Origin of the sequence: Xenorhabdus griffiniae (assembly GCF_001028135.1) — a bacterium.
Taxonomy (GTDB): Bacteria; Pseudomonadota; Gammaproteobacteria; order Enterobacterales; family Enterobacteriaceae; genus Xenorhabdus; species Xenorhabdus bakwenae.
Map to the genome: position 1 here is coordinate 1 of NZ_LDNM01000009.1, position 57,671 is coordinate 57,671.

Here is a 57,671-nt window from a genome sequence, read left to right on the forward strand (position 1 = left end):
TCACTTTATGCCTTGTCATATTGGATTGGGATATTATGCCATATTGGTATGATTTAGCTATAGGATTGTCGTGAATTCCGTCAAAAATAAGTACAAAATCAGAGATACGTCGGGTTTTCACACCAATCAATTTAGCTATGGTGTGTTTATTCGATACAGCTTTTTCTCATAAGCACATAAAATAGTGCCGCTTTTAATCGTTTATATCCTTGATGGAGTCACAATGTCCATTCAACACGACAAATTCGGACGTACTTATCAGTGGTTTTTGCTGATACTTTTAGGCATGGTCTATTTTCTATCCACAGCAACAACCTTTACGTCATTGGGTGTTGTCCTGCCGAGTATGATTTATGAACTGGGCTGGAGTTGGACAAATGCAGGATTAGGATTCACACTGCTTGGCCTGACTTGCGGGTTATCCAGTTTTCTGCCAACGGTATTTATTCGTAAAATTGGCGTTCGTTTTACCCTGTTTATCGGCCTGCTGATTTTTCTGGCGGGTTTCTACAACCTTTATCATACATACGCTATTTCATCCTATTTTATCGGTACGGCTTTAATGGGGATCGGTTTTACTTTTCTGGCAACCGTGCCGGGCACTTATGTGATTTCACGGCTATATGAGAAACAATCCCTTGCTTTTGGTTTCTACTTCACAATAGGTGGACTAGGTGGGGTCATTGGCCCGTGGATCTACTTTATGGCGACCCGTATTTGGGGAACATGGCGGATGCATTGGATGATTTCCGCTATTATCCTCTCCATTTTCGTCATCCTGACGATTATTATTCTTCAGGAAGGTAAACGGGAAATCGCCCACGCCAAGGCCGTAAACCAGAAACATAACAATCAGGAAACTTCCAGCATTTATCGCACTAAACAACGTTGGACTGCACACCAAGCCCTACGGACATGGCAATTCTATGTGATTGCGGCAACTTACACCGCATTTTTATGGTGTGGCATTACCGTCAACAGTTTTGCAGTTGCCCATATTATCGAAAATGGTTTCAGCGAAGCTATCGCCGCCGGGTTACTGAGCACAATGGCTTTTATCAATGCATTTTCCCGATTAGCCGGCGGTGCCGTTGGGGAATGGGTAGAGCCGAAAAAATTACTGATTATCAGCCTGTCCGTTATTATATTTGGCTTGATTGCACTGAGTATCGCCTCATCATGGCCGTTTTTGGTTGCGTTCACCGTGTGTGTCGGGATGGGATATGGCATGACCTTCCTTGCTTCCAGTGTATTGCTGGCTAACTATTTTGGTCGCAAGCCTTATCTGGAACTGTTTTCTATCATGAACCTGATATCCACCCTGGCTTGTCTGGCACCTTTTTTTGCCGGTGCCATCAAAGATTATTCAGGCAGTTTTACCTCTGCATTCCTGATTATTGCCATTCCCGTATTTGTTGTTCTTGTCGTCACATTAATGATGAAACCACCTGCTCATAAAATGAGAAAATACACGGTTGAAGGCACCAAATTTACTGAATAAGGTAAAAATGAACTGAAATAACGTACAAACAAGGAAATTAAGAGAAGAATTTGCCTGATAATATCCGGTCAGATTGCTGATAAACCTCGTTGGTTCAAACGAGGTTTATCAAAGATTTGGGAATTATTCAGGCAAGCGCCGATATTGCCCTTGCTTCCTTAATAGCCTAACCCCCAACCAGCCACCGCATAGTGAAAGCAGTAAGCTACTGATGATGGGAAGCAGAAACCACATCTGCCATTGTGGCTGCCACGGGAAATCAAAGACCTGAGTCTGTAACAACCAAAGTGCAATTTCTGCACCCAATGCCGCAGCCAAACCAGCCATCACCCCAAGCAAAGCAAATTCACTCCATAATGTACGGCGCAGAAGTTTTTTGCTCGCCCCTAATGTGCGGTATACCACCAATTCAAGTTGTCGCTGGTTCATACCAACCTGAATTTGTGCCAATAACAGCAATCCGCCACAGATCATCACCAAAATAACCATAACTTCTAATGCCTTGCTAACTTGCTGCAAAATGCCTTGTGCTTGTTTGAGTATCGAACCAATATCCAACACGCTGATGGTTGGGAAATGGCGGTTAATTTCCGTTAACAGCTTTCCCTCTCCTTCATAATGAAAGCTGGTTAACCACATTCCGGGCTGATTTTCCAACGTCTCTTTGGCGAAAATAAAAATGAAGTTCGGGTTTATGCTCTCCCAATCCACCTTGCGAATACTGCTTACTGTGGCATGAAACGTTCGGGTATCTCCGGTGAATGTAAGCCTATCTCCCAGGTTAATTTGCAACCGTTCAGCAACACTTTGCTCCATAGAAACTTCGTTCGGTTTTGGCGGCCACGTTCCCGCAATCAGGGTATTAAACGGCGGCAGTTCTGCTTTCCATGTTAAGTTCAGTTCGCGCCGCACGGTAGTACTATTAGGCTGTTTTTTATCCGCCCATGCCAGCGCAGATTGTCCGTTCACTTCCGTCAAACGTGCCAATACCACGGGATAAAAATCGGTCGGTTTCACCTGATATTTAGCCAATAAGTCATTAACCTGAGCCGTTTGTGGTTGGGTCATGTTAAGCAGGAAATAATTAGGGCTATCCGGCGGTAATTGCTGTTGCCATTGGTTCAATAAATCTCCCCTTGCCATAATCAGCAAAGCCAGCAACATGAATGACAGAGAAAATGCCGCCAATTGGGTCATGGTCTGAAATGGCCGACACAGTAACCGATTAACCGCCAGACGCAGGCTTAACTGACGGAACGTCACACGACGCAGTAGCCATAATCCCCCCCACCCCAATAACGCCAAAGACAACGCGACAATCGGCACTCCCGCTAACAGCGACCATAATAACGGCTGGGTGCCTGCCAGTAATACCAATCCTCCCGTGATGATGAATGCCACCGCAGGCAAATAATAACGCAGGGGCCAGATGGAGGCCGTGACATCACTTCTCAATACCCGTGAGGGCTGGGTAGCCATGAGTTGACGATAAGGACGGACCCCCACCAACACGGCAATGCCAAACAGGGCGGCTATTGCCCATACCCACGGCCACATTCCCGCAGCCGGTAACATCTTAGGTAACATTCCTGCCAAAATTCGAATCAATACAGACTCAAAAGCCAAACCTAAAATGGAGCCTACCACGATGGCGGCCAGTAATATCACTAACCATTGTCCAATGATCCATTGGCGCAACGCCCAACGCCCTGCCCCTAATGTTTTCAGGATGGCTATCAGGTTATGCCGGCTACGGCAGTAATGCGCCATAGAAACGGCCATCGCAGCAACAGCAAGGAGTAATGTCAACAACGCTGACAGCAATAAAAATTGCTGGGCACGTTCAATGGATTGTGCCATAACACCATTATCTTGTTGCAAGGTCAGCCAGCGTTGATCGGCTTTTAGTTGCGGTCCAACAAATTGCTGGAATGATTGGATGGCGGCAGGAGAACCCGCAAACATATAACGGTAAGTCAGGCGGCTTCCGGGTTGAATCGCCCCTGTTAACTGAGCATCATCGATATTGATTAAAATTCGGGGAGAAATCTGGAAGGGATTGAAACCGCTGTCAGGCTCTTGCAGCAATTCGCCGCTAATCTTCAATGTGGTATCTCCCACATCAATATTATCCCCGACGTTAACGCCCAATAGTGCCAACAATCGTGGGACTACCAGCACTGAACCTTTTTCTGGCTTTAACCCATGCGGATGGGTTTCCAGTTCGCCATACAGAGGATAACGCTCATCTGCGGCTTTCACCTGAGCCAGTTGCGGAATATCTCCCGCATATGTCATCGTCGAAAATGAGATTTGGCGACTTAATGTCAATCCCTGTTCTTGTGCCTTTTGCAACCAGGTTTCATCAACGGGATACGAGGCCCTTAAAACCAGATCACCCGCCAGAAAATCACGGCTTTGATAATGCACACTTTGATCAATGCGATCACTGATACGCCCTAATGCCAGTACACAAGCCACTGCCAACGTCAGAGATAACCAGACAATCAGGAGAGAAGGTGTGCGCCATTCACGCCAAAACCAACGCCAGATCATGCTTCCTCCCGTAATTTTCCGTCCACCAGACGTAAGCGACGCTGGCAACGCGCCGCCAGTTGGTTATCGTGCGTGACTAAAATCAACGTGGTGGCGTAATCATGATTAAGGGAAAACAGTAAATCGACGATGCGCTCTCCTGTCTGGCGATCAAGGTTACCTGTTGGTTCATCGGCAAACAGGATTTTGGGACGAGTACAGAATGCCCGTGCCAACGCCACCCGCTGTTGTTCTCCCCCCGAAAGTTGGGCTGGCATGTGTTTCAGGCGTTTTCCTAACCCTAACTGTTCGAGTAGTTCAATGGCTTGTTCACGACTTTGGGTTTCCGATTCACCACGCAATAGTGCCGGAAGCTGGACATTCTCCAGTGCATTCAGGGTGGGGATCAACATAAATGACTGAAAAACAAAGCCTACATTTTCTGCCCTTAACTGTGCTCTCTGCTCTTCATTCATGCGACTGATATTTTGCCCCAATAGATGAACTTCTCCCCCGCTACCATCATCCAATCCGGCAATAATGCCCAGAAGTGTTGATTTACCTGATCCTGACTCACCAATTAATGCAATTGTCTGTGCTGGCTCGACAACCAACTCAATACCTTGCAATATATTAATTACCTGTTCCCCTTGACCGACATGTTTAGTGAGATGATGAACTTCAAGAATACTTTCTACAGCCATGTATTTTTCCTTTTATTGGTGGTGCTATGCAGTGCCAGAACCGCGGCGGCAGATACCCTGCTTATATTAGGTGATAGCCTCAGTGCCGGATATCGTTTACCCGTTGAGCAATCATGGCCTGCACTGATGGCAAAACAGTGGCAACAAGCCGGTGAAAAAACCGTCATTATTAACGGCAGTATTAGTGGCAATACTGTCGCGCAAGGGCTTGAACGTTTGCCTGAGTTATTGAAACAGCACAATCCAAAATGGGTTTTGATAGCGCTTGGTGCTAATGATGGATTGCGTGGTTTTCCCATTCAAAACATAGAACAGGATTTGCAACAGAGCATTCATTTGATCAAACAAACCGGCGCACAACCGTTATTAATGCAAGTCCGAATTTCACCTAATTATGGAAAGCGATATACCGAATCCTTTGCCAAAATTTATCCCACACTGGCTGAACGCAACCAAATTCCTCTGCTGCCATTTTTCATGGAACACGTTGCTATCAAACCAGAATGGATGCAAGATGACGGGCTACATCCCAATCAAGCGGCACAACCCTTTATTGCTGATTGGATGTCCAACACATTATCGAAATACATCAACTCTCCTTAAGTGAAAAATATTTCTTAATAGTAAATCATTTATTTCCATAAATTGATGCAGGTAAACAAGTAAAGTTATGCAAAAAGCCATTTTTATTACTGGGTGTTCTAGCGGGATTGGGTTAATCGCGGCCAAAACCCTCCACCAACGTGGTTACCGCGTACTCGCAGCTTGCCGCAAACCCTCTGATTTGGCCCATATGCGTGAATTGGGGTTCGAACCCATCGAATTGGATTTAGATGATAAAGAAAGCGTAGAGTGCGCCGCCAGGAAAGTAATCGAATTAACCAACGGTCGTCTGTTCGGGCTATTCAATAACGGGGGATTTGGTGTTTACGGTCCATTGGAAAGTATCTCCCGCGAACAGATGGAAAAACAGTTTTCCACCAATTTCTTTGGCGCCCACCAACTGACGTGCCTGTTATTGCCCGCTATACGCGCTTACGGCGCAGGGCGGATTGTTCAGACCAGTTCTGTAATGGGATTGATTTCGACACCAGGTCGTGGTGCATATGCTGCCAGTAAATATGCTCTTGAAGCCTGGTCGGATGCCTTACGGGGCGAATTGGCTAAAACCGACATTAAAGTCAGCCTGATAGAACCTGGCCCAATTCATACCCGTTTTACGCACAATATCAACCAAACACAGCAGGATCATCCGGTTGAGAATCCAGGCCTTGCTCGTCGTTTTACGTTGATGCCTGAGGATGTCGTCTCTAAACTGATTCATGCGCTGGAAAGCGCCAACCCGAAATTACGCTATTCGGTTACGTTATTGACTCATGCAGTAAAAATGATGCGCCGTCTACTCCCTGAGCGATGGCTCGATAGAATCTTGCGCTGGCAAAGTAAATAGACATTGAAAAACAGACAAACAAGTCTTATTTATTCATGTAATCACCTTACAACGACTCAGAGAAAAATCCCATGGAACCAACCGTGAATACAAACAATAATACTGCCCATATCATTAATATTGATGAATCGAATATTACCCAGGTTGTTCAGCACTCTCTCACCCAGCTTGTCGTATTCTACTTCTGGTCTCCACAGGACCTACATTGCCATGAATTAGAAACCACGCTTGATAAAATAGCCCATGAATATGCCGGGCAATTTGCCCTGGCTAAAGTTAATTGCGACCAACTTTTCCATATCGCTGCACAATTTGGTGTGCGTAGCTTACCTACCGTACTGTTCGTAAAAGAAGCTCGCCCTGTTCAGGGTTTTGAAGGTATCCAGACAGATGAAGCCATCAGAAAGATTTTTGCCACTTTCCTCCCTCAAATGGCAAAATCACCATTAGAGCAAGTTGACGAACTACTTGCAGAAGGTAAAGAGCAGGAGGCACTGCTTTTACTCAAAGAAATCCATCAGGAAAATCCGCAAGATACAGAGATTACCTTATTGCTAGCCCAAGTGAACCTTTCACTCAATCATCTTGAAGAGGCCCAAAAAATACTGGATACCGTGCCATCAGAAGCCCAAGATGAACACTATAATGAGTTACTTGAGTACCTTAAGTCCCAACAAGAGGCAGCTGATTCCCCTGAGATTCGGCAACTACAACAAGCGTTGGCAATGCAATCAGAGAATGCAGAATTAGCCGTACAACTGGCGGCCAAATTACACGACGTTGGCCGTAATGAAGAGGCTCTGGAATTACTACTTAGTTTTCTGAAAAAGGATCTTTCTGCTGCCGAGGGTGCAGTGAAAAAGACGATGATGGATATTCTTTCTGCACTGGGCACTGGAGATACTCTGGCATCTAAATACCGTCGTCATGTATACTCTTTACTCCATTAAGTAAAGAAAATTTATATATTCCATAATTAGCTAAGTAAGGGAATTGTTATGGATCTACTCTCTTTTGGTGCTGTACCGATTTTAATCGTTATTGCGGTTGTTATCGTCTTTACCTGTGTCAAAACCGTTCCACAAGGCTATCAGTGGACTGTTGAGCGCTTTGGACGTTATACCCGTACATTAACACCAGGCCTGCACATTATCATGCCATTTGTTGATCGTATCGGCCGTAGAATCAATATGATGGAACAGGTTCTGGATATCCCATCGCAGGAAGTTATTTCTCGTGATAATGCCAATGTCACTATTGATGCCGTCTGCTTTATTCAGGTCGTCGATCCTGTACGTGCTGCCTATGAAGTCAGCAATCTGGAACTGTCCATCATCAACCTGACCATGACGAACTTCCGTACCGTGCTGGGTTCAATGGAACTGGATGAAATGCTGTCCCAACGCGATTCCATCAACAGCCGATTGCTGGCAATCGTCGATGAAGCGACTAACCCGTGGGGTGTCAAAATCACGCGGATTGAGATCCGCGATGTGCGTCCACCTAAGGAGTTGATCTCCGCGATGAACGCCCAAATGAAAGCAGAACGTACCAAACGTGCAGATATTCTTGAGGCGGAAGGTATTCGTCAGGCCGCCATTTTGAAAGCGGAAGGGGAAAAACAGTCGCAAATCCTGAAAGCAGAGGGTGAACGCCAGTCAGCCTTCCTGCAAGCGGAAGCTCGTGAACGAGCCGCCGAAGCAGAAGCACGTGCAACCAAAATGGTTTCTGACGCTATCGCTAATGGTGATATGCAGGCAATTAACTACTTTGTTGCCCAAAAATATACCGATGCCCTCACCAACATTGGTGCCTCAAATAACAGCAAAGTGATTATGATGCCACTGGAAGCCAGCAATTTAATGGGCGCCATTGGTGGTATTGCCGAATTAATTTCCGAAAGCAAGAAGAGCAAACAGGATAAATAGCCATACAGGATAATTGTTATGATTGAACAGATCGCCGCTCAACCAGCCTGGTTCTGGCTCTGTTTTGGTGGCCTGCTTCTGATTGCGGAATTACTGGGAACGGGGGGATATCTGTTGTGGACAGGAACCGCAGCCGTGGTTGTTGCCCTGATCACATGGATTTTCCCTCATATGAGCTGGGAACTGCAAGGTACTCTGTTTGCTGTCTTAACCTTGCTTTCTGCTATTGCCTGGCGTAGCTGGCTACGCCATCGCCCACGCCAGGCCAGTGATAAGACGCTCAATCAGAAGAACCACCAATTGATTGGCATGCGAACCCGTTTAGTCACGGATACCGAAAACGGTTTTGGGCGAGTCAAACTGGCCGATGGAAGTTGGCGCGTTCACTGTGACCGAGAACTTCCGGCCAATAGCGAAATTGAAGTCATCGCCGTTGACGGGATCACATTAAAAGTGAAACCGGTTTCCCATCATCCGTGATGCTGACAGCAGCCAGATAAATGCTCAATGATGGGACAATCCGCCCCATCATTTCCCGGGCATTCAGCCACCAATACCAGTAATTTTTCCTTTATCTTTTGCAATTCCACCACCGTTTTTTCTATTTCTGCCACTTTTTGCAGGGTCGCCATTTTTACATCGGCACTGTGACGGTGAGGATTGCGCAATAATCGCAGCAATTCGCGACACTCCTCCAGCGTAAATCCGACCTCTTTCGCTTGACGCAAAAGCATCAGTTCGTCAATGTGCCTTTTCTGGTAATGACGATAGCCATTATCTCCCCGCTCCGGTGTAGTAATGAGATCTTTTTCTTCATAAAACCGAATCGCTTTGCGGGTTAAACCGGTCTTACGGGCAATTTCACTGATATTCATTATTTCCCCTTGACCTTCCCCTTGCAGGAAGGTTTAGCCTTAGTGATAAGTATATCACTCTGTATCAGGAGATAGTGTTATGTCCACAACCACCATTCTCGCACTTCAAGGCCTGACTTGTATGCATTGTGTCGGCCGGGTCAAAAAAGCGCTGGAAAAAATACCCGGCGTTGAGCTGACGGATGTGAACCTCAATTATGCCAAAATTATCAGTCATGTTTCACCTGATGAATTGATTGCCGCCATTGTTGCCGAAGATTATCAAGCCACGGTTGCCAGCCGACCCGATGTTGTATTGCGCCTGTCAGGTTTAAGCTGCATGAAATGTGCAAATAAGACACAAAAGGCATTGGAAGCAGTAGAAGGTGTTATCGCCACAGAAGTTGATACCCAAACCGCAAAAATCTATGGTAAAGCAGAGAACAGTGCCTTAATTCATGCAGTCGAACAAGCCGGATATCACGCTGAATTAGCCACGGAAGCCGATTGCCCAAAACCTGAGCAGCTGGCAATACATGTTCCACAGACTCCGGAGTCTTTGGCAGCGGCAATATCTTCGACTCCGGTAGAAACCGTTTCTGTTGAGCACAGCAACAAAAATGATGTGAGTGGTGATGGCAGCATTCAGCTCCTGCTGGATGGCATGAGCTGTGCAAGCTGTGTCAGCAAGGTACAAAAAGCCCTGCAATCCGTTGATGGCGTGGAACATGCCAGAGTCAATCTCGCGGAAAGAAGCGCATTGGTCACAGGCCACGCTTCACCAAATGCCTTAGTTGAAGCCATCATCAAGGCCGGTTATGGTGCGGAAATCATTCAGGATGAAACAGAACGCCGTGAGCGTCAGCAACAAATCGCGCAGGCTAATATGCACCGCTTCCGCTGGCAATCGGCCCTTGCGTTAGTGGTTGGGGTGCCTGTCATGGTGTGGGGTATGATAGGCGACAATATGATACTCACACCAGCAAACCACACCATTTGGCTAACGATTGGTTTGGTGACGCTGGTTGTAATGATATTTGCAGGCGGGCATTTTTATCGTAATGCGTGGCAAAGTCTAAAAAATGGCAGTGCGACAATGGATACCCTCGTAGCTCTGGGTACTGGCGTAGCGTGGCTTTATTCAATGAGCGTCAATTTGTGGCCAGAAATTTTTCCACCTCAGGCCCGCCATCTTTATTATGAAGCCAGTGCCATGATCATTGGTTTGGTCAATCTCGGCCATGCCTTGGAACAACGTGCCCGCCAACGCTCTTCCAAGGCTCTTGAGCGATTATTGGATCTCACTCCACCAACAGCGCGGGTAGTGACCTCTGAAGGTGAAAAAACAGTACCACTGGCTGATGTAATGCCCAATATGATACTGCGCCTGACAACAGGAGATCGCGTTCCGGTTGATGGTGAAATTACTCAGGGTACAGTTTGGCTGGATGAAGCCATGCTGACCGGTGAGCCTATCCCTCAGCAGAAAACAACGGGCGATACCGTCCATGCCGGCACTGTCGTTCAAGATGGTACGGTCCTGTTTAAAGCCAATGCGGTTGGTAGCCAGACAACCCTGGCACGCATTATTAAACTTGTTCGTCAGGCACAAAGCAGCAAACCTGAAATCGGCCAGTTGGCCGATAAAATATCTGCAATATTTGTGCCTGTTGTTGTTGCTATTGCCCTGATTGCCGGCACGATTTGGTTTTTTATCGGCCCTGCCCCACAAATCATGTACGCGCTGGTCATCATGACAACCGTTTTGATTATCGCCTGTCCCTGCGCACTTGGGCTGGCAACCCCCATGTCCATCATCTCAGGGGTAGGACGGGCAGCCGAATTAGGTGTATTGGTGCGTGATGCTGATGCTTTGCAACATGCCAGTCAACTGGATACGATTGTCTTTGACAAAACAGGCACCTTAACTGAAGGTATGCCGCAAGTCACAGAGATCCACACTTTTAATGGTTTTACCGAAGAGCAAGTATTACTGTGGGCCGGTGCATTAGAAAATGGCTCAAGTCACCCTCTGGCAAACGCTATTTTATTGCAAGTTGAGGGGCAAAAATTACCCGAAGTACAGACATTCCGAACCCTCGCAGGACTGGGTGTTAAGGGAGAAATTGGAGAGGTCACGCTGTTATTGGGTAACCCAAAATTGCTTGAGCAGCATCAGATTGAAACCACAGAATTAAAGCCATTAGTTGCAGCACAAGCAGAAAAAGGCATCACACCTGTTATTCTGTCAGCCAATGGCAAAATCGCTGCCCTGTTTTCTATTCGTGATCCCTTGCGGCAGGATACTGTTTCTGCCCTGCAACGCTTACATCACCAAGGCTATCGTTTGGTTATGTTAACAGGAGATAATCCTGCCACAGCAAATGCTATCGCCCAAGAAGCAGGTATTGACCAGGTGATTGCTGGTGTTTTGCCTGATGGCAAAGCCGCAGCCATTCAGTCACTGCAATCAGAAGGCAGGAAAGTGGCGATGGTCGGCGATGGCATAAATGACGCCCCTGCATTAGCGCAAGCGGATGTCGGCATCGCAATGGGAAGCGGTAGTGATATCGCCATCGAAACCGCAACAATTACCCTGATGCGCCATAGTCTGCACGGGGTTGCCGATGCAGTTGAATTATCCCGTGGTACATTGCGTAATATGAAACAAAACCTATTTGGTGCCTTTGTCTACAATACATTGGGTATTCCAATCGCAGCCGGTATTTTATTCCCGTTCACTGGCACTTTACTAAACCCTGTCGTTGCAGGTGCGGCCATGGCATTATCTTCTATTACTGTTGTTAGTAATGCCAATCGCTTATTGCGCTTCAAGCCTAAATCCTGACCTAATATTCAGGAAATTTTATTTTTCCCATGAAAAGCTAAACCTATTTCGTTTAGCTTTTCATCCCGCACTTTTCCCTCTTTCTTGTTGGTGATTAACCGGTTAGCATACCGCCCAATGCCAGCTATTGGAGTATGTAATATGGGAAAATTAATGACCTATTTCAGTAAAATATTGGGATTCAATTCCCAACGGCATTACCCTTATCCGGCTTTTGACATCAATTTAAATAATAATAAACAATTACATATTGTTGGCAGCATTCATATGGGTACTAAAAACATGTCCCCACTTTCTGAGGTATTGCTGGAACAGTTAGAGCAAGCGGATGCGCTGATTGTCGAGGCAGATATCACGCAGGCCAATTCCCCTTTCAAGGAAACATTTCCTGAACAGATCGAACTATCACAACGTTTATCTCCCGAACATTTTGCCTGTTTGCAACACTATTGCCGAGAAATTCAACATCCTGTCACGTTGCTGGATCCATTGCCATCGTGGCAAGTCGCATTGATATTACAGGCTGCCCAAGCCCAATATTTGGGGTTACAACCTCAATATGGTATCGATTGCCAATTACTGAACAGTGCAAAAGCACTCAATAAACCCATTATCGAATTGGAAGGGACTGATGCACAAGTTAACCTTCTCACCAACTTACTAAACGGTGGGATTTCACTATTGGAAGATACCATCACCCATTGGCATACTAATGCCCGCGCTTTACAGACTATGATTAGCTGGTGGATGAATTACAAACCGGAGAAACAGAATCAGGTAATACCCATGACATTCTGCGAAGAGATTTATCAAACCTTAATGGCTGAACGCAACCGTCAATGGAGTGAGCAGTTACATAACTTACCAGCAGGAAAATATTTGGTTACAGTAGGGGCCTTACACCTCCACGGCGAGAACAACTTACGACAGATGCTGGCAAAACCACAAACATAGCAACTTCATCTGTTTCATTCTGAAAACTAATTATTACGGATAAGCAGTTATAAACTGATCGTTATAGGAAAAAATATGACCCCCGCTGTTATCTTGCTGGAAAAACAAAAAATTAATTTCAAACTTCATCCTTATGACCACGATGTCAATGAACATAATTTTGGTGATGAAGTGGTGAAAAAACTCGGTTTAGATGCTAATCAGGTTTTTAAAACACTGTTGGTCGCATTGAATGGTGATCCTAAAAATCTGGCTGTCGCCGTGACGCCGGTCTCTGGGCAACTCGATTTGAAAAAAGTGGCTAAAGTTTTCAGGGCCAAAAAGGCAGAGATGGCCGATCCTCAACTGGCACAAAAAGTAACAGGTTATTTAGTCGGTGGCATTAGCCCGTTGGGACAGAAAAAGCGTCTACCTACCGTGATTGACAGCCAGGCGCAAACCTTGCCAACCCTATTTATCTCTGGTGGTAAACGTGGTTTAGATATTGAATTGTCTCCCATAGACTTATGCCAATTACTTAATTGTTCATTTGCTGATATTGCTAAAATTTGAAAATTTATTGCCATTCTCGCTGAATTTTTTCGAGCTGGCGCTGTTTTTTCTAAAACAGGGGCTTGTGATAAACAACAATGTCGATACACGTTCCTCACAGTGCAAAAATCATTAATTACGCTGCTATACTCGATAAACTTCAAGTTGCAATCCGCCAGACGCCGCGAGGCCTTATATTTCCCCGCTGTGCGGGGAAATATAACACGCATCTTGAAGTTGGATTGGTATATTGATCAGTTGTTATTATTTATATGAATTTCACCTTTCGGTTCATAATCAGAAGCTTTTAATGGAGAATGTTTTTCAATATATCGTTTCAATACTTCAGCATCAACAAACCCTGTATCAACATAACCAGGCAAATTATCAATCCGTGGATAACCATCTCCGCCAATCGCATTAAAGTTCAACGTTGCCATGCGGTAAGTTTTATTTGGATCTAATGGCTTACCACCGATTTTTACCTCACTGATATTCTTACCATCCTTCACGAAACTCACATTATAGAACTGACCATAAGCGCCAGAATCCTTTTCCATATTGGCAACAGCCGTCAAATAGGACAAAACTTCGCTACCTTTGAAGTCCACATAAACCACTTGGTTAGCAAATGGGTGAACTTTCATAACATCCTTGTAAGTAATATTTCCTGCTTCAATCGAGTCACGAATTCCACCACCGCTCATCACTGCAAAATCAGCGCTTGTTCGTTCCATCTGAGCAGCTAATACAAGGTGGGCCATATTCGTTTGCACGAAACGCACCTTACTGCGATCACCTTCTAATTTGTTATCTACTGAGCCTACTTTCACATTCAGGATCTGGCTGCCCTTGTCTTCATAAGGTGTCAGCAACTTAAGCATTTCAGGATTTTGCTTAATTTCATGGGTATAGTAAACACGCTCCGTACTGCCATCTTCTTTTGTTACTTTTTTCTTTAAGTTAATAGGGATCAATTGATAATGAACCAACTTAAATTCACCATTACGGAATTGAAAATCAGCCCGACCTACATATTTCCCCCATTCGTGAGCCTGAACAATCCATGTGCCATTTTGGTGATCAGGAGAACAAGGTGTACCCGGAACATAATCTACTTGTTTATCGTTTTTATTCTCCGCAGACATACACACCGGATCTTGTGAATGCCCTCCCACAATCATATTCAAATAACCCGCAGGCAAACTACGTGCCATTTCAACATCTCCCGGCGCATTCGTGCCATGATGACCATCGTCATAGTGCCCCATGTGGGTTGCCGCAATAATCACGTCCGGCTTTTCACTCTTTTTCAGCTCTTCAATAACTTTTTTGGCTTCTTCGGCTGGAACACGGAATTCAACATCTGGAAAATTAGCCGGATTACCGATTTTCGCGGTGTCATCGGTTGTCAGGCCAAGAACCGCTATTTTCACGCCTTGCTTATCAAAAATAACATATGGCTTAAACAGGCGCTTGCCTGTGCTGGTTTGGTAAATATTGGCAGAGAGAAAGGGGAAGTTTGCCCATTTTTGTTGCTGAAACAATACATTTAAGGGTTTATCAAATTCATGGTTCCCCAATGCCATTGCATCGTATCCCACCAGATTCATGCCTTTAAAATCGGGTTCCGCATCTTGCATATCTGATTCCGGGACACCGGTGTTAATGTCACCACCTGACAATAACAATACGCTGCCTCCTTTCTTGGCAACTTCCTGACGAATGGAATCTACCACCGTTTTTTGAGCCGCCAAACCATACTCACCATAATCGTTATGCCAGAAATGACCATGATGGTCGTTAGTGTGCAAGATGGTAATGTCATAGGTTTTATCTTTTTCCCAGGCGTTTGCAATTAACGGTGCCAGTGACAGCGAAACTGCAAGGGCACAAATTGACGCTTTAAACGATAATTTCATGGGGTATCTCCATGTATTTTAAAACTTTATTAGTTATATGATGGTGGTGGCTTATCCCTTTCAAACCGCAGCTTAAAAGATTTCACCTTTTTGATATTGCGGTCAAATTATATAGGTATCAATAAAAAGTTTGTTAATTATCTAAGATGTATTATGGTGTAAAAATTAGACAACAACTCAACAAACCTAAAAATTCACCCTACAAATTTTGTTGATAATGACAGCGATAAGCGAATAAATATGAGTGAAAAAAGTCAAAAAAATCCTTTTCCAACTGCACCAACAAAAACACAGCGGACAGTTTTTTCAATTCTCGGGGCTATCAGCTTATCCCATATGCTGAATGATATGATTCAATCGTTAATTCTGGCTATTTATCCACTGCTGCAATCTGAATTTACTCTCAGTTTTGTTCAGGTCGGAATGATAACTCTGACCTATCAGGTAACCGCATCCTTATTGCAGCCTGTTATCGGTTTGTATACTGATAAACATCCGCAACCCTATTCACTGCCTATCGGTATGGGATTTACCTTATCTGGTTTGCTTCTATTAGCTTATGCGGAAAGTTTTCCAATGATATTAATGGCTGCCGCATTGGTCGGTACGGGGTCATCCGTTTTTCATCCAGAATCGTCACGAGTCGCACGCATGGCTTCGGGTGGACGTCATGGACTGGCCCAATCTTTATTTCAAGTAGGGGGAAATTTAGGCAGTTCATTGGGACCACTGTTAGCTGCTATTTTTATTGCGCCTTACGGCAAGGGAAACATCAGTTGGTTTTCCCTGGCAGCACTGCTGGCTATCGTGATCCTCTTGCAAGTCAGCCAATGGTATAAGATGCAGCATCGGGTTATTTTCCCCCTGTCTTCTCGTACTCATTCCCTGCCAACGCTGCCTAGAAAAACCATTATAAATTCTTTTGCCATTCTTCTATTACTGGTTTTCTCCAAGTACTTCTACCTAGCCAGTATCAGTAACTACTATACCTTTTATCTGATGCAGAAATTTGGCTTATCCGTACAAAATGCCCAGATCCATCTATTTATCTTTTTATTTGCCGTCGCGGCAGGTACTCTGATCGGAGGACCCGTTGGGGATAGGATAGGCCGGAAATATGTCATTTGGGGTTCAATTCTTGGCGTTGCACCTTTTACCCTGCTGTTACCTTATACTTCTTTGTTCTGGACAAGCATATTAACGGTCATTATTGGCATAATATTAGCCTCTGCATTTTCTGCAATTTTAGTCTATGCCCAAGAACTCATCCCCGGTAAAACAGGTATGATAGCAGGTTTGTTCTTTGGTCTGGCATTTGGAATGGGTGGCATTGGAGCTGCCGTACTTGGCTATGTCACAGATAAGACCAGCATAGAATTGGTTTACAAAATTTGTGCTTTTCTACCCCTTCTTGGTATTTTTACACTGTTATTGCCAAATATAGAAAAGAACCCTTGAAAAAACCAAGTAAAATCCTGAGTAAGCATCATAATTGTTACGCTATTTTTCTTTGTAAACAAGCGTAACTAATGGCAATATATACATTAAATTACATTAAAATGGTATTTAAGTGGATTTTCCTTGCTTTTAGCATTCAATATGTTTTTTTGTAATCTTATCTTTAATTATTTATAAAATAAATTATTACCTCACCTAACCATACAATTTATTATACTCGCTACCCAGAAGGAGCCTTGATGGAGCATTCGACACCTCTTATCACGACCATTGTTGGCGGTTTTGTTCTTGCCTATCTGCTTGGCATGCTTGCGCAACGTTTGAAAATCTCACCTCTGGTAGGATACCTTGTAGCCGGTGTGCTAGCGGGTCCCTTTACCCCTGGTTTTGTTGCCGATACCTCTTTAGCTCCAGAACTTTCAGAAATTGGCGTGATCTTATTGATGTTTGGTGTCGGTCTACATTTTTCACTTAAAGATTTGTTAGCCGTCAAATCCATCGCCATTCCTGGTGCTATCGCCCAAATTGCCGTTGCAACCTTATTGGGTACCGGATTATCAATGCTGCTCGGTTGGGAGTTACTCAGCGGTATTGTATTTGGTCTCTGCCTGTCTACCGCCAGTACAGTGGTATTGCTCAGGGCATTAGAAGAACGACAGCTCGTTGATAGTCAGAGAGGGCAAATTGCCATCGGTTGGTTAATTGTTGAAGATCTGGCGATGGTACTGACATTAGTCTTACTTCCTGCGGCAGCAGGAATTATGGACAGCCACAACGCCAATATTGGCCAATTGTTATTGAAGATATTCCTTACCGTTGGCAAAGTCATTGCCTTTATTTTGTTGATGATCTTCGTCGGCCGCCGTGTCATTCCCTGGTTACTGGCAAAAACGGCTGCTACAGGCTCGCGTGAATTATTCACGCTGGCTGTACTTGCCATTGCATTAGGGGTTGCTTACGGTGCGGTAACACTATTTGATGCTTCATTTGCCCTCGGTGCATTCTTCGCTGGCATGGTATTGAATGAGTCAGAATTGAGCCACCGGGCTGCGCAGGATACTTTACCGTTAAGGGATGCTTTCGCAGTTCTTTTCTTTGTTTCTGTTGGCATGCTGTTTGACCCTATGGTCTTACTCCAACAGCCTCTGGCGATTATAGGAACCCTTGCTATTATTATCATTGGCAAGTCATTAGCTGCCATGCTATTGGTCAAAATGTTTGGCCACTCACGACGGACAGCCCTGACCATCTCTGCCAGCCTCGCCCAAATAGGTGAATTTGCCTTTATTCTCGCCGGGCTTGCTGTCACGCTGGGATTCCTGGATGGCGAAGCCCGTAACCTTGTACTGGCTGGTGCCATTATTTCAATCATGTTGAATCCTGTTCTGTTCAGTTTACTGGATCGTTATCTGGAAAAAACAGAAACCATTGAAGAACAATTACTCGAAGAAACGCTGGAAGAGGAAACTCAAATCCCTGTCGATATTTGTGGTCACGCCATTGTGGTGGGTTATGGCCGGGTAGGTCGTCAACTTTGCCAGCGTTTACAAGAAAAAGACTTCCCAGTTGTGGTTATTGAAGATACACGTACCCGATTTGAAGAGTTAGGTGGAGTGGGTATCAGTGCCATAATGGGTAACGCCGTCAATAAAGAGATCATGGCCCTGGCACGGCTTGATTGTGCTTATATGTTATTCCTGACAATCCCCAATGGTTATGAAGCGGGTGAAATTGTTGCGAATGCCAGAGAAATCAGGCCCGATATTAATATCATTGTCCGTGCCCATTATGATGATGAAATCACTTACATTACGGAGCGTGGCACTAGTCACATTATCATTGGTGAACATGAAATAGCACGGGCAATGGCTGAATCGCTACCCGAATATGAAGAGGGTTGTCCAATGGAGCCACCATCACTACATTCGTCAGAGACGCCATCATCAACATAACTTGCGAGCCACGAAATATCCCCACGTATGGGGATATTTCCATAAAAACAGTGAAGACAATCTCTCAGGTCAGCAAAATCAACGCTCCCAGTAAGATTCTTCCAGACTATCTTCTTTCTCCGGTAACCCTCTGGTTAAACGCGGAGAATGCTGTCTTAAGACCTGATAACTGACTCTGTTAGCATATTTACATACCTGAGCCAAAGAAGAATAGGTTAAATAAGAGTGCGTATGTTTACTGGAATTCGGTACATTCATGCGATGGTAGCTGTTGGCCGTGATATCATGCAGTAATGCAGATAATGCGCCATCCCCAGCACCATTAGTATTCATGATTTTTTCAGGTCCCCCCATATAAGGCTCAATATGGGAATAAACCCGCATTGGGTTTTGGCAATCTACCTTACGCATCACCCGGCTGAACTCATAACGGTTAAATTCTGCAATCGCACCAGGCAGCAAAGGATGCAATGTTTGGCGCTTGTGTTCTTCCTCCGTATAACCCGCCATATATAATCCAGCAGGCCCTGCGGTACATAACACCAAATCCACCCAGTTTAATGCCATGTCAGCCGCTAGTAGCGGATCACTGAAACCTGTTAATTCACACGCTTCCTCTTCATTCATTGCCACAACAGAAACATTTTCAGCCAGAAAATCGCGCCACCATTGTGGATCATCCGCAATGACGTATTTTGTTCCTAACGTCAATACAACAGGTACGTTATGCTTCTTCGCATATTCAATGGCTTTCATTGTGGCTTCTGGCATTGGCTCACCTGATTTACAACGCACCAAATATGCAGTGATCACCAAAGCTGACGCTTCCGCAATAATATGTTCAGGGATCTTCTCTGGATGAAGCTGATTCATTAACCCCGGACTAATGGCAAACGTTCTTTCACCATTTTCCATCACTAAGGTAAAACAGCGGCCAATTGGGCCATCAACCCCCTGGAGGTGATTCAAATCCATACGGCTGGATGTATTACAAAGATAACAATACGCATAACTTCCTATTTGGATGTTATTACACATCGCACCAAGCAGGACGGATTTATCATCAGCCAGCACAGAATAGTTATGCAGGGTATTACCGATGGTGCCGCCGGCAAATTCGTGGCTGATAAGATCCTTGTCTGTCAGTTCGTTGTAGAGAGCCTCAGCTACATCATCTTCAATGACTAACGAATGTCCCTTGCTTAAGTTATAACGCTGGATAAAATCCTCATCAACTTTGGCTTCAATATCAACCAGTGTCTGGTCAATACCAACAATGTAGGCTTGATTATTTTCGGTATCCATCATCTCTTTGATGGGTTGGAGCAGAGGATCTCTTAAACTGACAGGAAAATAGTGTTTAGATTTACGTTTACCGGGGAATTTCATAATTAATTGTTGCGGTAGAGCTAAAATATGCGGCATGTTAGCATAATACAGTGCGCCACAATACCAGAGCAAAACAAAAAAATAGGGCAACAACAAATGAAAACAGCCAATGTTATTACAACATTGGCTGTCAAAACGTTAGCTATCAGAGCATTATCTATAATAGATAATATTAAGCTTCTTGTTTCTGGCGACTACGTACCATATGGCGCAACAGAACAGACATGATGGATAAAATAAATCCGATAAAGCCTGCGCCAATCAGAATCAGCAAACGCTTAGGTGAATCTTTTGAAGTTGGCTCATAAGGTTCCTCCATAAACTTGAATGGCACAAAATCAACGGTATTCACATTCACTTTTTCCAGATTTTTGATATACAACTGACGGTTACGCAGGTCTGCATCAATTTTAGTTGGGTCAGTAATTTCTTCAGTAATCTGTAATTTACGTTGCAGTGCATCAGAACCCAGCGCAATCGAATAATCCGGATCATCCTTGATCATAGCTCCGCCATTCGATACGGGTTTTTTAATTCCCGCAGAATTAGCAAGAGAAATCGCATACTTCAGTCGCTCAATACCGACGCTGCGCATATTAGCGATACGCTCCAAATCGATAGCATAAAGCTTTTGCGAATATTCCAGTTTCCCATGAACCATATCACGCAGGTCCTCCTTCACTTGAGCACGAACCACCGAAGAGACGAATCTGATATAGCCACTTAATAGATTGTAGGCATCTTTTGCATTGCCAGCACTGAAAGAAAGTTTGGCTTCATCGATAACTTCATCGTCTTTTTCTTTCTTGGGTAAATATATCTCAATGTTTTTATTGACAATTGTCTCGATAAGCTTTCTTTTTACCTGCTCAGAATTATCTGCATTCTTAGCCAGCAACGTCTTGAAGTAATCGGTATTAACCAAATATTCTTCACGTAATACACGTGAGTTATAATTTTCAATAAACCGCTTATACAGTGACTCTTCTGTCACTTTGGGATCTATGCTCAGAACATGTAAATCCGTTAACGCATTTTTCAATGGCTGAAACTCCTCCAGCCCCGGTTTCACTACAGCCGCTGTACTGGTCCATTTTTGTGGTAAAAATGATGCGATACCAAAACCAATAATTGCAAAGACGAAAGATACTGCAATAATCAAGTATTTTGATTGGAAGAGTACAGAGAATAGTTCAAACAAATCAATTTCATCCTCCCGCTCTGGAGGATAATAGTTTGCATGTTCTTGATAAAAATCAGGGTGTTTAATAGGTTTATTACTCATTATCTATATGTCCAATCCAAATAATTTTGCTTTTCATTGATATGCAAGCCCTTTCTCTCGCTTATCGTATTCATTGGTTAAAAAAACGTATCCTTAAAATCATACGACGATCAATGTCTGCTATTCATCATGTGTGATAATGTCCCATAACCCGCAATTGCAAGTTATTTCATGACATCATTTATCAACTGTTCAAGCAAAGAAATGTGGGCGTTATTATCATTAAGTGCAGAAATATATTCAAACTTTTTCCCACCAGCCTCTAAAAAGATAACTTTATTCTGTTGCTTAATCTCTTCCAACGTTTCCAGACAATCTGCCGCAAATCCCGGACATATTACTTGAACATGTTCTACGCCCTGGCTGGGTAATGATGCCATGGTTTTATCTGTATAAGGAGATAACCACGGTAAGCAACCAAAACGCGACTGATATGTCATCATAATTTTATCTGCGGGATAATCCAGTGCCTGACTCAATAGTTCAGTTGTCGCTTGACAATCTTGCGGATAAATATCCCCCATCTTTACCAGACGTTCAGGAATGCCATGATAGGAAATAATTAACCGATCAGGCTGACCCTGTTTTTCAAAGCTCTGCTCAATGGTTTCCTTTAGTGCCGCAATATAAGCCGGATGGGTGGCATAACTACGAACAAAATGCAGGGTAGGAATTGTCCGGTACTCCCGTAATATTTTACTGATCCTGTCAAAAACTGCGGCCGAAGTTGTACTGGAATATTGAGGATAAAGTGGCAGTATAATGAGAGCCTCAATGCCCTGTTGTAACAAACCCTCTACGGCCTGAGATAAAGAAGGGGAGCCGTAAGTCATCCCCAAAGCAACCGGGATATTCGCCAACTTTTCATCCAGCAATTTCTGCTGACGACGACTATAAACTAATAAAGGGGAACCTTCTTCCATCCAAATTTCTTGGTAAAGTTTAGCCATTCGAGAAGCACGAAACGGAAGAATAAGACCATTCAAGATAGGTTTCCAAATAAATGAAGGGATATCAATGACCCTTCTGTCACTCAGAAACTTTGCCAGATAACATCTTATTGCTGCTGGTGCTGGCGCATCAGGTGTACCAAGATTCACTAACAGGACACCATACTTCTTGCTACTCATTCCTCAGAGCTCCATTAAAATGACTGACAATCTATACTCGATAAACTTCAAATTGCAATCCGCCAGATGACGCGAGGCCTTATATTTCCCCGCTGCGCGGGGAAATATAACACGCATCTTGAAGTTGGATTTGTATAGTATAAAACATGAATGATAGTTACATGTAACATTTCATGGAGTTAATTGCTCTAGGGTAGCGTGCACTATAAAAAAGTCAGGCGGTTATGAAGGCCGCCTGTTATAACAACTCAAGCAAACACGAATCATTCACCCAGAATATTAGCCAGCTCTGCACTAACTTCCGCTACTTGACGAGTACCATCAAGTTTGAAGTATTTTGTGTTACCAGCCTGTGCTTCTTGCTGATAGTAAGAAACCAGAGGTGCTGTTTGTGTGTGGTACTCAACCAGACGTTTACGGACAGTATCTTCCTGATCATCTTTACGGGTTGTCAGCTCTTCGCCTGTAGCATCATCTTTATTCTCCACTTTTGGTGGATTGAATTTGATGTGGTAAACACGGCCGGACGGCGCATGCACACGACGACCAATAATACGTTCAACGATGATTTCATCAGGAACATCAAATTCCAGCACATAATCAACCTTGATATCGACTGCTTTCATGGCATCTGCCTGAGGAATAGTGCGGGGGAACCCATCCAACAAGAAGCCATTATGACAATCATCTTGTTTGATGCGCTCTTTAACCAATGCAATGACCAGCTCATCAGTTACCAGCTTGCCATTATCCATCAGCTCTTTTGCTTGCAAACCCAATTCGGTGCCAGCTTTTACCGCAGCACGTAGCATGTCACCTGTCGAAATTTGGGGGATCCCATATTTCTCCATAATAAATTGTGCCTGAGTCCCCTTACCGGCGCCTGGTGCGCCCAGTAGAATAATACGCATTGCGTAAATCCCCTTGCTATTTGCTTTTCATATTTTAAAGAAAACGTACCACCATACCATTTGAATGGGGAATGGCTCAAGAAAACAGGTAAACGTTTCCGCATTAACTAAAAAAAATAAACCACGCCCCATTTTTCGTTGAAGCGTGGTTTTTATCATTATCTCAATAAGTTTAAGCTTTTTCAGCTAATAATAATTGATTTATACGACGAATAAACTGGTTTGGATCATCCAATGTGCCACGTTCAGCAAATAGTGCTTGATCCAACAGCAACTCTATCCAATCAGCAAATTGAGCATCATCATCAATCTCAGCCGATTTCTTAACCAGGAGATGTTCAGGATTCAGCTCAAAGTTATAACTGACTTCTGGCACAGCCTGGCCCGCTGCCGCAAATAGCTTCGCCATTTGGGTGCTCATCGCATTAGCATCAGTTGTTACAATAGCTGGAGTATCTGTCAGACGATGGGTAAGCTTGACTTCTTTCACGCGATCACCGAGCAGAGTCTTCACACGTTCAATGAATGGTGCCAGTTTTTTGTCTGCTTCTTCTTGCTCAGTCTTGTTTTCATCCGCCAGTTTATCGAGGGATTCATCAGCCTTGCTGACCGATTGGAATGACTTACCATCGAATTCAGTCAGGTAGCTCATCATCCATTCATCAATGCGGTCAGACAGTAACAGAACTTCAATGCCTTTCTTGCGGAACAGCTCTAGGTGCGGGCTATTCTTCGCCGCAGCATAACTATCCGCAGTAATGTAATAAATCTTCTCCTGCCCTTCTGCCATGCGGCCAATGTAATCTTCCAGAGAAACGATTTGCGCGGAGCTATCATTATGAGTCGAAGCAAAGCGCAGTAACTTAGCAATAGCTTCTTTGTTTGCGCCATCTTCGGCTGGACCTTCCTTCATCACCAAGCCGAACTGCTGCCAGAAGGTCTGATATTTTTCTGCGTCGTCTTTTGCCAGTTTATCCAACATTTGCAATACACGTTTAGTCAGCGCACTGCGCAGATTACGCGTGATTGAGCTATCTTGCAAAATTTCACGGGAAACATTCAATGGCAGGTCGTTGGAATCGACCAGCCCACGAACAAAGCGCAGGTAATTTGGCATGAACTGTTCAGCTTCATCCATGATGAAGACACGCTGTACGTACAGTTTCAGTCCATGTTTATGTTCGCGGTTCCCCATATCCCACGGTGCCTGGGAGGGAATATAGAGCAGGCTGGTGTATTCCTGCTTACCTTCAACGCGGTTATGGCTCCAAATCAGGGAGTCAGTAAAGTCATGGGAGATGTGCTTATAAAACTCTTGGTACTCTTCATCACTGATTTCAGCTTTATTACGCGTCCATAAGGCCTGGGCTTTGTTGATTTTTTCCCATGTAACGGTAATCGAGTCGTCTTCTTCGTTTTTAGTTTGGGTTTCAATTTCAACAGGCAAGGCAATATGATCAGAATATTTGCCAATGATAGAACGCAGGCGCCAGTCATTGAGGAATTCGCTTTCCCCATCTCGCAGATGCAGGATGATTTCTGTACCACGTTCGGCTTTTTCAATATCAGCAACAGTGTAGTCGCCTTCTCCCGTTGACTCCCAGAATACACCTTGTTCAGCGGGTGCCCCTGCTGCACGGGTACGTACGGTGACTTTATCCGCGACAATAAAAGCAGAGTAGAAGCCTACACCAAATTGACCAATCAATTGGCTGTCTTTTGCTTGATCAGAACCAATGGATTCAAGAAAGGCTTTAGTACCAGATTTTGCAATCGTGCCCAGATTATCGATAACCTCATCACGGGACATACCGATACCATTATCGCTGATAGTGATAGTTTTCTGTTCTTTATCAAGAGCCAGACGAACACGCAATTCACCATTATTTTCATACAGCTCAGGGGCAGACAATGCACGGAAGCGCAATTTGTCAGCCGCATCAGATGCGTTTGAAATCAGTTCACGCAGAAAAATTTCTTTATTGGAATAGAGAGAATGGATCATCAACTGCAACAGTTGTTTGACTTCAGACTGAAATCCACGGGTTTCCTGATCTTTCATACTCATTTATTACCTCAATCTAAATCCAGTTCAGATATGTACAATCGGACGATAATCATCAAATGGGGATAGATACGGAGAGTTTCAAGTTAAGACAACAAGAAGAATATAAAATTAGTTTGATAAGCGGGTAATCAGCTATGGATGGCGGCATAATCCGCAGCACCATCCATAAAATCACCCATTAACCTGGAACAAAATCACAAGTTCGTGATTTTTTGACGGCCAGCCAGCGAATGAGACAGTGTTGTACCATCCACCATTTCAAGCTCTCCGCCCACAGGAACACCGTGAGCAATTCGGCTGGCTGTCACACCATATTGAGAGCACATTTCTGCAATATAGTTTGCCGTTGCCTCTCCTTCGACAGTGGGATTAGTTGCCAGAATGATTTCAGACAAGGTTTCAGAAGATAAACGTTCTTCTAAACGATCTAAACCAATATCCATTGGCCCGATACCATCCAGTGGCGATAAATGCCCCATCAGGACAAAATAACGTCCCGCAAACTGCCCCGTTTGTTCGATGGCATGAATATCTGCCGGGCTTTCCACTACACAAATCTGGCTATTTTGCTGACGACGGGGATTAGCGCAAATCGTGCACTGTTCCTGTTCCGTGAATGTCCGGCAATCCTGACAGTGACCAATTTCAGACATCGCTCGTGTCAGTGCCTGTGCCAATCGCATTCCACCACTGCGATCTCTCTGCAATAGATGAAATGCCATCCGTTGTGCAGATTTTGGACCTACGCCGGGCAAACAGCGCAGGGCTTCCATCAGAGATTCAAGAAGAGGGCTGGTTTGCATTAGAATGGCATCTTAAACCCAGGTGGTAATTGCATTCCACTGGAAACACCGGCCATTTTTTCTTTCTGGGTTTCTTCAATACGGCGAGCAGCATCATTGAATGCCGCTGCGATCAGATCTTCCAGCATATCTTTGTCATCGTCCATTAAACTTGGATCGATTTCAACCCGACGGCAGTTATGTGCGCCATTAATCGTGATTTTTACCAGACCCGCGCCAGATTCGCCTGTCACTTCCAGCTTTGCAATTTCTTCCTGCATTTGCTGCATTTTTTCTTGCATCTGCTGGGCCTGTTTCATCAAATTGCCCAAACCACCTTTACCAAACATAATTCTCTCTCTTCGCTATAGCCACAGCATAAAATACACTACGGCAGTTAAACAGGCCGGATACTGTCTTCATCCAATTCTGCATCGAATAGTTGCTGAAGTGTTTGAATCGTTTTATCCGAAATAATGGATTGACGCGCTTGTGCCAATTTTTCTTCATAAATGGCTTGTCGCCACTCCAGAGGCGTTTTTACCGCAGGATTATCATCTTCAATGATATTGATTTCAATAGGTTTTCCATGCAATTCACTTAATGCTTCGGTCAACACTGTCTGAGCCGATGCTGAATTAAGATGGCGCTGCTTTGAACGTAAATGCAGACAAAGACGATTTTCATCAATCTGTTCTTTAAATGCATTCAGCGCTACCTGTTGAACCAATTTGGGAATATGCAGCTTATCAATTTCCGCAGCCCATAGATCCCTTTGTTTCGATTCAATGGCCAGCTTTTCTACCAATTCTGCTGTTTTCTCGTGTTCCAGCGCCGCTTTGATCGTTTTTGGTGTCGCAGTCGGACGCGGCTTCTTCTCTTCTCCAGTATTGGTTGCTCGCCAGCGATAAGCTTCTTTTTTTACCGGATTAGCCGATTCAGGTTCCCGTGTTTCAGGGATATGGGATTGAGACTGTTGTTCTGCCACCGCCACCAGTCTCTCCAGCGCCGAACTTGCCGGCTTCGCCTTCGCAGACTCTGCCGGCTCAGGCTTTTTTGGTGGCGTATTTCCTTGACGAGTCAACGAACTTTTAGCGTGCAATAGTTTCGCTGTTGGACTGTTTGCAACGGAAGATTCACTGTCCATCAATTGTGGCACTCTCCGTTCAACACGTTCATTTTCTTCATTATTTGCAGTAAATTGATTTGAAGATAACTGGGGGGCTATTCCCATTGGCGCTACAGGGTTTTCCACAGTGGGTGGTAATGTTTCCTCAATAATGGTTTTGGGATGAAAAGCCAAGGCGCGCAATAACGCCATCTCCACCCCCATCCGTCGCTCTGGTGCATAAGGAAGATCCTTGCGCCCCACCAGTAACGCCTGATAATAAAGCTGCAAATCAGTCGGAGAAACTGATCTTGCCAGCAAACGCAACCGCCCTTCGGTTGAAGAGGGCTCACTTTCAGGTTGCTGAGGCAACAGCTGGAGCATGGCAATTCGATGCAACAGCGACAATGTTTCAACCAGTAGATGTTCCCAATCTACACCACGGGTTGCCACTTGTTCCACCAGTGCCATCATTTGCTGACCATCTGCACGCACCAACGATTCAATCATCGCTAATGGTTGGTCATCATCCAGCGTTCCCAACATCTGGCTGACGATATCCGATGTCAGCTTCCCTCCACCAAGAGCAATGGCCTGATCTGTTAAACTCAAGGCATCACGCATACTGCCATCTGCTGCACGGGCAAGTAGCTGACGGGCACGAGCATCGCTTTCTATTTGCTCTGCATCAAGGATATGCTCCAACTGGCTACTCATTTGATCCACGTCGAGTGTTTTCAAATGGAATTGCAGACAGCGTGAAAGAATAGTCACTGGCAGTTTCTGTGGATCTGTTGTTGCCAAAAGGAATTTCACATGTTCTGGTGGCTCTTCCAGTGTTTTCAACAATGCATTGAAACTATGGCGAGAAAGCATGTGAACTTCATCAATAAGGTAAACTTTGAAACGACCTCTGGCAGGCGCATATTGGACGTTGTCCAACAACTCGCGGGTATCTTCTACTTTTGTTCGGGAAGCAGCATCGATCTCAATCAGATCAACAAACCGCCCCTGTTCAATTTCAAGACAGTTGATACACTGACCACACGGAGCCTTGGTTATACCCGTTTCGCAATTCAGTCCTTTTGCCAACAGACGTGCAATAGTGGTCTTTCCCACGCCACGAGTGCCGGAAAAAAGATAAGCGTGATGAAGGCGTTGGTGTTCGAGACCATTCGCCAATGCAGTCAGCACATGTTGCTGACCGATCACATCAGAAAATATTTGTGGGCGCCACTTACGGGCAAGTACCTGATAGCTCATGAATACCGAGGAAATTGAACATGACTGTCTAACATGCTAGCACAGCCTCACCGTTAACGGCGAGGCTGATGTATCAATAATGCAAAAAAACAGAATAATCAGTGGCCGGGGAATTCAACGAGGGTGTAGCTGTCAACGCCTTGTTTTTTCAAACGTTCAACACCACCTAAATCCGGCAATCCAATAACGAATGCCGCTTCAGAAACTTGACCACCTAAACGGCGAATCAAACGTACCGTCGCCTCAATGGTGCCCCCCGTTGCCAGCAAATCATCAATAACCAGCACGTTATCCTCTTCCTGAATGCCGCTTTTATGGATTTCTAATGTATCTGTACCATATTCCAGATCGTAAGTTTCGCTCAATGTTTCACGCGGTAATTTACCTTTTTTGCGAACAGGAACGAAACCCACCCCCAGACGCAGGGCAACAGGCGCTCCGAATAAGAAACCACGTGCTTCAGTACCAACAATTTTCGTGATGCCTGTATTCTGATAACGAGCTACCAATAAATCGATTGTGGCTTGATAGGCCGCTGGATTATCGAGCAATGTAGTAATGTCACGAAAAAGTATCCCCGCCTTTGGATAATCAGGGATGGTTTCAATACTATCTTTAATTAATTGCAGTTGTTGTGCGTTAGCGGTCATAATTGATGCCAGCCAGGTTTAAAAAGAAAACGGTAAAATCTATTCAAACTGCCGAAAAAAAGCAACTGCCAAGCGAGCCGCTGCTTATATTTTGTTGACTTAAGTCAAGCTCCACACCTGAGTACTTTAACAGACAGATTATTAATGATAATGAGATGCTAATGGGCATACAAAATTTATTAAGTGTACTTGCAAAACAAGTCAGTACTCTGGAAAAAGAGCTAGCTTTACTGCCTGATATCCCTTTTTCCACTGCCCGTTTTGATCAAGTGTTATTTCACCATCGCAGCAATAAACTCGGTGGATACATGCAAGAAATCAGGCAAAATCTGGAACAATTGAAAGCCTGTATAAGCGATTATCGGATTGAACAAGTGAAGTTCCTTGCCGAGCGTTTAGTAACACAAATCGAGGCACTTAAGCGCGAGATATCCACCCAAGCGCTGCGAAAACAGGAAGATAAATTTGAGCGCCGATCACAAAAACAGGATCTTTATCAACGTCTGGCAGAACATCAAGATTATGAACGTCGTTTAATGGCAATGATTGATGACAGGGAATTACAGTTAAATAAACAAACTACACTTGCCAATAAGTACAAACTGCAAAAAGAAATTGCCGCCTTGGCGGGTAGGCTCGCCCGCTGCCGTCAAGCATTAATGCGAATCGAGAAGTCGATAGAAAAGCAAGAGCATTCAGATTAATCACAAAGGAAGCGGTAGCTATGGCTCTGGAACAAGCACCACCTGAAATACAACTCGCAGTAGATCTTATTTATCTGCTTGAATGTAACGAAATTTCTCCTGCTATCGCACTGGCAGCACTAGAAATCGTCAAACACGATCTTCAAGGGAAATTGAAAAAACAGGCCCGGCAATCTGAGGAATAAGCCTAACTCATGCTTGCTCTTCATTTATCTGGCTATTGGCTCCCATCATTCAATGGCTTCTGTACTTCCTGCAATTGCTGCATGTGGCGGAATAGCACATTTTTTCTGAGTAAATCACAATCCAGTCTCAGTTGATTCTATTTTGTCAAAGAAAGAGTGCGCTTTTTCCAAATCAGCTATCGATACCTTTCCTTCAACTGTATACGCCTTACGCTCCGTCAGGATCTTAAGCTGATTTTGAATATCATTATGGGCTGGAACACCGTTGCGGGATTCCTTCAAGCTTCGTTTTCTTCAATGTTCCGCAAATGGTGGCTGTATTTAAGTGTATCAATGAAACTATCCACTAAATGAGCAGATTGCTCTTGAAGATTAAAACTGCCCGGTGAGAATGACCAGTTCTCAAATATCCCTGTCATCAATGCTCTCAACATGATGGCAGAACGTCTGAAATCAAGATCATAGGGTAGCTCTCCAGATTGAATACAAGCAAATAACATTTTTTCAATCTTCTGGTGATCAGAAATGCACATTTCCCTAATATCCTCTACTAATGGAGATATTTCTCCAACGAATTCACATTTATGGAAAAAAATTTCCATTAATTGTCGAATCTGAGAATCATCAATCATCATTTTTAACATGGCAATTAATAAATATCTCAACGCAATAAGTGGATTATCAGGATATTTTGATTGATACTCTTTCTCTAGTTCGTCTATTTTATGCTCTGGCATTCTACAAACAACAGAAAGTAGATCTGTTTTATTTTTAAAGTGCCAGTAAATTGCTCCGCGCGTTACATCAGCGGCAGTTGCGATATCGGATAGCGAGGTAGCCGAGACACCACGCTCAGAAAAGAGCTTTATCGCAGCATCTATAATTTGCTGACGGGTTTGATTTGCTTGCTGTTTAGTTTTTCGTGCCATTTTAGTGCCATAAACTTTGTTTTTGACGGAGGCTGATTTACATACATTCATGTATGTTTGTACTATAGCACCCATTAACCAACGAAGTAATGATTTCACTTGTTAGATTAGCGAATCAACATTGAAAAATTGAGGTTTACTTATGCGAAAGAACAGGGGAGTTTTGCCTCTGGCCACATTACTGATCATTTCAGGCAGTTTCATTCTTTCAGGATGTAATGACAATAAAAATACACAGCAAGGGGCTGCTGGCCAGCATGTTCCTGAAGTGGGTATCGTAACGCTGAAGGCGGAACCTCTAACGGTCATCACAGAATTACCCGGCCGAACCTCGGCTTATCGTGTTGCCGAGGTTCGGCCCCAAGTCGGCGGCATCATACTGAAACGTAACTATAAAGAGGGAAGTGATGTGGTTGCTGGTGAGTCGTTATACCAAATAGATCCCGCAACTTATCAAGCAGAATACAGTAAAGCCAACGCAAGTTTAGCCAGAGCGCAAGCCAACGAGAATGTTTCCCGCTTGACCGTTGAACGCTATCAATCCTTGCTAGGCACACAGTACGTGAGTAAGCAGGAATTTGATAAAGCAAATTCAGAATATGCGCAGGCAAAAGCAGATGTTCAGTCCTCTCAGGCTGCATTGGAAAATGCCAGAATCAACCTGGCATACACCAAGGTAACCTCCCCTATTTCTGGGCGTGCGGGTAAGTCCACCATCACAGAAGGAGCACTGGTTTCAGCAGGTCAGCCAACAGCTTTAACGATTGTTCAGCAGTTAGATCCTATCTATGTTGATATCACTCAATCCAGTGACGACTATCTGCGGTTCAAAAATGAAATTGCAAAAGGAACCGTTCAAAAAGAGAGCAAAAAGACCAAAATCCATCTAATCACTGACACCGGACAAGAATACAGTCAAGAAGGTTACCTTGAGTTTTCTGACGTGACGGTTGACGAAACAACAGGCTCTATCACTATGCGAGCTGTGTTCCCAAACCCGAATGAAGAATTACTGCCAGGTATGTTTGTTCGCACTAAGTTAGAAGAAGGTGTACGCAAAAATGCGGTTTTGGTTCCTCAGCAAGCTGTTACCAGAACACCTCGTGGTCAAGCAACCACACTGATTGTCGATAAAGATGACAAAGTAGAATTGCGTAATATCAATGCGACTCAGGCAATTGGTAACAAGTGGTTGGTGGCAGAAGGTCTGAAAGCTGGAGATAGAGTAATCGTCACGGGATTGCAGAAAATAGCGCCGGGAATAACGGTCAAGCCAACGGAAACAGATTTGAATGCTAGTCCTACGGCTAATCAAGCTGAGTCCGCAAAAAAGCCTCAATAAGGAGTCGGTGATTCATGCCTAAGTTTTTTATCGAACGGCCAATATTTGCATGGGTAATCGCGATTATCACCATGCTATCTGGCTTGCTGGCAATCATGAAATTACCCGTGGAGCAATATCCTGATATTGCCCCACCAGCCATTTCCATTTCAGCCGTTTATCCTGGAGCTGATGCAGCAACAGTACAAAATACTGTAACACAGGTTATTGAACAGAATATGAATGGCATCGATAATCTCGTGTACATGTCTTCCAGCAGCGATTCTGCGGGGCACATGAATATCATGCTGAGCTTTGAAGCAGGCACAGATCCAGATATCGCGCAAGTTCAGGTTCAAAATAAACTGCAATTGGCAATGCCGCTATTGCCTCAAGAAGTTCAGCAACAAGGTGTTAGTGTTGATAAAACCACCAGTTCGTTTTTGATGGTAGCCGGTTTCATCTCTCAAGATGGGTCCATGACCCAAGATGATATCGCTGACTATATCGGGGGCAGTGTTAAAGATAACTTGAGCCGTGTTACTGGTGTGGGCGAAACAATGCTCTTCGGTACGCAGTATGCTATGCGTATCTGGCTCAACCCTGACAAATTGCTCAACTATAAAATCACCACTCAAGATGTTATCAGTGCAATCAAGGCGCAGAATAATCAGGTTGCGGCCGGGCAATTAGGAGGAACACCACCGGTTCCAGGTCAGCGTTTAAATGCTTCGATCATCGCCCAAACTCGTCTGAATTCGGCAGAAGAATTTGGCAACATTTTGCTGCGCATGAATCCCGATGGTTCACAAATTCGTTTGCATGATGTCTCTACTATTCAATTAGGCGCGGAAAATTACAGTATCATTGGTCGCTTTAATGGCAAACCGGCAGCAGGCATTGGTATCAAACTGGCAACTGATGCCAACGCTTTAGATACTTCCAAAGCCGTTAAAGAAGCACTGGCTGAGATGCAACCTTTCTTCCCACATGGGTTAACTATTGTCTATCCGTATGACACCACGCCATTCGTTAAAATTTCTATTTTCGAAGTGGTGAAAACATTGGCAGAAGCCATTCTGTTAGTGTTTATCGTCATGTACCTGTTCCTGCAAAACTTCCGAGCTACCTTTATCCCAACGATTGCGGTTCCGGTTGTACTGCTTGGTACATTTGCCATTCTTGCTGCGTTTGGCTATTCCATCAATACGTTAACCATGTTCGCTATGGTACTTGCCATAGGCCTGCTCGTGGATGATGCCATTGTTGTAGTGGAAAACGTCGAACGAATCATGCAGGAAGAAGGGCTATCACCGAAAGAAGCCACCAAAAAATCAATGGGGCAGATCCAAGGTGCTCTGGTCGGTATCGCACTGGTGCTTTCCGCTGTATTTGTACCAATGGCCTTCTTCGGAGGTTCAACAGGCGCGATCTACCGCCAATTCTCAATCACGATCGTTTCAGCAATGATATTGTCTGTGCTGGTAGCATTAATCCTGACCCCGGCATTGTGTGCCACGATGCTCAAGCCTGTTGCCAAAGGCGGCCATGGAACTCACACAGGATTCTTTGGTTGGTTTAACCGTCTGTTTGAACAGAGTACACATCATTATACTGATAGTATCGGTCGGATGTTACGTGGCACCGGGCGCTATTTGGTGATCTATGTCATGTTGATCGCGGGCATGGCCTGGATATTTAAGAGCCTGCCATCCTCCTTCTTGCCAGAAGAAGATCAGGGGGTTTTACTGGCAATGGCCCAATTACCACCTGGCTCAACTCAGGAACAGACACAAAAGGTATTGAATGAAATCAATGACTACTTCTATACCAAAGAGAAAGATGTTGTTAAATCTGTGTTTACAGTTAATGGCTTTGGTTTTAGTGGTCAGGGGCAAAATATGGGTCTGGCCTTTATCAGCTTAAAAGATTGGGAATTACGTAAAGACCCGAAAGATAAAGTTCCGGCCATTGTTGCCAGAGCAAATGCGAATTTTGCTCAAATCAGGGAAGGTCTTGTCTTTGCGTCCAATATTCCTTCAATTGTAGAGTTAGGTTCTGCCAGCGGATTTGACTTCCAGTTGATTGATAAAGGAAATCTGGGACATGCAGCACTGACAGAAGCACGCAACCAATTACTTGGTATGGCTGTACAACACCCAGATATGCTGACAAGTGTCCGCCCCAATGGTCAAGATGACACACAACAATATCGCCTTTATATCGATAAGGAAAAAGCAGAAGCCTTGGCTGTATCCACAACAAATATCAACTCAACCCTGAGCACGATGTTTGGCGGTGCTTACATCAATGACTTTATCGACCGCGGTCGAGTCAAAAAAGTCTATATTCAAGCTGATTCTCCTTATCGTATGTTACCAAGCGATATCAGCAAGTTGTATGTTCGTAACTATCATGGAGAAATGGTACCGTTTTCTGCGTTCATAGATGCATCAAAAGAGCCTTGGATTTATGGTTCACCACGTCTGGAACGCTACAACGGTCTTCCTTCTATGGAAATTGTGGGCGAAGCAGCGCCGGGCCAAAGTACTGGTGACGCAATGGCACTTATGGAGCAACTGGCAGCACAATTACCATCAGGAATTGGCTATGACTGGACCGGAATGTCCTATCAAGAACGTTTATCCGGTAACCAGGCTCCTGCACTGTATGCACTGTCATTGATTGTCGTATTCCTTTGCCTGGCAGCATTATATGAAAGCTGGTCTGTTCCGTTCTCGGTCATGCTAGTCGTCCCTCTGGGGGTTATCGGTGCATTACTGGCAACATCAATACGTGGACTGGATAACGACGTTTACTTTAAGGTTGGATTATTGACGACTATCGGGTTGTCTGCGAAAAATGCCATCCTTATCGTCGAGTTCGCCAAGGATTTAATAGAAAAAGAAGGCAAGGGATTAATAGAAGCAACTCTTGAAGCAGCCAGAATGCGCTTACGCCCAATCCTGATGACTTCTTTAGCCTTTATGCTTGGCGTTATGCCTCTGGTATTGAGCAATGGCGCAGGTTCAGGTGCACAAAATGCTGTAGGAACGGGAGTATTAGGTGGAATGATCGCAGCGACATCGTTAGCAATTTATTTCGTCCCTGTATTTTTCGTTGTCATTAAGCGGCGGTTTACGAAAAAAAATGAGGAGCTTGAACACATTTCACCCCCTCACTAAATTCAGTTATGTTAAAAAGGCCACTTATGTGGCCTTTTTAACGAGTAAAAATGCCTTCAAACAGCAAATTACAGGATGACAATATCTGCGTTAAAATTCATTCATAGTCTAATTAAAATAAATACTTATGAATGAGTAAGCGGTTTAAAAAGACAACATCTTCTGTTTTTTATAAAAAACAGAAGATGAGCGGGTAACTTTCCTTGTTTTTTCTTGATTACACCTTTAATGGTAAAAAGTGTTCCATCTCGATGGTGACATATGTAATAATGACGCTATATTGGTTTTGAAAGTCTCAATACAATCGCCTATAATGATTGTTGTGCTATTGCTACAGCATCTACTGTATTAGTATAATTTAATATATTTCACAGCATATGTGGATATGATTATCCTTCATAGCAGAATGCTGATGCTTGCCAGAAACGGGACTTTGCCAGAATTTAGTGTTTTTGTCATAACTAAACGTAAATGAGCTATTGTTAAAAAAAAAAAACAGTTGGCAGATAGGTAAAATAGAACATTAACATTAATAAATAATAATCATGTTTTGATAAGCTCTATTCTAAAAGAATGACTATAATAATTAGCATGTATAAGCCTTAGTTCAAATAAGCTATGCATCGTTTACGGGGGTGACTATGGATGAATATTCACCAAGAAGACATGATATTGCTGAATTAAAATACTTATGCGAAAATTTAATTCATGAGGCTTTTTCCGTCCTGAATCGCACTGATAATCATTGGATTCACGACCTGACCTCCGAGAAAAGTTTAAAACTAAACGAATTGATTGAACACATTGCAGCTTTTGTTTGGAGCTTTAAAATTAAATACTCAGACAACCACACTCTAAGCACCTTAATTGATGACTATCTAGATGAAACATATAATTTATTTGGAAGTGATAAGATAAGCTTTCTTGAGCTTACAAAATGGCAAAAAACAAACGAACACTTAACTAACGTTTTGTTACATGATTTGAACGCTTCTTTAAGTAGAATCTGATAAATATATTACTAACTATTTTTTATACCAAATAAGATAAGGCGATTATGACTAAAACTGACTATCTGATGCGTTTAAGAAAATGCACTTCTATTGAAACACTGGAACGTGTAATTGAAAAAAATAAATACGAGCTTTCGGAAGATGAACTTGAATTGTTCTACTCTGCGGCTGATCACCGTTTGGCTGAACTTACCATGAATAAACTCTATGATAAAATCCCATCATCTGTTTGGAAATTTGTCCGCTAGACTGTAATGTTCAGATAGAAAGTGACTTGAGCCGGTAGCTATTATCGGCTGACAGTATAATCTTATGATGAGCTTGGAATTGGTGAGGGCTCTGCCAGCTACATCCCGGCACACGCATCCCTTGCTATGGCTGCTTCTTTCCAGACCTGACCAAGTTAACAAGTTAGCGTTGCGGGAGAACCAACAGAGCCCCCATTGAAGTTAGCTTCAAATTTCGAAGCGGTGGTCATTATCTTTCAAACATGATGAAATAGCAAGGCAACTTCATTTGAATGCTGCTTTATTGCTCGTAACGTTGTAAAAATCATCAAAAAATTAATAATCCTACTAAACAGAATACCTTTAGCATTTTTTCAAGCTATAACTCACAGTAGATGAACAGCAAACAGGTGCAACAATAGATATATTTAATAACACTAATGAATCATTGCCATGTCATATAAAAACCACATAATTTCACAACTTTAACCTAAGTTAAATAACAGTTTCCCTATCCTTAGCATTTAAAATAAAAATAATCATACAAATCAAAAGATAAATCTACAAAGCAATACATTCGCATTATTTGATAAGCATTAATGAAATTAGCAGTGATAATTCACATCTAAAATAAAAACTCAAGGATAATTTCATTCACAACTTAATCCATTTATTTTCAAATAAATAAAAACTTATTATCCATAATCTTTCATTTATAATTTTCAAATACGCTAAAAGTAAAGGCATGTTATGAGTCAAGCATTACAAAACTTAATTAACTTGATACATTTAGAAAAAATAGAAGAAGGGATTTACCGAGGACAAAGTCAAGACTTAGGATTTCCTCAAGTTTTCGGTGGGCAAGTCATAGGCCAGGCGCTATATGCAGCAAAACAAACCGTCGCGGATGATAGAATGATCCACTCCTTTCATAGCTATTTTTTACGCCCAGGTGATAGCCATAAGCCCATTGTTTATGATATTGAAATATTGCGTGATGGAAAAAGTTTCAGTGCCCGCCGCGTCAGCGCAATACAAAATGGTCATCCTATCTTCTACATGACCGCGTCCTTTCAAGGACATGAAGCAAGTTTTGAACATCAAAATACTATGCCCCTGGTCCCTTTTCCCGAAGAGTTAGATCCCGAAGAAGACATTGTAAAAAAAATGGCTAACTCACTTCCGACAAAATTAAAAAAAGTTTTTTCCATGCCACCCTTGGAGATGAAATTCGTTCCTCTTCAAAGTCTACCTAGTCATTCATCCCAAATCCCTGTGCGTTATGTTTGGTTCCGTAGCAATGGAAAAATGCCGGAAGATCCATTCATTCACCATTGTTTGCTGGGCTATGCATCAGATTTAAATTTTCTGCCCACGGCACTACAGCCCCATGACGTAAAATTTATGGCGGAAAATATGCAAATAGCCACGATTGATCACTCAATGTGGTATCACCGCCCTTTCAATATGGATGACTGGTTACTTTATTCAATCGAAAGTCCATCAGCATCAGGGGCGCGTGGTTTTGTCCGTGGGCATATCTATAACCGCACAGGGGGGCTTATCGCTTCTGCGGTTCAGGAGGGAGTCATCCGTAAGCTATGATGAATTGAATCAATAGCCGTATGCCGTAATCAACTTTTCTGTTACTACGGCATACCTATTGGCAAATAAAAGTGCTCAGTTATAAGCGCTTTCACCATGTGAAGTAATATCAAGTCCTTCTCTTTCTGACTCGATGCTAATACGTAATCCAACCAATTTATCAGCGACCTTAAATGAAATATAAGCCGCTATGGATGACCAAACTATACAGACCAATATACTAATAACCTGAATACCGAGCTGCCTTAGCATTGTCATTCCTTCAGCAAACCCTGTTCCACCTAAAACTGGGGCAGTAAAAACAGCGGTCAATACACAACCAACAATGCCACATACTCCATGTACCCCAAACACATCACAAACATCATCAACACGTAACCACTTCTTCAGAATGACTACCCCCCACAAGCCTGCAATACCGGCAATCAATCCCATCACCAATGCACCACCGATACCCACTGTTGCAGCAGCAGGCGTAATGACCACTAACCCCGAAATACATCCAGAACAAGCCCCCAGAAGTGAAGGTTTCTGGCGAAATAGCCACTCACAGAAAACCCATGTCAACACGGCTCCCGCCGTGGCCGCCACCGTATTCACTAGAGCCAGCGCTGAAATGGCATTGACTTCACCAGTCGATCCCACGTTAAAGCCAAACCATCCAATATAAAGGATCGCTGTTCCAATAAAAGCCATTGGTAGGTTATGAGGTTTAAATGCTTCCCGCCCAAAGCCTGAGCGCTTCCCAAGTAAATAAGCACCAACCAAACCTGCTGCTGCCGCATTAATATGAACGACAGTCCCGCCAGCAAAATCCAAGGCTCCATCCTGAGCCAGCCAGCCGCCACCCCATACCATATGCGCCATAGGGATATAAGATGCGGTCAGCCATAACACACTAAAAATCAGCAATGCTGAAAACCGAATTCTTTCACATAACGCGCCTACCACCAAAGCAACAGTAATACAGGCAAATGCACCTTGGAAAACAACATGAATTAACTGATAAAAATTACCAGTTAGATCAGTTATGGATATATTTTTTAACATAACCTGACCAAAACCACCCCAAAAAGCGTTGCCTGTCTCAAAGGTCATGCTATATCCATAAATAATCCAAAGCACACAAACCAATGAAAAACTGACAATCACCTGTGACATCAGTGACAACACATTTTTGCTGCGTAGTAATCCCCCATAAAACAGGGCAATGCCGGGTATTGTCATAAAAAGTACCAGTATCGTATTTATTAACATAAATACAGTGTCTGCTTTATTAAAATGACTTTCCGCAGCAATAGCAAACGAAGGAAAACTGGCCACAATACACGCTATGGATAAAAATTTATGCTTCATTTTTTCCTCCTCATTTACAGTGCTGCATCATTCGTTTCACCCGTCCTGATCCTGACGGCATGCTGCAATTCAAAGAGAAAGATTTTTCCATCCCCCATTTTTCCGGTGAAAGCAGTCTGTTGAACAACATGGATAATTTCTTCAACTCGTTCGTCATTGGTAGCAATATCAATCTTAACTTTGGGCAAAAAATTAACGTTGTATTCAGCACCTCGATAAAGTTCGGAATGACCTTTTTGACGCCCAAATCCCTTTACTTCTGTTATAGTCATACCCTGTATACCTATATCAGCAAGTGCTTCCCGCACTTCCTCCAGCTTAAATGGCTTGATGATGATGGTAATAAGTTTCATATTTCCCCCGTTTTTCGCTACGTTTGTACAAGGGAATATGTGCAAGGGATATGCCAAAAGTTAAAAATGATGATTAATCAGTTTGTTATCGAAAAACATCGCTAAAGAGCGGATAAAAAAGGGAACAGAAAATGCATCTGCTCCCTATACGCAGCCTAAATATGCACACTAAACGTGCACTGATTCATTCAACGTCTCGCCAACTTGCTGGAGTTGGTACATTTGATAATAGCGTCCACGCTTTTCCAGTAACTGTTGATGCTGACCTTGCTCAACAATTGCACCACGATGCAGCACTAATATGGAATCAGCCTCAGTAATGGTTGAAAGACGATGAGCAATTACCACCAATGTCGTCTGTTTGCGGATCATGCTCAGCGCTTTCTGTACTGATTGTTCTGTCCCAGAATCAATATTTGCGGTTGCCTCATCCAAAATAAGGATCTGTGGCGTTTGCACTAAAACTCGAGCCATTGCTAAAAGCTGTTTTTGGCCGGCTGAAAGTGTATTCCCTTGTTCTCCCAAAACGAAATTCAAACCATCTGGTAAATGACGAACAAAGTCAGCTAATTGAACTAATTCTAGTACTTCCCATATTTTCTCTTCGCTGATATCCCGCCCTAGCGTGATATTGTTGAGGAATGACGCGGCCAAAACAACAGGATCTTGCTGCACCATTGCCACCCCATTACGCAACACGGCGTGAGAAAGCGAAGATATAGAGCGCCTGTCAAGATAGATCTCACCGTCTTGCCACGGATAGTACCCCATAATCAAATTAGCTAGAGTGCTTTTTCCACTCCCTGTATGCCCAACCAAGGCCACAAACCCATGTGAAGGAACATGCAGATTAATATCGCTTAAGACAAGTTTGTCACCGCGATAAGCAAAGTTTAAATTTTCAATATCAATTCTGCCACTTTCTAACGCCCGTAAATCGTTGCCATATTGCTGTTGTGGACTATCCATCAATTCGAAAACACGTTCTCCTGAAACCACCGCTTGCTGCAATACCGATTGCTGTGAAGTCAACTCAATCAGTGGCTCATTTAATCGCCCAAGATAGTTAATAAAAGCATACAGTACACCAACGCCGATAACCTCAGTGCCTTTGATACCAAACACTAAGAGCAGACCACACAATATTACGGCAGAAAAGAAACTCACTAATGGCCTTAATAAGATGCCATCTAGTCGTAAAGCCTGCATACGAGCCTGATAATGTGCCCGGTTGGTTGCTAACATTTTCTCGCCAAAACGAGCTTGCTGACGAAACTGCTGAATCACACTCATGCCATTAATGGCTTCATTGAAACCATCATTAATGTCAGCCAGATAACCGCGAACCCGCCTAACTATTGGGGTACTAAGACGCTGATAGATCACCATGACAAGCAAGACTGCCGGAAATATTACGATTGCAACACATGCCATACGCCAATTTAAAACAAACATGGCTATCAGCATGGCACCAATTAGTGCAGCACAGCGAAATACCATTGGAATCACATTAACAAACAGATCCTTAATGACCTCAGTATCATTTGTTACGCGGGATATCAGTTGTCCAACGGGTTGATTATCAAAAGCACTTAATGGCTGACGTAATGCTGAATCCATCACATCAGTACGAAGCTTCTGCACCACTCCCACAGATGCCTGATTAAAAAATAATGTTTGATAATAGTGTAAAGCCGCAGCAATAAGCTGCAAAATTAAGAAGATTGCGGCAAGCCCACCGACAATATCGAGCGGTAAATTTCCCGTTGCCACCATATTGTCGATAAAATAACTCACAAGCAGAGGTCCGCTTACCTCTGCCAATGCAGCAATCCACAACATCAATACAGCAATTAGCATCGGTTTACGGTAATTTTTGCCGTAAGAAAGTAAGCGCTTTAATGACGGCCATAGCTTACCTATATGAGTTTTAGTCATTTTCTCCACCCAATTCAGCTTCGAGTTGTTGGTAATGGTACATATCGGAATACCAACCTGATTGGGTGATAAGCTGTTTATGCTGGCCGTGTTGTACCACTGAGCCATGTTGCATAACCAAAATATTATCGGCTTCCGTTAATGCTGACAGCCGATGCGCACTGATAATAACAGTGCGCTGTTGCCGCCATTGGCTAAGATTTTTCATAATCTGGTGTTCCGTGTGACCATCAACGGCTGACAGTGCATCATCAAAGATTAAAATCTCTGTCTCTAACAGCAAAGCCCTGGCAATGGATATACGCTGTTTTTGCCCCCCGGAAAGCATCACACCGCGTTCGCCCACTTCCGTTTGATAACCTTGGGGCAATCGCAAAATATCATCATGTACACTTGCTAAACGAGCGACTTCTTCTATTTGCTCTTGGGTTGCATCCGGTCGTCCCAACGCAATATTACCTGCAACGGTATCCGAAAACAGGAAAGGAGTTTGATTGACAATAGCCAATCGTGAACGCCACTCTTCTATTCGAAGCGCAGAGATATTTTTTGACTGGAAAAGAATGGCTCCATCGGTGACATCAAACTGCCGTTGTAACAAAGCCAATAAAGTACTCTTCCCTGCACCAGTTGATCCACAAAGCCCTAATAACTGACCAGGCTCTAATTGAAAATGGAGATTTTCCAAAACAGGTTTATTACTTTGAGGATAGGTAAATTTGTTGATATTTGCCCGCAAGCTCCCCCGCTCTGAAGACAAAGACAACACACCATCTTCGGTTACTAGGGGTTCCTGCAACAAACTGCGGATACGTGTATAAGCAGCACTTCCTCTCTCAACAATGTTGAACATCCATGCCAATGCCAACATAGGCCAGATCATCAATCCCAGATACATGACAAAACTAGTCAATTCACCAAGGGTCATGGAACCCTTCACCACCATCCAACTCCCTCCACCGACAGCCAAGAGGTTTGCAACAGTAATAGCAATGAAAATGGTGGGATCAAAACGCGCATCTACACGCGCAACATGCATATTCTTACGCCCAGCATCAATAGCAACTTCTTCAAACTGGTTAGATTGAAGTTTTTCCAATCCAAACGCTTTTATCATACGGATACTAGTCAAACTTTCCTGCGCATGGTTATTCAGTACAGAAAATGCGCCTTGCGCAGATTTAAAACGATGATGAAGCTGATTACCATAATGCTTAATCGCCAAGGCCATAACAGGCATCGGCACTAGTGATAACAATGTTAATTGCCAACTGATCTCCACGCTCATGACAATTAGGACAGAACACCCCATAACTAATGCATCAACCAAAGTAAGGACTCCCTCACCTGCGGCAAAAACAACTCTGTCAACATCATTGGTTGCGCGCGCCATGAGATCGCCTGTTCTATGACGCAGATAAAATTCAGGATTCTGACTACTCAAACGCTTGTAGAAGTCACCACGCAGCTTAACAGCCAGCCGATAAGAAGCACCGAACAACCATACACGCCAAACATATCGCAGACCATAAATTGCCAAAGCAATGAACAGCATTAGCCCCAGCAACATTAATAGCTGACGGGAGGTCATTGTTTTTGAGCTAATGCCATCAACGATAATCCCGACTAAGTGGGGAGGAATGAGTTGCAGCACCGCAATCAAAACGAGGAAAATAACAGCACCCAGATAACGCCGCCATTCACGAATAAAATACCAGCTTAATTGTGAAAATAATCTCACACATCTATTCCCAAGGTAAAAATAAAAGAGTTAGCACCTACCGACCAAAGGGATCTTTATGATGTTACTGAATCAGGTATTGGCAGCGCCGTTGTATATTTGATCTTTTCCATGGCAAAGTTAGAAGTAACATCAATCAAACCAGAAACTCCATTTACCATACGTTTGTAGAAATGATCATAACTTTTCATATCAACAACTTCTATATGCATCAGGTAATCATATTCACCCGCCATGCGATAAAATGTTAAGACTTCTGGCATCTCTTTTATAAAGGAGACAAACTGTTCATACCACTCACTGCTGTGTTGTTGCGTTTTAATCATCACTATCACTGTCAAACCCAGACCGAGTTTTTCCCCATTTAACAAGGCAACCCTGCCAACAATATAACCTTCATCTTCAAGTCGTTTAAGACGCTTCCAGCAAGGTGTCGAAGTCAAATTAACGGCTTCAGCCAGTGCATTCAAGGATAGACTACAATCCTGTTGGAGCAGTGCCAGTAGCTTACGGTCTATTTTATCTAACATATCTAAATCCTATAGAAATATTTCCCAAATATAACGGATATTCTCAGAAAAATAACAATCTATTTCTCCAAATGTAAGGGTAATCTATATACCACTACGGTATTATTATTTAGGGTCAATTTATGTCGTCTTTATGGGCTACAAATGCCATAAAAGCTATCCAAGCTGATTATCAACGCAGCGCTGATACACATCTTATTCGTCTTAACTTCCCAATATTTCCGGGTATTTACCTCTATCTCAAAGATGAAAGCACTCATCCCACGGGTAGCCTCAAACATCGGCTTGCACGTTCCCTATTCCTTTACGCACTTACTAATGGTTGGATCCAGGAAGGAACGCCTATTATTGAAGCTTCATCTGGAAGTACTGCTGTTTCGGAAGCTTATTTTGCCCGCTTACTTGGTTTACCCTTTATTGCTGTTATGCCTTTCTGTACTGCTAAACGCAAAATTCAAGAGATTGAGTTCTATGGCGGTAAATGTCATTTTGTAGAGCATTCCGCCTTGATTTATCAAGAATCAGAGCGCCTGGCAAAAGAGCTTAATGGTCATTACATGGATCAGTTTACCTATGCCGAGCGAGCAACTGACTGGCGAGGAAACAATAATATTGCAGAAAGTATTTTCCGCCAGATGCAACTAGAGCCTTTTTCTGAACCAACTTACATCGTTATGAGTGCAGGAACAGGTGGCACATCTGCGACACTTGGGCGCTATATCCGCTATCAGGGATATAACACTAAACTCATTGTTGTCGATCCAGAGAACTCCGTCTTCTACGATTGCTACCATCAGAACCGCCGTGATATTTGCGGAGGTACTGGCAGTAAAATAGAAGGAATTGGCCGCCCACGCGCAGAACCTTCTTTTATCCCTACGGTTATCGATGACATGATCCAAGTTCCCGATCTTGCCACAATTGCTACCATTTATTGGCTTGAAAAATTAATTGGCAGAAAAACGGGAGCATCAACAGGAACTAACGTCTGGGGAGCCTTACAACTCGCCAAGCAAATGCACGATAACAACCAACAAGGGGCAATTGTGACATTACTCTGTGATAGTGGGGAACGCTATCTTGATACCTATTACAACCCAGAGTGGGTGCGTAATAATATCGGTGATATCACACAGTATCTAACACAACTACCCAAGTTAAACGGTTATGAGTAACATATCTCCTTCAATTTACAGAGGTAGGTATCATGAAACGAGCCGTTGTTGTATTCAGTGGTGGACAGGATTCCAGCACTTGTTTAATTCAGGCACTCCACCAATATGACGAAGTTCACTGTGTCACCTTTGATTATGGACAGCGCCATCATGCTGAAATTGATGTCGCTTGTCGTATAAGCAAAGAATTGGGCGCTGCCGCCCACAAAGTCCTTGATGTGACTTTATTGAACGAACTCGCCATCAGTAGCCTGACAAGAGACAATATTCCCGTACCCGATTTCAGTGAAAGTGAAAAAAGTGGCCTCCCTAGTACTTTTGTGCCTGGCCGTAATATATTATTTTTAACCCTGGCGGCAATTTATGCTTATCAGGTTGAAGCTGAAGTCGTTATTACTGGCGTTTGTGAAACCGATTTTTCGGGCTACCCAGATTGCCGTGATGAATTTGTTAAAGCACTCAATAAAGCAGTCAGCCTTGGTATCGCTCGTGATATTCGTTTCGAAACCCCTCTAATGTGGTTAACCAAAGCGGAAACTTGGGCATTGGCAGATTATTATCAAAAATTGGATTTTGTTCGCAATAAAACCCTTACGTGCTATAACGGTATTCAGGGTGATGGATGCGGTGAATGCGCTGCCTGCCATCTCAGAGCTGAGGGATTAAAGCATTATTTAAGCAATGCCCAAGCCACGATGTTAGATATGAAAGCCAAAACCCATCTCAGTTAATCGAAACGATCTCATCAACGTGATCTGTGAGAGGTTCGTGGAACCTCTCATTCCACATTTTTATTTTATCGTTATTCGGCATTGTTTTTATAGGCTTCCATCCTTTCTCGTAATTCACCTTCTAAAACTAACGCTTTTTGCGTTTTCAAATCAATACAAGCAAATGTAGTTAAAGCATCTGCAATAATTTGATTATCACCCCGGCGTATAATTTCCTGAAAAAATGTACCACTTTTATTACGTAACTCCCGCATCGAAGATTTCACTTCCAGCTCATCTGTCATCACGGCGGGATGGCGATAATTAATATTGATATTCACCACAACAAAACCAATATTCTTACGATTTAACCATTCCAGCGTGTCATCTTCAGTAAGTAAATCCCAGCGAGCTGCTTCCATAAATTCCAAATAACGAGCATTGTTCACGTGCTGGAAAAGATCAATATGGTAACCCCTGACTTTGATAATTGTACTCATTACTATTTTTTCCTTACACTCATCCGACCAGACAAAATGTAACAATAGCAAACCAATTTAACTACAATGGCATTTAATCAATTATTCTTGATCGATATCACAGCCCTCTTGAACAAATTACTGATGAATGCACAAGAGGGCCTTAATACTTAGTAAGTTAATTTATCTCGATTTTTCTCTATGAAAATCGGACCAATACCTTGTACTTCTTGCAATTGTTCTATTGCTGTAAAAGAACCATATTTTTCACGATATTCAACAATTGCCTGTGCTTTTTTAGCGCCTACCCCATTGAGTTCTTTCGCTAATTCTTCAGCACTCGCAGTATTAATATTAACAACGCCTTTTTCTTGTATCTGCTGGCCAGAGATTTGCTCTTCCCCCTCTTTCACCTTACTGTTTTCAATGGTAGTTTTATGTTGGTCAACAGGTTGTTTCACCAACTTATCAGTGGATTCATTAACGGTAGCTGCATGAGACAACGGCATACTGATGCACAATGCCATCATGAGTGAGTTAAATACTATCCTTAAATATTTCATATAAATCTCTCCATGTTTTATTGGTGAAAGAAAGATTGCCACAACAATATTTCCGGGCAACAGGCAAGGTTCATATATGCGAAAGGCCACGAAAGTGGCCTTTTTCAATTACTATTTTGCAAAAGCAGATGCGAGTAACTTCGCAATTTTATTCCAGTTGACCAATTTTAATATCCGCACCATCACGTAAATTCATGATTAGTGACTCGAGCGTGATATTACCGGTCTGATACTGATAACCCACCATATACTGTTTAAGCAGATCATCTGTGACAGATCCCGGAACAACTTTATCCAACTGGATAAGTACAGCGTTACCCAGTTCATCTTGAGCTAATCCATATACAGGCTTACCCGCTTTAGGATGAGGTAAAGTGAATGCCACATCGGTAGCCTGATTGGTTTGTGGCAGATGTTTTATCACGGTAGGCTGCTCGAACTGAATTCCTGCGGTTTTCAATACTTGCTCACCTTTACCTTCTTTCAGGGCGGCCAGGAGTTTTTCACTTTCAATCTGAAGTTGTTTTTCTGCTTTCTGACGTTTTACCAATTCAGTAACTTCAGGTTTGGCCTGTTCAAACGACTGGACTGTTTCAGGCCTAACATCGTCAACACGCAGAATAAAAGCTCTATCGCCTTCAACCGAAATAACATCAGAGTTAATTCCTGTCGCACCTTTATCATCAATCAAATTGCCAGAGAAAACAGCCTGAACAACTTGGTTGAAATTAATATCAGTGGGAACATGATCGCGATCAAACCAGTCCGTGGTCACAGCTTGATAACCCGCCGCTTTCTCTGCTGCTACCAAAGACTCATTATCATTCGCTGCGGCATCACTCACTTTCCGCTGTAATGCATAAAAAGCATCAACGGCTTTTTCCTGCTTAACAATTTTTTCTATTTCCGAACGCACATCCGCCAACGGTTTGACTTCCTGATATTTAATATCATCTAAACGAAAAATGGCATATCCATTAGATAATTTGACCACATCTGAAAGCTGCCCTTTCTGTGTCAAATTCGCTGACTTAATCTCATTAGGCAGAGAGCGTTCTTCCATCCAGCCTAAATCACCACCTTTTTGAGCAGAAAATTTGTCAGTCGATTTTTCTGACGCCAATTGACTAAAATCAGCTCCTTTTTTTAACTCATCCAAAACCGATTTGGCGACAGAGTCTGAATCCAGTTGAATAAAGCTATACTTTTTCTGTTCAGGTTTGGTGTATTTTGCCAGGTTGTTTTTATAAAATTTTTCGATATCAGCATCTGATACAGTGACATCTTTCAGTTCATCGGCAGCATCCATTTTGATATAACTGACTTTCACTTTTTCTGGCACAGTAAAATGCTGACTATTAACGTCATAGTATTTTTTCAGTTCTTCATCGGTAACTGTTTGTTTCTCCTCAATTGATTTTAATTCAAGAGTCGCAAAACGTACTGTCCTTTTTTGCAGAAATAATGCTGCTTCCTGTTTTACTTCGGTCGGTAACGCAATTTCCGCGCCTATAACAGCTTGCCTCAATTGACGATTAATCAATTCCTGACGAACCTGTTCCGCGAAATTGTCAGGGCTGATGTTTGAATGAGCAAGCCAGTTTAAATACTCCTGATATTTGTTGTTATCAAACTGGCCGTCAGCCTGGAGAAACGGTAGGTTACGTATCTCCTGTGCAACCTGATTGTCGCTTGCTGATAAACCCAGCTTACGGGCATACTGTTCAATCAAAGTGGCATTGATAAGTCTCTCCAATGATTGGCGCCGAAGCTGCTGTAGCATCTGTTCATCGCTTAACAAAGTTGAGAATTCATCTCCCAGCTTCTCCTGCTGAACATTTTTTTCTTGCAAAAATGCCTGCTCTAGCTGAGCACGACTAATGGTTTGGCCATTCACTTTGGCTGCATAATTACCACTTTCGCTTGATAGGTAACCAGTTACCCCCGTCACCAGGAAAGTCAGGATAATTAGAGCCAACACAATTTTGAGCACAGGACCGTTCGCCGCCGTGCGTAGGTTATCCATCATAAAGACGTAAAACTCCGCTTTAGTGAAAAAGAAACTGTCATATTACGACAATTCAAACGCTAAGAGAAAAAAAGCGCACCAATCAATTGATGCGCTTATATTCTAGCCTATCAACACGGCCTAGTCAGTTGAAGTTTATTTCAATAACAAAAACCAGAGCCTGTTTCCTACTCATTAGCCATTAACAGCATCTTTTAATCCCTTTCCAGCTCGGAAAGCAGGTACTTTTGCTGCTGCGATCTTGATTTCCTTGCCTGTCTGAGGGTTGCGACCTGTACGCGCAGCACGCTCACGTACAATAAACGTACCGAACCCCACTAAAGCGACATCATCACCGTTTTTCAATGCACCAGATACGGAAGAAATGAATGCATCTACTACACGTCCGGCTGCTGCCTTAGAAATATTGGCATCAGCAGCAATTTTGTCGATCAGTTGTGACTTGTTCACTCTTATCATCCCCATTTTAGTATTACTCTCGTAACGGAAACCGATTTACAACAGATAACACGACAGTTATACCGTCATATCAATCCTTTTCCAGTATTAGCAAGAAATCATGGAACAGCAAAATTTTTAATCAGATAATTAGACTAATCTAACTTAATGACACAAAAAAAGGCTGGCAAGCCTGAATGTTCTCACCAACCTGAATTTTATACACAGTTCTTGAGTTAGCTCACTATTTTTGTACTATTTTAGTGATACAACTTCTGCGCCAAATGTGGGTTCCTGCAAAGCGATAGATAATACATCTTCTATACGTTTAACGGGGTGGATCTCCAGATCTTGGATCACATTCTGTGGGATCTCTTCCAGATCTCGTTTATTGTCATCTGGGATCAAAACCGTTTTAATTCCCCCACGATGTGCTGCCAGCAGTTTCTCTTTCAAGCCCCCGATTGGCAGTACTAAACCCCGCAGCGTAATTTCCCCTGTCATGGCAACGTCAGCACGAACTGGATTACCCGTCAGGCAAGAGACCAACGCTGTACACATTGCAATCCCCGCACTGGGACCATCTTTTGGAGTCGCTCCTTCCGGTACATGAACATGAATATCACGTTTCTCATGGAAATCAGAGCTGATACCCAACTTATCAGCACGAGCACGAACGACTGTCAATGCCGCCTGGATGGATTCCTGCATCACTTCACCCAATGAACCGGTATAAGTCAATTTACCTTTACCTGGCACACTGGCTGTTTCAATCGTCAGCAAATCACCACCAACTTCTGTCCATGCCAGGCCAGTTACCTGACCAACTCGATTTTCTGTATCAGCACGACCATAATCCACTTTTTGCACACCCAGATAATCTTTCAAGTTATCCGCATTAATTTCGATGTGCTTAAGTTTCTTATCCATCAGTAATGCTTTAACCGCTTTACGACACAATTTAGAGATTTCACGTTCTAAACTACGAACACCAGCCTCACGAGTGTAGTAACGGATAATGCCAATAATTGCACCATCATCGATAGTCAATTCGTCTTTCTTCAGAGCGTTACGCTCGATCTGTTTTGGCAGCAGATGACGTTTGGCAATATTCAGTTTTTCATCTTCGGTATAGCCCGATAGACGAATGACCTCCATACGATCCAGCAATGGAGCAGGAATATTCATGGAGTTAGAGGTTGCCACGAACATAACATCGGAGAGATCGTAATCAACTTCAAGGTAGTGATCGTTAAATGCTACGTTTTGTTCAGGATCAAGTACTTCTAACAATGCTGAAGCTGGGTCGCCACGCATGTCGGATGACATTTTATCGATTTCATCTAGCAAGAACAGTGGATTTTTAACCCCTACTTTGGACATTTTCTGGATTAATTTGCCCGGCATTGAGCCAATATAAGTACGACGATGTCCACGGATCTCCGCTTCATCGCGTACCCCCCCCAATGCCATACGCACATATTTACGCCCAGTTGCGCGTGCGATAGAACGGCCCAATGAGGTTTTTCCCACACCAGGAGGCCCTACCAAACAAAGTATTGGTCCCTTCAGCTTGCTAACGCGGCTCTGTACCGCAAGATATTCAAGAATACGCTCTTTGACACGCTCCAAACCATAATGGTCTGTATCCAGTACTTCCTGAGCTTTTATTAAATCTTTTTTTACCTTGCTACGTGAAACCCAAGGAACTTGCACCATCCAATCAATGTAACTACGAACAACCGTGGCTTCAGCCGACATCGGAGACATCATTTTTAATTTCTGCAATTCAGCTTCGGCTTTTTCGCGAGCCTCTTTCGGCATTTTCGCGTCTTCGATCTTACGTTTCAGCGTCTCATATTCATCAGGCGCATCATCCATCTCACCCAACTCTTTCTGAATAGCTTTCATTTGCTCATTCAGGTAGTACTCGCGCTGGCTTTTTTCCATCTGTTTTTTAACGCGATTACGGATACGTTTTTCTACCTGTAACAGATCGATTTCTGATTCCATCATTGCTATCAGATATTCAATGCGCTCAACAACATTAGACATTTCTAAAACTGTCTGCTTATCGTTGATTTTCAAAGGCATATGTGCTGCGATGGTATCTGCTAATTTTGCCGCATCTTCAATACTGTGCAACGAAGTCAATACTTCTGGTGGGATCTTTTTATTCAGTTTGACGTAACCTTCAAACTGGTTAATAACCGTTCTTACCAGAACTTCTTGCTCACGTTCATCAACGTCAGGGGATTCAGAGTATTCAACTTGTGCATAGAAATATTCGCCATTATCCGTCAACGTGGTAATGCGAGCACGCTGCAAGCCTTCAACCAGAACTTTTACTGTGCCATCTGGTAACTTTAACATCTGTAAAACAGAAGCCACTGTACCTACGGAGAAAAGATCATTGACTCCCGGCTCATCAGTAGATGCTTCTTTTTGCGCGACCAACATGACTTGTTTGTCATGCTCCATTGCTGCTTCCAGGCAATGAATCGACTTCTCACGCCCAACAAACAGAGGGATCACCATATGTGGATAAACCACGACATCGCGCAAAGGCAATACAGGGATTTCTATGCGTTCAGAACGCTCAGGATTCATAGAGCTCTCTCTTCGTTTAGCTTTCGCCAGTTTTAGGAATCTCGTGAAACACGGTTTTCACGAGTTTCACTTCAAAGAATATAAAATATATGGGGACAAGAATCTTACATTCAATAGCCTATATCGGCAAAAAACAAAATGAGGGAGAATCCCTCATTTGTTTTTTTCAATGCGTATTGATAATCGGTTTGCTTCCTATACCCCATTTCTTCACTCACCAGAAACTTGGGCATCCGGCTTGCTATATATCAATAATGGTGCGGAGTTATCTTCAACAACCGTTTCATCAACGACAACTTTCTCTACATGTTCCATTGATGGCAGATCGTACATTGTATCCAATAAAACATCCTCAACAATTGAACGAAGACCACGAGCCCCCGTTTTACGTGCCATTGCTTTTTTCGCTATGGCAGTCAATGCTTCTTTTCTGAACTCCAGTTCAACACCCTCAAGGTTAAACAGGGCCTGATACTGTTTGGTCAGCGCGTTTTTCGGTTCCTGTAGGATCTGGATCAGTGCTTCTTCGTTAAGTTCGGTCAGCGTTGCCACAACAGGCAGACGACCAATGAATTCAGGAATTAACCCAAATTTAATCAAATCTTCCGGTTCAACCTCAGACAGCAATTCACCTTCTGTGGCTTTCTCTGATTCACCCCTAACTGTAGCACTAAAACCAATACCTGAACTGACATTCAAACGCTGGCTGACAACTTTATCCAAGCCGGCAAACGCACCGCCGCAGATAAACAGAATTTTGGACGTATCAACTTGCAAGAATTCCTGCTGTGGATGCTTACGACCACCTTGAGGAGGAACCGCTGCTACAGTGCCTTCAATCAGTTTCAACAGGGCCTGCTGAACCCCTTCTCCTGACACATCTCGAGTAATTGATGGGTTATCAGATTTACGGGAAATTTTATCAATTTCATCAATATACACGATACCACGCTGTGCTTTCTGCACATCGTAATCACATTTTTGCAGCAGTTTCTGGATAATATTTTCTACATCTTCCCCGACATAACCCGCTTCGGTTAATGTCGTGGCATCAGCCATAGTAAACGGAACGTCTAAATAGCGAGCTAATGTCTCTGCTAACAACGTCTTACCACTACCTGTCGGGCCAATCAACAGAATATTACTTTTGCCGAGTTCCACACCGTTCGTGGCGTCACCATTACGCAATCTCTTGTAATGGTTATAGACCGCAACTGCTAACACTTTTTTCGCTGTTTCTTGGCCGATAACATAATCATCCAGATGTTGGCGAATTTCATGAGGAGTCGGCAATGCGCTACGCTCACGATGTGGTATTAGCTCTTTAATTTCTTCGCGAATGATATCGTTACATAAATCGACACATTCATCGCAGATATACACTGACGGGCCAGCTATTAATTTCCGTACTTCATGTTGGCTTTTCCCGCAGAAAGAGCAATACAGCAGCTTTCCTGAACCGTCTTTGCGCTTATCTGTCATCAGTCAACCTCACTTTATGAACTGTTATCCCAGTTTGTCTGGCATAACAGAAAAAACGCTATTACTCCGGCTAGTTTGGCGTCAACATCAAGAAACGCTTAGAGAAAAGGCTAGCATCGGAATAATAAATTAATTAATAATTAGCTGCGCTGGGTGAATATACTATCAACCAACCCGTATTCTACGGACTCTTCGGCTGACAAGAAACGATCGCGTTCTGTATCCTTAACGATCTTCTCAAGTGGCTGTCCGGTATGTTTCGCCATCAATTCGTTCATCCGCGCTTTCACCTTGATGATTTCCTGCGCATGGATCTCAATATCAGTCGCCTGTCCCTGGAAACCACCTAATGGCTGGTGAATCATAACTCTGGAATTTGGCAGACAGAAACGCTTCCCTTCTGCTCCAGCGGTCAGCAGGAATGCTCCCATTGAACAGGCCTGCCCCATACAAATAGTACTCACATCGGGTTTGATAAACTGCATCGTGTCATAAATAGACATGCCTGCCGTAATAACCCCACCTGGTGAGTTAATATATAAATGAATATCTTTTTCTGGATTTTCTGCTTCCAAGAATAGCATTTGGGCAACGATCAAGTTCGCCATATGATCTTCAACAGGCCCAGTCAGAAAAATAATACGATCCTTTAATAAGCGGGAGAAGATATCAAATGCACGCTCGCCACGTGCTGTTTGTTCAACCACCATCGGCACCAAAGACATGTTAGGTGCATATTGATCTTGCTTGCCACTGTATGACATTTCCGTCTCCTAATAGAACTCACGCGGGTGCCATTCATAACTGATTCTACTTGAGATAAGCGATGATGACCATGATCCAAAGTTACCTAACAAGGGGCTTTTCCCCTTCTAAAAAGTAGTAAGCTCTTACATAATAGTAAGAAAGGATATGAGGTTAAATCTGTTTTTTTCAAGAACAATAAAAAAACCCGCAAGCATAGCCTGCGGGTTTACTTCGATTCACTTCATTGAGAGTGAGGTTTCATCATCTCAGGCATTCAATAAATGAAACTTATGCCAATTGATTTTGATTCATCAGTTCATTGAAGCCAGCTTCTTTTTCAGAAACTTTCGCTTTGCTCAGAACAAATTCAACAGCCTGCTCTTCCAGAGCAATGTTGCGAATGTTGTTCATCATTTCGTTATTTTTGCTGTAGTATTCTACAACTTCTTTTGGATCTTCATAAGCGGCTGCCATCTCTTCGATCAACGCAGTAACGCGATCTTCTTCGACTTTCAGCTCATTGCTGCTGATAACTTCGCCTAACAGCAAGCCAACAACAACACGGCGTTTAGCCTGCTCTTCGAACAGTTCACGTGGCAGTTCCAGAGCTTGTGTTTCGCTACCGCCAAAACGTTGAGCAGCCTGACGACGCAGTACATCAATTTCACCATCAACAACAGCCGCAGGAACTTCAATGTCGTTAGCCTTAACCAAACCGTCCAGAATCTGAGTTTTGATGTTGTTACGAACAGCATTTTTCAGTTCACGTTCCATGTTCTTGCGAACTTCGGCACGCAAACCGTCAACAGTACTATCAGCAATACCAAAACGCTTGATGAACTCTTCAGTCAGCTCTGGCAGTTCACGCTGTTCAACTTTTTTCAAGTTGATCACGAACTTTGCAGCTTTACCTTTCAGATTTTCTGCATGGTAATCTTCTGGGAAAGTCACATCGATAGTAAATTCTTCGCCTGCTTTGTGCCCAACGATACCCTCTTCAAAACCTGGGATCATACGGCCCTGGCCCATTGCCAGAACGAAATCAGTTGATTTACCGCCTTCGAATTCTTCACCCTCAACGGAGCCAGTGAAATCAACAGTGACACGATCTTCCGCAGCCGCTGCTTCATCGGTTTCTTTCCAATCTGCCTGCTGTTTACGCAGCGTGTCCAGCATGTTGTCAACGTCTGCATCTTTTACTTCAACAACAGGTTTTTCAACTTCAATTTCTTCTAAACCTTTCAGTTCAATTTCTGGATAAACTTCAAATTCAACTGCGTAAGTGAAGTCTTCACCTTCTTTAAACTGTTCAGGTTTGTAGCTTGGTGCGCCTGCCGGAGTGATTTTCTGCTCAATGATCGCATTGATGAAATTGCGCTGCATCAGATCACCCAGAACATCCTGAAGAACAGAAGCGCCATAACGCTGCTTAACGATCTTCATTGGCACTTTGCCCTTACGAAAGCCATCGATACGGACTTTCTTTGCTACATTAACCAGTTCACTGTCAACTGCTTTTTCGATATCGGCAGCAGGAACGGTGATTGACACACGACGCCCAAGGCCTTGAGTGGTTTCAACAGAAACTTGCATCTTGTTACCTCAAAAAAATCATAGTGCTCGGTCAACTTCAGAATGGCTGCAAGGCTTAAAACAAGCGGATTGCAGTACTCTTTAAGAACCGGGGCGGTCGCATTTAAAAACCGAGTATCCCTGTGATCAGAAGCGTCCCGAAACCATTCTAAAAATTTAGACGCAGCATTATAGCGGCGCAGACAGTATGAGTCGAGAATTGCAGACAAAAGCATGCATGATTCGTTAACTTATGTGATAAGCGTTGCTCAATGGCTACGTCATAATATTGTTTATGATGAGACTGTTATGCAATATGCATATAAAAAAATACAGCCCGAAGGCTGCTAGCTAAAATTAAAGCGAGATGAATAAAATAGAGACAAACAAGCTATGAAATTAACTCGAAAAATCATAAGCTTGATGTCGTCGTACTTCCACCGCGACATGCCGGAGAAGCCAGAACAGTGTCTGCTAGTTCTGCCCACTCCTTTTCCGTATAAGTATGCAGTGCCAAAGCATGTACACCTTCCTCTAATTCTTTAGCCAAGAGGCTATATATTGAGCGGTGGCGACTCAACATTCTTTGTTCAACAAATTCATTGCTTATGATAATAATTTTAAAATGGCTTTCAGAACCCGCTGGCACATTGTGACGATAACTTTCATCGGTCACTTCCAGATGAGAAGGCTGAAATGCCGCCTGTAACTTTGTTTCTATTTCTTGACGAACCATCCCATTCTCCTAAATCACCAAAGGTTATTTATCAACCACATTATTGATTTTAGATTATTCCCCGTGATTTATAACATCGGGATAATCAAATCTCCTTAACAGAATTTACGTCAGGTATTTCTCACGATATTTCAAACCATGTTTCAATCATCAGGGATATGCCGCTACCCATGGCGATGCTATGATTACAGCGGTTTAAACTATCAGTATTAATATTGAATATCCGAATCTTGAATTGAGAAAACCCACATGCTAAAGAAAATATTTATTCCATTGATTACGCTTTTCTTTTTATCTGGCTGTGCAGACTCAGGCAACACATTAGCCATTCAACCTAAAATTACTCTGCCACCAGCAGATCCAACCATGAAAGCGATTACCGTCAGTATTAGTGGGGTCGACCATCGTCAATCTCAAGCCCTGGCCCAAATTAATCGTAATGCGCGATTAGTTACCTTGGTTCCTTCCCGTGATGTACGCTTCTTACTACAAGAAGCGCTGGAAAAACAAATGGTGGCTCGCGGCTATATGATTGGCTCTCCCGCTAATGCCAATTTGCAGGTCGTAGTCAATCAACTCTACGCCAATGTGAAAGAAGGCAGTCTTCGTCATGATATTTCAGCCAAAGCTGAAATTTCTATCATTGCTTATGCTCAAGACGGTAGTCAACAAATCAAAAACTATCGTACCAGCTACAATGCTCAGGGACCATTGGCAGCAACAAACACAAAAATTGCTGATGCAGTCAATACTGTCTTATCTGATGTGATCGCAGACATGGCTCAGGATGCGTCAATCAGCACCTTTATCAAACAAAACG

50 protein-coding genes and 1 other RNA gene (1 of these 51 running past the window's edge) are annotated in these 57,671 nt (G+C 43.3%); 21 read left to right on the top strand and 30 right to left on the bottom strand.

Features of this window, described 5'->3' with window-relative positions:
• Positions 1–223 precede the first annotated feature (223 nt).
• Positions 224–1,501, top strand: a complete 1,278-nt coding sequence (locus AAY47_RS02985; RefSeq protein ID WP_047766765.1) for a CynX/NimT family MFS transporter — start codon at positions 224–226, stop codon at positions 1,499–1,501.
• A 123-nt stretch (positions 1,502–1,624) separates the two neighbouring features.
• On the opposite strand, the gene ybbP is transcribed toward AAY47_RS02985, so the two are convergent.
• Both ybbP and ybbA read right to left on the bottom strand, forming a co-directional pair.
• Positions 1,625–4,057 carry a putative ABC transporter permease subunit YbbP gene (gene ybbP, locus AAY47_RS02990; RefSeq protein WP_047766766.1) on the bottom strand — a complete coding sequence of 811 codons (2,433 nt, stop codon included), beginning with the start codon at positions 4,055–4,057 and terminating at the stop codon, positions 1,625–1,627.
• Positions 4,054–4,740, bottom strand: coding sequence for a putative ABC transporter ATP-binding protein YbbA (gene ybbA, locus AAY47_RS02995; RefSeq protein WP_047766767.1), 687 nt, complete (start codon positions 4,738–4,740; stop codon positions 4,054–4,056). Before ybbA ends, ybbP begins: the two co-directional genes overlap by 4 nt.
• On the opposite strand from ybbA, the gene tesA reads away from it, so the two are divergent.
• From tesA to AAY47_RS03020, 5 genes are all read left to right on the top strand, one after another.
• A complete protein-coding gene (tesA, locus tag AAY47_RS03000) occupies positions 4,711–5,343 on the top strand; it encodes a multifunctional acyl-CoA thioesterase I/protease I/lysophospholipase L1 (RefSeq protein WP_200897731.1) in 633 nt (210 codons plus the stop codon). The two genes, ybbA and tesA, sit on opposite strands and share 30 nt — an antisense overlap.
• Positions 5,344–5,410: 67 nt before the next feature.
• Positions 5,411–6,190 (top strand): SDR family oxidoreductase, encoded by a 780-nt coding sequence (locus AAY47_RS03005; protein WP_047766769.1) that lies wholly within the window; start codon positions 5,411–5,413, stop codon positions 6,188–6,190.
• Positions 6,191–6,261: 71 nt separating this feature from the next.
• Entirely contained in the window at positions 6,262–7,140 is an 879-nt protein-coding gene (locus tag AAY47_RS03010) for a thioredoxin family protein (RefSeq protein ID WP_047766770.1), read from the top strand.
• A gap of 48 nt (positions 7,141–7,188) precedes the next feature.
• Positions 7,189–8,118, top strand: a complete 930-nt coding sequence (locus AAY47_RS03015; RefSeq protein WP_047766771.1) for an SPFH domain-containing protein — start codon at positions 7,189–7,191, stop codon at positions 8,116–8,118.
• An 18-nt stretch (positions 8,119–8,136) separates the two neighbouring features.
• Positions 8,137–8,598, top strand: a complete 462-nt coding sequence (locus AAY47_RS03020) for an NfeD family protein (protein ID WP_047766772.1) — start codon at positions 8,137–8,139, stop codon at positions 8,596–8,598.
• Here AAY47_RS03020 and cueR read toward each other — a convergent pair.
• On the bottom strand, positions 8,589–8,993 hold the full coding sequence (cueR, locus tag AAY47_RS03025) for a Cu(I)-responsive transcriptional regulator (protein WP_047766773.1): 405 nt from the start codon (positions 8,991–8,993) through the stop codon (positions 8,589–8,591). The genes AAY47_RS03020 and cueR overlap by 10 nt on opposite strands.
• Before the next feature lie 79 nt (positions 8,994–9,072).
• Between cueR and copA the strand changes: the two genes are divergently transcribed.
• The 3 genes from copA (at position 9,073) to ybaK (ending at position 13,326) form a co-directional block, all read left to right on the top strand.
• Entirely contained in the window at positions 9,073–11,820 is a 2,748-nt protein-coding gene (gene copA, locus AAY47_RS03030; RefSeq protein WP_047766774.1) for a copper-exporting P-type ATPase CopA, read from the top strand.
• A gap of 141 nt (positions 11,821–11,961) precedes the next feature.
• Complete coding sequence (locus AAY47_RS03035) at positions 11,962–12,774, top strand: TraB/GumN family protein (RefSeq protein WP_047766775.1); 813 nt, start codon at positions 11,962–11,964, stop codon at positions 12,772–12,774.
• 75 nt (positions 12,775–12,849) lie between these two features.
• Positions 12,850–13,326: a Cys-tRNA(Pro)/Cys-tRNA(Cys) deacylase YbaK gene (gene ybaK / locus AAY47_RS03040; protein WP_047766776.1), complete on the top strand. Its 477-nt coding sequence runs from the start codon at positions 12,850–12,852 to the stop codon at positions 13,324–13,326.
• Positions 13,327–13,559: 233 nt separating this feature from the next.
• Here the strand turns inward: ybaK and ushA are convergent, their stop codons facing one another.
• Positions 13,560–15,227 carry a bifunctional UDP-sugar hydrolase/5'-nucleotidase UshA gene (gene ushA / locus AAY47_RS03045; protein WP_047766777.1) on the bottom strand — a complete coding sequence of 556 codons (1,668 nt, stop codon included), beginning with the start codon at positions 15,225–15,227 and terminating at the stop codon, positions 13,560–13,562.
• 240 nt (positions 15,228–15,467) lie between these two features.
• Between ushA and AAY47_RS03050 the strand changes: the two genes are divergently transcribed.
• Both AAY47_RS03050 and ybaL read left to right on the top strand, forming a co-directional pair.
• Entirely contained in the window at positions 15,468–16,685 is a 1,218-nt protein-coding gene (locus tag AAY47_RS03050) for an MFS transporter (RefSeq protein WP_047766778.1), read from the top strand.
• Between the two features lie 239 nt (positions 16,686–16,924).
• Positions 16,925–18,637 (top strand): YbaL family putative K(+) efflux transporter, encoded by a 1,713-nt coding sequence (ybaL, locus tag AAY47_RS03055; RefSeq protein WP_047766779.1) that lies wholly within the window; start codon positions 16,925–16,927, stop codon positions 18,635–18,637.
• A gap of 78 nt (positions 18,638–18,715) precedes the next feature.
• Here the strand turns inward: ybaL and AAY47_RS03060 are convergent, their stop codons facing one another.
• The 9 genes from AAY47_RS03060 to apt form a co-directional block, all read right to left on the bottom strand.
• On the bottom strand, positions 18,716–20,026 hold the full coding sequence (locus AAY47_RS03060; RefSeq protein ID WP_047766908.1) for an inosine/guanosine kinase: 1,311 nt from the start codon (positions 20,024–20,026) through the stop codon (positions 18,716–18,718).
• 172 nt (positions 20,027–20,198) lie between these two features.
• Positions 20,199–21,311: an LPS O-antigen length regulator Wzz(fepE) gene (wzz(fepE), locus tag AAY47_RS03065; protein ID WP_047766780.1), complete on the bottom strand. Its 1,113-nt coding sequence runs from the start codon at positions 21,309–21,311 to the stop codon at positions 20,199–20,201.
• A gap of 164 nt (positions 21,312–21,475) precedes the next feature.
• Positions 21,476–22,441, bottom strand: a complete 966-nt coding sequence (gene hemH, locus AAY47_RS03070) for a ferrochelatase (RefSeq protein ID WP_047766781.1) — start codon at positions 22,439–22,441, stop codon at positions 21,476–21,478.
• Positions 22,442–22,704: 263 nt separating this feature from the next.
• Positions 22,705–23,352, bottom strand: a complete 648-nt coding sequence (gene adk / locus AAY47_RS03075) for an adenylate kinase (RefSeq protein WP_047766782.1) — start codon at positions 23,350–23,352, stop codon at positions 22,705–22,707.
• A gap of 172 nt (positions 23,353–23,524) precedes the next feature.
• Positions 23,525–25,414: a molecular chaperone HtpG gene (htpG, locus tag AAY47_RS03080; protein ID WP_047766910.1), complete on the bottom strand. Its 1,890-nt coding sequence runs from the start codon at positions 25,412–25,414 to the stop codon at positions 23,525–23,527.
• A gap of 200 nt (positions 25,415–25,614) precedes the next feature.
• Positions 25,615–26,223 (bottom strand): recombination mediator RecR, encoded by a 609-nt coding sequence (gene recR, locus AAY47_RS03085; RefSeq protein ID WP_047766783.1) that lies wholly within the window; start codon positions 26,221–26,223, stop codon positions 25,615–25,617.
• Positions 26,223–26,552 carry a YbaB/EbfC family nucleoid-associated protein gene (locus AAY47_RS03090; protein WP_047766784.1) on the bottom strand — a complete coding sequence of 110 codons (330 nt, stop codon included), beginning with the start codon at positions 26,550–26,552 and terminating at the stop codon, positions 26,223–26,225. Before AAY47_RS03090 ends, recR begins: the two co-directional genes overlap by 1 nt.
• A gap of 47 nt (positions 26,553–26,599) precedes the next feature.
• Complete coding sequence (gene dnaX, locus AAY47_RS03095) at positions 26,600–28,573, bottom strand: DNA polymerase III subunit gamma/tau (protein ID WP_047766785.1); 1,974 nt, start codon at positions 28,571–28,573, stop codon at positions 26,600–26,602.
• Positions 28,574–28,671: 98 nt separating this feature from the next.
• Positions 28,672–29,223, bottom strand: coding sequence for an adenine phosphoribosyltransferase (gene apt, locus AAY47_RS03100; RefSeq protein WP_047766786.1), 552 nt, complete (start codon positions 29,221–29,223; stop codon positions 28,672–28,674).
• 161 nt (positions 29,224–29,384) lie between these two features.
• Here apt and priC point away from each other — a divergent pair, with 161 nt between their 5' ends.
• Together priC and rsmS are read left to right on the top strand one after the other, a co-directional pair.
• The gene (priC, locus tag AAY47_RS03105) at positions 29,385–29,927 is read left to right on the top strand and encodes a primosomal replication protein PriC (RefSeq protein ID WP_047766787.1); all 543 of its coding nucleotides are present in this window, start codon (positions 29,385–29,387) and stop codon (positions 29,925–29,927) included.
• 20 nt (positions 29,928–29,947) lie between these two features.
• On the top strand, positions 29,948–30,112 hold the full coding sequence (rsmS, locus tag AAY47_RS20335) for a pleiotropic regulatory protein RsmS (protein WP_072059730.1): 165 nt from the start codon (positions 29,948–29,950) through the stop codon (positions 30,110–30,112).
• Positions 30,113–30,226: 114 nt separating this feature from the next.
• On the opposite strand, the gene AAY47_RS21945 is transcribed toward rsmS, so the two are convergent.
• A complete protein-coding gene (locus AAY47_RS21945) occupies positions 30,227–30,394 on the bottom strand; it encodes a hypothetical protein (protein WP_160300189.1) in 168 nt (55 codons plus the stop codon).
• Positions 30,391–31,041 carry a multidrug efflux transporter transcriptional repressor AcrR gene (gene acrR / locus AAY47_RS03110; RefSeq protein ID WP_152669754.1) on the bottom strand — a complete coding sequence of 217 codons (651 nt, stop codon included), beginning with the start codon at positions 31,039–31,041 and terminating at the stop codon, positions 30,391–30,393. The genes AAY47_RS21945 and acrR overlap by 4 nt, the downstream gene beginning before the upstream one ends.
• A 142-nt stretch (positions 31,042–31,183) precedes the next feature.
• Here acrR and AAY47_RS03115 point away from each other — a divergent pair, with 142 nt between their 5' ends.
• The 4 genes from AAY47_RS03115 to AAY47_RS03130 all read left to right on the top strand — a co-directional run bounded on the left by AAY47_RS03115 (position 31,184) and on the right by AAY47_RS03130 (position 36,808).
• Positions 31,184–32,383, top strand: coding sequence for an efflux RND transporter periplasmic adaptor subunit (locus tag AAY47_RS03115; RefSeq protein ID WP_047766789.1), 1,200 nt, complete (start codon positions 31,184–31,186; stop codon positions 32,381–32,383).
• 14 nt (positions 32,384–32,397) lie between these two features.
• A complete protein-coding gene (locus AAY47_RS03120) occupies positions 32,398–35,547 on the top strand; it encodes an efflux RND transporter permease subunit (RefSeq protein ID WP_047766790.1) in 3,150 nt (1,049 codons plus the stop codon).
• A 641-nt stretch (positions 35,548–36,188) separates the two neighbouring features.
• Complete coding sequence (tomB, locus tag AAY47_RS03125; protein ID WP_047766792.1) at positions 36,189–36,557, top strand: Hha toxicity modulator TomB; 369 nt, start codon at positions 36,189–36,191, stop codon at positions 36,555–36,557.
• A 47-nt stretch (positions 36,558–36,604) separates the two neighbouring features.
• Complete coding sequence (locus tag AAY47_RS03130) at positions 36,605–36,808, top strand: HHA domain-containing protein (RefSeq protein WP_047766794.1); 204 nt, start codon at positions 36,605–36,607, stop codon at positions 36,806–36,808.
• A gap of 89 nt (positions 36,809–36,897) precedes the next feature.
• Here the strand turns inward: AAY47_RS03130 and ffs are convergent.
• Positions 36,898–36,994, bottom strand: an RNA gene (gene ffs, locus AAY47_RS20340) — signal recognition particle sRNA small type.
• Positions 36,995–37,537: 543 nt separating this feature from the next.
• Here ffs and tesB point away from each other — a divergent pair.
• Positions 37,538–38,392, top strand: a complete 855-nt coding sequence (gene tesB, locus AAY47_RS03135) for an acyl-CoA thioesterase II (protein ID WP_047766797.1) — start codon at positions 37,538–37,540, stop codon at positions 38,390–38,392.
• A gap of 75 nt (positions 38,393–38,467) precedes the next feature.
• On the opposite strand, the gene amtB is transcribed toward tesB, so the two are convergent.
• The 5 genes from amtB to AAY47_RS03160 all read right to left on the bottom strand — a co-directional run bounded on the left by amtB (position 38,468) and on the right by AAY47_RS03160 (position 44,310).
• Positions 38,468–39,748, bottom strand: coding sequence for an ammonium transporter AmtB (gene amtB / locus AAY47_RS03140; RefSeq protein ID WP_047766798.1), 1,281 nt, complete (start codon positions 39,746–39,748; stop codon positions 38,468–38,470).
• A 14-nt stretch (positions 39,749–39,762) separates the two neighbouring features.
• Positions 39,763–40,101, bottom strand: coding sequence for a P-II family nitrogen regulator (glnK, locus tag AAY47_RS03145; protein WP_047766799.1), 339 nt, complete (start codon positions 40,099–40,101; stop codon positions 39,763–39,765).
• Between the two features lie 168 nt (positions 40,102–40,269).
• Positions 40,270–42,039, bottom strand: a complete 1,770-nt coding sequence (locus AAY47_RS03150) for a SmdB family multidrug efflux ABC transporter permease/ATP-binding protein (protein WP_047766800.1) — start codon at positions 42,037–42,039, stop codon at positions 40,270–40,272.
• Positions 42,032–43,780: a SmdA family multidrug ABC transporter permease/ATP-binding protein gene (locus AAY47_RS03155; RefSeq protein ID WP_047766801.1), complete on the bottom strand. Its 1,749-nt coding sequence runs from the start codon at positions 43,778–43,780 to the stop codon at positions 42,032–42,034. The genes AAY47_RS03150 and AAY47_RS03155 overlap by 8 nt, the downstream gene beginning before the upstream one ends.
• Positions 43,781–43,836: 56 nt before the next feature.
• The gene (locus AAY47_RS03160; RefSeq protein ID WP_047766802.1) at positions 43,837–44,310 is read right to left on the bottom strand and encodes an Lrp/AsnC family transcriptional regulator; all 474 of its coding nucleotides are present in this window, start codon (positions 44,308–44,310) and stop codon (positions 43,837–43,839) included.
• A gap of 122 nt (positions 44,311–44,432) precedes the next feature.
• Between AAY47_RS03160 and AAY47_RS03165 the strand changes: the two genes are divergently transcribed.
• Positions 44,433–45,485, top strand: coding sequence for a PLP-dependent cysteine synthase family protein (locus AAY47_RS03165; protein WP_047766804.1), 1,053 nt, complete (start codon positions 44,433–44,435; stop codon positions 45,483–45,485).
• A 32-nt stretch (positions 45,486–45,517) separates the two neighbouring features.
• Complete coding sequence (gene queC / locus AAY47_RS03170) at positions 45,518–46,216, top strand: 7-cyano-7-deazaguanine synthase QueC (RefSeq protein WP_047766806.1); 699 nt, start codon at positions 45,518–45,520, stop codon at positions 46,214–46,216.
• A 71-nt stretch (positions 46,217–46,287) separates the two neighbouring features.
• Here queC and AAY47_RS03175 read toward each other — a convergent pair whose 3' ends face one another.
• The 9 genes from AAY47_RS03175 to bolA all read right to left on the bottom strand — a co-directional run bounded on the left by AAY47_RS03175 (position 46,288) and on the right by bolA (position 56,851).
• Entirely contained in the window at positions 46,288–46,695 is a 408-nt protein-coding gene (locus AAY47_RS03175; RefSeq protein WP_047766808.1) for an acyl-CoA thioesterase, read from the bottom strand.
• A 149-nt stretch (positions 46,696–46,844) separates the two neighbouring features.
• Positions 46,845–47,237: a ComEA family DNA-binding protein gene (locus tag AAY47_RS03180; RefSeq protein ID WP_047766809.1), complete on the bottom strand. Its 393-nt coding sequence runs from the start codon at positions 47,235–47,237 to the stop codon at positions 46,845–46,847.
• A 148-nt stretch (positions 47,238–47,385) separates the two neighbouring features.
• Positions 47,386–49,266 (bottom strand): peptidylprolyl isomerase, encoded by a 1,881-nt coding sequence (gene ppiD / locus AAY47_RS03185; protein WP_047766811.1) that lies wholly within the window; start codon positions 49,264–49,266, stop codon positions 47,386–47,388.
• Positions 49,267–49,440: 174 nt separating this feature from the next.
• Complete coding sequence (gene hupB, locus AAY47_RS03190) at positions 49,441–49,725, bottom strand: nucleoid-associated protein HU-beta (protein WP_285811832.1); 285 nt, start codon at positions 49,723–49,725, stop codon at positions 49,441–49,443.
• 234 nt (positions 49,726–49,959) lie between these two features.
• Entirely contained in the window at positions 49,960–52,314 is a 2,355-nt protein-coding gene (gene lon / locus AAY47_RS03195; RefSeq protein ID WP_047766816.1) for an endopeptidase La, read from the bottom strand.
• 210 nt (positions 52,315–52,524) lie between these two features.
• Positions 52,525–53,796, bottom strand: coding sequence for an ATP-dependent protease ATP-binding subunit ClpX (gene clpX / locus AAY47_RS03200; protein WP_047766817.1), 1,272 nt, complete (start codon positions 53,794–53,796; stop codon positions 52,525–52,527).
• Positions 53,797–53,936: 140 nt separating this feature from the next.
• On the bottom strand, positions 53,937–54,560 hold the full coding sequence (clpP, locus tag AAY47_RS03205; RefSeq protein ID WP_047766819.1) for an ATP-dependent Clp endopeptidase proteolytic subunit ClpP: 624 nt from the start codon (positions 54,558–54,560) through the stop codon (positions 53,937–53,939).
• Positions 54,561–54,831: 271 nt separating this feature from the next.
• Positions 54,832–56,136: a trigger factor gene (gene tig, locus AAY47_RS03210; protein ID WP_047766821.1), complete on the bottom strand. Its 1,305-nt coding sequence runs from the start codon at positions 56,134–56,136 to the stop codon at positions 54,832–54,834.
• A 391-nt stretch (positions 56,137–56,527) separates the two neighbouring features.
• Entirely contained in the window at positions 56,528–56,851 is a 324-nt protein-coding gene (gene bolA / locus AAY47_RS03215) for a transcriptional regulator BolA (protein ID WP_047766823.1), read from the bottom strand.
• Positions 56,852–57,100: 249 nt separating this feature from the next.
• On the opposite strand from bolA, the gene AAY47_RS03220 reads away from it, so the two are divergent.
• Positions 57,101–57,671: the 5' portion of a lipoprotein gene (locus AAY47_RS03220; protein ID WP_047766825.1), read on the top strand. Its footprint extends 8 nt past the window's final position; only the first 571 of its 579 coding nucleotides appear in the window; its start codon is at positions 57,101–57,103; its stop codon lies off the right edge, out of view.

Coding starts and splice junctions, on each gene's coding strand:
- AAY47_RS02985 (WP_047766765.1), top strand. CDS start 224: ATGTCCATTCAACACGACAAATTCGGACGTACTTATCAGTGGTTTTTG.
- ybbP (WP_047766766.1), bottom strand. CDS start 4,057: ATGATCTGGCGTTGGTTTTGGCGTGAATGGCGCACACCTTCTCTCCTG.
- tesA (WP_200897731.1), top strand. CDS start 4,711: ATGAACTTCAAGAATACTTTCTACAGCCATGTATTTTTCCTTTTATTG.
- ybbA (WP_047766767.1), bottom strand. CDS start 4,740: ATGGCTGTAGAAAGTATTCTTGAAGTTCATCATCTCACTAAACATGTC.
- AAY47_RS03005 (WP_047766769.1), top strand. CDS start 5,411: ATGCAAAAAGCCATTTTTATTACTGGGTGTTCTAGCGGGATTGGGTTA.
- AAY47_RS03010 (WP_047766770.1), top strand. CDS start 6,262: ATGGAACCAACCGTGAATACAAACAATAATACTGCCCATATCATTAAT.
- AAY47_RS03015 (WP_047766771.1), top strand. CDS start 7,189: ATGGATCTACTCTCTTTTGGTGCTGTACCGATTTTAATCGTTATTGCG.
- AAY47_RS03020 (WP_047766772.1), top strand. CDS start 8,137: ATGATTGAACAGATCGCCGCTCAACCAGCCTGGTTCTGGCTCTGTTTT.
- cueR (WP_047766773.1), bottom strand. CDS start 8,993: ATGAATATCAGTGAAATTGCCCGTAAGACCGGTTTAACCCGCAAAGCG.
- copA (WP_047766774.1), top strand. CDS start 9,073: ATGTCCACAACCACCATTCTCGCACTTCAAGGCCTGACTTGTATGCAT.
- AAY47_RS03035 (WP_047766775.1), top strand. CDS start 11,962: ATGGGAAAATTAATGACCTATTTCAGTAAAATATTGGGATTCAATTCC.
- ybaK (WP_047766776.1), top strand. CDS start 12,850: ATGACCCCCGCTGTTATCTTGCTGGAAAAACAAAAAATTAATTTCAAA.
- ushA (WP_047766777.1), bottom strand. CDS start 15,227: ATGAAATTATCGTTTAAAGCGTCAATTTGTGCCCTTGCAGTTTCGCTG.
- AAY47_RS03050 (WP_047766778.1), top strand. CDS start 15,468: ATGAGTGAAAAAAGTCAAAAAAATCCTTTTCCAACTGCACCAACAAAA.
- ybaL (WP_047766779.1), top strand. CDS start 16,925: ATGGAGCATTCGACACCTCTTATCACGACCATTGTTGGCGGTTTTGTT.
- AAY47_RS03060 (WP_047766908.1), bottom strand. CDS start 20,026: ATGAAATTCCCCGGTAAACGTAAATCTAAACACTATTTTCCTGTCAGT.
- hemH (WP_047766781.1), bottom strand. CDS start 22,441: ATGAGTAGCAAGAAGTATGGTGTCCTGTTAGTGAATCTTGGTACACCT.
- adk (WP_047766782.1), bottom strand. CDS start 23,352: ATGCGTATTATTCTACTGGGCGCACCAGGCGCCGGTAAGGGGACTCAG.
- htpG (WP_047766910.1), bottom strand. CDS start 25,414: ATGAAAGATCAGGAAACCCGTGGATTTCAGTCTGAAGTCAAACAACTG.
- recR (WP_047766783.1), bottom strand. CDS start 26,223: ATGCAAACCAGCCCTCTTCTTGAATCTCTGATGGAAGCCCTGCGCTGT.
- AAY47_RS03090 (WP_047766784.1), bottom strand. CDS start 26,552: ATGTTTGGTAAAGGTGGTTTGGGCAATTTGATGAAACAGGCCCAGCAG.
- dnaX (WP_047766785.1), bottom strand. CDS start 28,573: ATGAGCTATCAGGTACTTGCCCGTAAGTGGCGCCCACAAATATTTTCT.
- apt (WP_047766786.1), bottom strand. CDS start 29,223: ATGACCGCTAACGCACAACAACTGCAATTAATTAAAGATAGTATTGAA.
- priC (WP_047766787.1), top strand. CDS start 29,385: ATGGGCATACAAAATTTATTAAGTGTACTTGCAAAACAAGTCAGTACT.
- rsmS (WP_072059730.1), top strand. CDS start 29,948: ATGGCTCTGGAACAAGCACCACCTGAAATACAACTCGCAGTAGATCTT.
- acrR (WP_152669754.1), bottom strand. CDS start 31,041: ATGGCACGAAAAACTAAACAGCAAGCAAATCAAACCCGTCAGCAAATT.
- AAY47_RS03115 (WP_047766789.1), top strand. CDS start 31,184: ATGCGAAAGAACAGGGGAGTTTTGCCTCTGGCCACATTACTGATCATT.
- AAY47_RS03120 (WP_047766790.1), top strand. CDS start 32,398: ATGCCTAAGTTTTTTATCGAACGGCCAATATTTGCATGGGTAATCGCG.
- tomB (WP_047766792.1), top strand. CDS start 36,189: ATGGATGAATATTCACCAAGAAGACATGATATTGCTGAATTAAAATAC.
- AAY47_RS03130 (WP_047766794.1), top strand. CDS start 36,605: ATGACTAAAACTGACTATCTGATGCGTTTAAGAAAATGCACTTCTATT.
- tesB (WP_047766797.1), top strand. CDS start 37,538: ATGAGTCAAGCATTACAAAACTTAATTAACTTGATACATTTAGAAAAA.
- amtB (WP_047766798.1), bottom strand. CDS start 39,748: ATGAAGCATAAATTTTTATCCATAGCGTGTATTGTGGCCAGTTTTCCT.
- glnK (WP_047766799.1), bottom strand. CDS start 40,101: ATGAAACTTATTACCATCATCATCAAGCCATTTAAGCTGGAGGAAGTG.
- AAY47_RS03150 (WP_047766800.1), bottom strand. CDS start 42,039: ATGACTAAAACTCATATAGGTAAGCTATGGCCGTCATTAAAGCGCTTA.
- AAY47_RS03160 (WP_047766802.1), bottom strand. CDS start 44,310: ATGTTAGATAAAATAGACCGTAAGCTACTGGCACTGCTCCAACAGGAT.
- AAY47_RS03165 (WP_047766804.1), top strand. CDS start 44,433: ATGTCGTCTTTATGGGCTACAAATGCCATAAAAGCTATCCAAGCTGAT.
- queC (WP_047766806.1), top strand. CDS start 45,518: ATGAAACGAGCCGTTGTTGTATTCAGTGGTGGACAGGATTCCAGCACT.
- AAY47_RS03175 (WP_047766808.1), bottom strand. CDS start 46,695: ATGAGTACAATTATCAAAGTCAGGGGTTACCATATTGATCTTTTCCAG.
- AAY47_RS03180 (WP_047766809.1), bottom strand. CDS start 47,237: ATGAAATATTTAAGGATAGTATTTAACTCACTCATGATGGCATTGTGC.
- ppiD (WP_047766811.1), bottom strand. CDS start 49,266: ATGATGGATAACCTACGCACGGCGGCGAACGGTCCTGTGCTCAAAATT.
- hupB (WP_285811832.1), bottom strand. CDS start 49,725: ATGATAAGAGTGAACAAGTCACAACTGATCGACAAAATTGCTGCTGAT.
- lon (WP_047766816.1), bottom strand. CDS start 52,314: ATGAATCCTGAGCGTTCTGAACGCATAGAAATCCCTGTATTGCCTTTG.
- clpX (WP_047766817.1), bottom strand. CDS start 53,796: ATGACAGATAAGCGCAAAGACGGTTCAGGAAAGCTGCTGTATTGCTCT.
- clpP (WP_047766819.1), bottom strand. CDS start 54,560: ATGTCATACAGTGGCAAGCAAGATCAATATGCACCTAACATGTCTTTG.
- tig (WP_047766821.1), bottom strand. CDS start 56,136: ATGCAAGTTTCTGTTGAAACCACTCAAGGCCTTGGGCGTCGTGTGTCA.
- bolA (WP_047766823.1), bottom strand. CDS start 56,851: ATGGTTCGTCAAGAAATAGAAACAAAGTTACAGGCGGCATTTCAGCCT.